Origin of the sequence: Clostridium sp. AM33-3 (assembly GCF_003480315.1) — a bacterium.
Classification (GTDB): Bacteria; Bacillota; Clostridia; order Lachnospirales; family Lachnospiraceae; genus Brotaphodocola.
In genome coordinates this window covers 172,860-230,530 of the sequence record NZ_QUIV01000001.1, presented here as the reverse complement: position 1 = coordinate 230,530, position 57,671 = coordinate 172,860, and the positions used below count along the sequence as shown (strand labels likewise).

At 48.1% G+C, this 57,671-nt stretch carries 57 protein-coding genes and 1 pseudogene (2 of these 58 cut by a window edge); 45 read left to right on the top strand and 13 right to left on the bottom strand.

All coding sequences use genetic code 11. From position 1 onward, the window contains the following. From DW819_RS01155 to ppk1, 6 genes and pseudogenes are all read left to right on the top strand, one after another. Positions 1-97: the 3' end of an HD domain-containing protein gene (locus tag DW819_RS01155; RefSeq protein WP_118731686.1), read on the top strand. It extends 566 nt beyond the left edge of the window; only the last 97 of its 663 coding nucleotides appear in the window; the start codon falls outside the window, past its left edge; its stop codon occupies positions 95-97. 118 nt (positions 98-215) lie between these two features. Beyond that, entirely contained in the window at positions 216-1,943 is a 1,728-nt protein-coding gene (locus DW819_RS01150; RefSeq protein ID WP_118731685.1) for a Na/Pi cotransporter family protein, read from the top strand. Beyond that, a complete protein-coding gene (locus DW819_RS01145; RefSeq protein ID WP_118731684.1) occupies positions 1,940-2,338 on the top strand; it encodes a substrate-binding domain-containing protein in 399 nt (132 codons plus the stop codon). Before DW819_RS01150 ends, DW819_RS01145 begins: the two co-directional genes overlap by 4 nt. After that, positions 2,248-2,802: a substrate-binding domain-containing protein gene (locus DW819_RS01140; protein ID WP_182432533.1), complete on the top strand. Its 555-nt coding sequence runs from the start codon at positions 2,248-2,250 to the stop codon at positions 2,800-2,802. The genes DW819_RS01145 and DW819_RS01140 overlap by 91 nt, the downstream gene beginning before the upstream one ends. A gap of 35 nt (positions 2,803-2,837) precedes the next feature. Next, positions 2,838-3,761 (top strand): annotated as a pseudogene (locus DW819_RS01135) (ATP-dependent 6-phosphofructokinase). Between the two features lie 65 nt (positions 3,762-3,826). Beyond that, positions 3,827-5,905 (top strand): polyphosphate kinase 1, encoded by a 2,079-nt coding sequence (ppk1, locus tag DW819_RS01130; protein WP_118731682.1) that lies wholly within the window; start codon positions 3,827-3,829, stop codon positions 5,903-5,905. Here ppk1 and DW819_RS15530 read toward each other — a convergent pair. Further along, on the bottom strand, positions 5,884-6,147 hold the full coding sequence (locus tag DW819_RS15530) for a hypothetical protein (RefSeq protein ID WP_207665286.1): 264 nt from the start codon (positions 6,145-6,147) through the stop codon (positions 5,884-5,886). The two genes, ppk1 and DW819_RS15530, sit on opposite strands and share 22 nt — an antisense overlap. Here DW819_RS15530 and DW819_RS01125 point away from each other — a divergent pair. Then, entirely contained in the window at positions 6,142-6,690 is a 549-nt protein-coding gene (locus DW819_RS01125) for a hypothetical protein (RefSeq protein ID WP_207665285.1), read from the top strand. The two genes, DW819_RS15530 and DW819_RS01125, sit on opposite strands and share 6 nt — an antisense overlap. A gap of 41 nt (positions 6,691-6,731) precedes the next feature. Here the strand turns inward: DW819_RS01125 and DW819_RS01120 are convergent, their stop codons facing one another. From DW819_RS01120 to DW819_RS01110, 3 genes are read right to left on the bottom strand one after another with little or no spacing between them, the layout of a single operon-like run. Next, on the bottom strand, positions 6,732-7,730 hold the full coding sequence (locus DW819_RS01120) for an SH3 domain-containing protein (RefSeq protein ID WP_118731681.1): 999 nt from the start codon (positions 7,728-7,730) through the stop codon (positions 6,732-6,734). 45 nt (positions 7,731-7,775) lie between these two features. Then, positions 7,776-8,876, bottom strand: coding sequence for a tyrosine-type recombinase/integrase (locus tag DW819_RS01115; RefSeq protein WP_118731680.1), 1,101 nt, complete (start codon positions 8,874-8,876; stop codon positions 7,776-7,778). Between the two features lie 6 nt (positions 8,877-8,882). Beyond that, complete coding sequence (locus tag DW819_RS01110) at positions 8,883-9,905, bottom strand: hypothetical protein (RefSeq protein ID WP_118731679.1); 1,023 nt, start codon at positions 9,903-9,905, stop codon at positions 8,883-8,885. Between the two features lie 386 nt (positions 9,906-10,291). Here DW819_RS01110 and DW819_RS01105 point away from each other — a divergent pair, with 386 nt between their 5' ends. The 5 genes from DW819_RS01105 to DW819_RS01085 all read left to right on the top strand — a co-directional run bounded on the left by DW819_RS01105 (position 10,292) and on the right by DW819_RS01085 (position 13,377). Then, positions 10,292-10,510 carry a hypothetical protein gene (locus tag DW819_RS01105; protein ID WP_118540522.1) on the top strand — a complete coding sequence of 73 codons (219 nt, stop codon included), beginning with the start codon at positions 10,292-10,294 and terminating at the stop codon, positions 10,508-10,510. A gap of 148 nt (positions 10,511-10,658) precedes the next feature. Continuing rightward, positions 10,659-11,594: a PAS domain-containing protein gene (locus tag DW819_RS01100; RefSeq protein ID WP_243025470.1), complete on the top strand. Its 936-nt coding sequence runs from the start codon at positions 10,659-10,661 to the stop codon at positions 11,592-11,594. Next, the gene (locus DW819_RS01095; RefSeq protein WP_243025468.1) at positions 11,548-12,351 is read left to right on the top strand and encodes a response regulator; all 804 of its coding nucleotides are present in this window, start codon (positions 11,548-11,550) and stop codon (positions 12,349-12,351) included. Before DW819_RS01100 ends, DW819_RS01095 begins: the two co-directional genes overlap by 47 nt. Positions 12,352-12,430: 79 nt before the next feature. Continuing rightward, on the top strand, positions 12,431-12,874 hold the full coding sequence (locus DW819_RS01090) for a hypothetical protein (RefSeq protein WP_118731678.1): 444 nt from the start codon (positions 12,431-12,433) through the stop codon (positions 12,872-12,874). Then, the gene (locus DW819_RS01085; protein WP_118731677.1) at positions 12,856-13,377 is read left to right on the top strand and encodes a hypothetical protein; all 522 of its coding nucleotides are present in this window, start codon (positions 12,856-12,858) and stop codon (positions 13,375-13,377) included. Before DW819_RS01090 ends, DW819_RS01085 begins: the two co-directional genes overlap by 19 nt. A gap of 312 nt (positions 13,378-13,689) precedes the next feature. Here the strand turns inward: DW819_RS01085 and DW819_RS01075 are convergent, their stop codons facing one another. Further along, complete coding sequence (locus DW819_RS01075; protein ID WP_118540541.1) at positions 13,690-14,613, bottom strand: LysR family transcriptional regulator; 924 nt, start codon at positions 14,611-14,613, stop codon at positions 13,690-13,692. Between the two features lie 175 nt (positions 14,614-14,788). Between DW819_RS01075 and DW819_RS01070 the strand changes: the two genes are divergently transcribed. The 20 genes from DW819_RS01070 to rsfS all read left to right on the top strand — a co-directional run bounded on the left by DW819_RS01070 (position 14,789) and on the right by rsfS (position 33,643). Beyond that, positions 14,789-15,622 (top strand): ABC transporter permease, encoded by an 834-nt coding sequence (locus DW819_RS01070; RefSeq protein WP_015552826.1) that lies wholly within the window; start codon positions 14,789-14,791, stop codon positions 15,620-15,622. Next, a complete protein-coding gene (locus DW819_RS01065) occupies positions 15,615-16,397 on the top strand; it encodes an ABC transporter permease (RefSeq protein WP_118731676.1) in 783 nt (260 codons plus the stop codon). The genes DW819_RS01070 and DW819_RS01065 overlap by 8 nt, the downstream gene beginning before the upstream one ends. A 13-nt stretch (positions 16,398-16,410) precedes the next feature. Next, complete coding sequence (locus tag DW819_RS01060) at positions 16,411-17,451, top strand: ABC transporter ATP-binding protein (RefSeq protein WP_118731675.1); 1,041 nt, start codon at positions 16,411-16,413, stop codon at positions 17,449-17,451. A 250-nt stretch (positions 17,452-17,701) separates the two neighbouring features. Then, positions 17,702-18,814, top strand: a complete 1,113-nt coding sequence (locus tag DW819_RS01055) for an ABC transporter substrate-binding protein (RefSeq protein ID WP_118731674.1) — start codon at positions 17,702-17,704, stop codon at positions 18,812-18,814. A gap of 16 nt (positions 18,815-18,830) precedes the next feature. Continuing rightward, positions 18,831-20,549: an adenine deaminase C-terminal domain-containing protein gene (locus tag DW819_RS01050; RefSeq protein ID WP_118731673.1), complete on the top strand. Its 1,719-nt coding sequence runs from the start codon at positions 18,831-18,833 to the stop codon at positions 20,547-20,549. Positions 20,550-20,632: 83 nt separating this feature from the next. After that, positions 20,633-21,988 (top strand): amidohydrolase, encoded by a 1,356-nt coding sequence (locus DW819_RS01045; RefSeq protein ID WP_118731672.1) that lies wholly within the window; start codon positions 20,633-20,635, stop codon positions 21,986-21,988. A gap of 145 nt (positions 21,989-22,133) precedes the next feature. Beyond that, entirely contained in the window at positions 22,134-22,316 is a 183-nt protein-coding gene (locus DW819_RS01040) for a hypothetical protein (protein WP_147353153.1), read from the top strand. 246 nt (positions 22,317-22,562) lie between these two features. After that, positions 22,563-24,431, top strand: coding sequence for a TIGR03960 family B12-binding radical SAM protein (locus DW819_RS01035; RefSeq protein WP_118731670.1), 1,869 nt, complete (start codon positions 22,563-22,565; stop codon positions 24,429-24,431). Further along, the gene (locus DW819_RS01030) at positions 24,406-25,128 is read left to right on the top strand and encodes a TIGR03936 family radical SAM-associated protein (RefSeq protein WP_347560145.1); all 723 of its coding nucleotides are present in this window, start codon (positions 24,406-24,408) and stop codon (positions 25,126-25,128) included. The genes DW819_RS01035 and DW819_RS01030 overlap by 26 nt, the downstream gene beginning before the upstream one ends. Beyond that, positions 25,121-26,308, top strand: coding sequence for a ribonuclease E/G (locus DW819_RS01025; RefSeq protein ID WP_118731668.1), 1,188 nt, complete (start codon positions 25,121-25,123; stop codon positions 26,306-26,308). Before DW819_RS01030 ends, DW819_RS01025 begins: the two co-directional genes overlap by 8 nt. A 34-nt stretch (positions 26,309-26,342) precedes the next feature. Beyond that, a complete protein-coding gene (gene trkA, locus DW819_RS01020; protein WP_118731667.1) occupies positions 26,343-27,698 on the top strand; it encodes a Trk system potassium transporter TrkA in 1,356 nt (451 codons plus the stop codon). A gap of 15 nt (positions 27,699-27,713) precedes the next feature. Beyond that, a complete protein-coding gene (locus DW819_RS01015; RefSeq protein ID WP_118731666.1) occupies positions 27,714-29,153 on the top strand; it encodes a TrkH family potassium uptake protein in 1,440 nt (479 codons plus the stop codon). A gap of 200 nt (positions 29,154-29,353) precedes the next feature. Beyond that, positions 29,354-29,662 (top strand): 50S ribosomal protein L21, encoded by a 309-nt coding sequence (gene rplU, locus DW819_RS01010; protein WP_118534193.1) that lies wholly within the window; start codon positions 29,354-29,356, stop codon positions 29,660-29,662. 6 nt (positions 29,663-29,668) lie between these two features. Next, positions 29,669-30,007 carry a ribosomal-processing cysteine protease Prp gene (locus DW819_RS01005; protein WP_118534194.1) on the top strand — a complete coding sequence of 113 codons (339 nt, stop codon included), beginning with the start codon at positions 29,669-29,671 and terminating at the stop codon, positions 30,005-30,007. A 3-nt stretch (positions 30,008-30,010) separates the two neighbouring features. Continuing rightward, positions 30,011-30,301, top strand: a complete 291-nt coding sequence (gene rpmA / locus DW819_RS01000; RefSeq protein WP_118534195.1) for a 50S ribosomal protein L27 — start codon at positions 30,011-30,013, stop codon at positions 30,299-30,301. A 69-nt stretch (positions 30,302-30,370) separates the two neighbouring features. After that, on the top strand, positions 30,371-31,654 hold the full coding sequence (gene obgE, locus DW819_RS00995) for a GTPase ObgE (RefSeq protein WP_118534196.1): 1,284 nt from the start codon (positions 30,371-30,373) through the stop codon (positions 31,652-31,654). Between the two features lie 13 nt (positions 31,655-31,667). Next, positions 31,668-31,961: a ribosome assembly RNA-binding protein YhbY gene (gene yhbY, locus DW819_RS00990; protein ID WP_118534197.1), complete on the top strand. Its 294-nt coding sequence runs from the start codon at positions 31,668-31,670 to the stop codon at positions 31,959-31,961. Positions 31,962-32,027: 66 nt separating this feature from the next. Then, positions 32,028-32,660, top strand: a complete 633-nt coding sequence (nadD, locus tag DW819_RS00985) for a nicotinate-nucleotide adenylyltransferase (RefSeq protein ID WP_118534198.1) — start codon at positions 32,028-32,030, stop codon at positions 32,658-32,660. Then, complete coding sequence (gene yqeK / locus DW819_RS00980) at positions 32,657-33,259, top strand: bis(5'-nucleosyl)-tetraphosphatase (symmetrical) YqeK (RefSeq protein ID WP_118731665.1); 603 nt, start codon at positions 32,657-32,659, stop codon at positions 33,257-33,259. Before nadD ends, yqeK begins: the two co-directional genes overlap by 4 nt. Before the next feature lie 15 nt (positions 33,260-33,274). Beyond that, positions 33,275-33,643, top strand: coding sequence for a ribosome silencing factor (gene rsfS / locus DW819_RS00975; RefSeq protein WP_118731664.1), 369 nt, complete (start codon positions 33,275-33,277; stop codon positions 33,641-33,643). Between the two features lie 54 nt (positions 33,644-33,697). Here rsfS and DW819_RS00970 read toward each other — a convergent pair whose 3' ends face one another. After that, a complete protein-coding gene (locus tag DW819_RS00970; RefSeq protein WP_182432530.1) occupies positions 33,698-34,012 on the bottom strand; it encodes a HigA family addiction module antitoxin in 315 nt (104 codons plus the stop codon). A 14-nt stretch (positions 34,013-34,026) separates the two neighbouring features. After that, the gene (locus DW819_RS00965) at positions 34,027-34,305 is read right to left on the bottom strand and encodes a type II toxin-antitoxin system RelE/ParE family toxin (RefSeq protein ID WP_118731663.1); all 279 of its coding nucleotides are present in this window, start codon (positions 34,303-34,305) and stop codon (positions 34,027-34,029) included. Positions 34,306-34,493: 188 nt separating this feature from the next. Here DW819_RS00965 and DW819_RS00960 point away from each other — a divergent pair, with 188 nt between their 5' ends. Further along, positions 34,494-34,910 carry a hypothetical protein gene (locus DW819_RS00960; RefSeq protein WP_118731662.1) on the top strand — a complete coding sequence of 139 codons (417 nt, stop codon included), beginning with the start codon at positions 34,494-34,496 and terminating at the stop codon, positions 34,908-34,910. Here the strand turns inward: DW819_RS00960 and DW819_RS15785 are convergent. The 3 genes from DW819_RS15785 to DW819_RS00945 form a co-directional block, all read right to left on the bottom strand. Continuing rightward, positions 34,876-35,127, bottom strand: a complete 252-nt coding sequence (locus DW819_RS15785; protein ID WP_147353152.1) for a hypothetical protein — start codon at positions 35,125-35,127, stop codon at positions 34,876-34,878. The genes DW819_RS00960 and DW819_RS15785 overlap by 35 nt on opposite strands. A gap of 261 nt (positions 35,128-35,388) precedes the next feature. Further along, positions 35,389-35,901, bottom strand: a complete 513-nt coding sequence (locus DW819_RS00950; RefSeq protein WP_178716689.1) for a hypothetical protein — start codon at positions 35,899-35,901, stop codon at positions 35,389-35,391. Positions 35,902-35,919: 18 nt separating this feature from the next. After that, positions 35,920-36,237: a helix-turn-helix transcriptional regulator gene (locus DW819_RS00945; RefSeq protein WP_118532297.1), complete on the bottom strand. Its 318-nt coding sequence runs from the start codon at positions 36,235-36,237 to the stop codon at positions 35,920-35,922. 67 nt (positions 36,238-36,304) lie between these two features. Between DW819_RS00945 and DW819_RS15520 the strand changes: the two genes are divergently transcribed. After that, on the top strand, positions 36,305-36,448 hold the full coding sequence (locus tag DW819_RS15520; RefSeq protein WP_177303597.1) for a hypothetical protein: 144 nt from the start codon (positions 36,305-36,307) through the stop codon (positions 36,446-36,448). A 13-nt stretch (positions 36,449-36,461) separates the two neighbouring features. Here DW819_RS15520 and glmS read toward each other — a convergent pair whose 3' ends face one another. Next, the gene (glmS, locus tag DW819_RS00940; RefSeq protein ID WP_118731660.1) at positions 36,462-38,288 is read right to left on the bottom strand and encodes a glutamine--fructose-6-phosphate transaminase (isomerizing); all 1,827 of its coding nucleotides are present in this window, start codon (positions 38,286-38,288) and stop codon (positions 36,462-36,464) included. A gap of 449 nt (positions 38,289-38,737) precedes the next feature. Here glmS and DW819_RS00935 point away from each other — a divergent pair, with 449 nt between their 5' ends. From DW819_RS00935 to DW819_RS00905, 7 genes are all read left to right on the top strand, one after another. Next, positions 38,738-40,678, top strand: coding sequence for an NlpC/P60 family protein (locus DW819_RS00935; RefSeq protein ID WP_118731659.1), 1,941 nt, complete (start codon positions 38,738-38,740; stop codon positions 40,676-40,678). 54 nt (positions 40,679-40,732) lie between these two features. Then, entirely contained in the window at positions 40,733-42,400 is a 1,668-nt protein-coding gene (locus DW819_RS00930) for an LCP family protein (RefSeq protein ID WP_243025466.1), read from the top strand. A gap of 437 nt (positions 42,401-42,837) precedes the next feature. Beyond that, entirely contained in the window at positions 42,838-43,296 is a 459-nt protein-coding gene (locus tag DW819_RS00925; RefSeq protein WP_118731658.1) for a DUF2798 domain-containing protein, read from the top strand. Positions 43,297-43,364: 68 nt separating this feature from the next. Further along, entirely contained in the window at positions 43,365-43,982 is a 618-nt protein-coding gene (locus DW819_RS00920; protein WP_118731657.1) for a TetR/AcrR family transcriptional regulator, read from the top strand. A 142-nt stretch (positions 43,983-44,124) separates the two neighbouring features. Then, the gene (locus tag DW819_RS00915) at positions 44,125-45,657 is read left to right on the top strand and encodes an AbgT family transporter (protein WP_118731656.1); all 1,533 of its coding nucleotides are present in this window, start codon (positions 44,125-44,127) and stop codon (positions 45,655-45,657) included. Positions 45,658-45,671: 14 nt separating this feature from the next. Further along, the gene (locus DW819_RS00910; RefSeq protein ID WP_118731655.1) at positions 45,672-47,882 is read left to right on the top strand and encodes a prolyl oligopeptidase family serine peptidase; all 2,211 of its coding nucleotides are present in this window, start codon (positions 45,672-45,674) and stop codon (positions 47,880-47,882) included. A 59-nt stretch (positions 47,883-47,941) separates the two neighbouring features. Further along, positions 47,942-49,210: an amidohydrolase family protein gene (locus DW819_RS00905; protein ID WP_118731654.1), complete on the top strand. Its 1,269-nt coding sequence runs from the start codon at positions 47,942-47,944 to the stop codon at positions 49,208-49,210. A 127-nt stretch (positions 49,211-49,337) separates the two neighbouring features. On the opposite strand, the gene DW819_RS00900 is transcribed toward DW819_RS00905, so the two are convergent. Continuing rightward, entirely contained in the window at positions 49,338-49,943 is a 606-nt protein-coding gene (locus tag DW819_RS00900; protein WP_118731653.1) for a hypothetical protein, read from the bottom strand. Positions 49,944-50,172: 229 nt separating this feature from the next. Continuing rightward, positions 50,173-54,543 carry a hemoblobin-interacting domain-containing protein gene (locus DW819_RS00895; protein ID WP_118731652.1) on the bottom strand — a complete coding sequence of 1,457 codons (4,371 nt, stop codon included), beginning with the start codon at positions 54,541-54,543 and terminating at the stop codon, positions 50,173-50,175. Between the two features lie 209 nt (positions 54,544-54,752). On the opposite strand from DW819_RS00895, the gene DW819_RS00890 reads away from it, so the two are divergent. The 4 genes in view from DW819_RS00890 to DW819_RS00875 are tightly spaced (at most 52 nt apart) and all read left to right on the top strand, a layout consistent with a single transcriptional unit that may run on beyond the window. After that, a complete protein-coding gene (locus tag DW819_RS00890; protein WP_118731651.1) occupies positions 54,753-55,484 on the top strand; it encodes a tRNA 2-thiocytidine biosynthesis TtcA family protein in 732 nt (243 codons plus the stop codon). Between the two features lie 23 nt (positions 55,485-55,507). After that, on the top strand, positions 55,508-56,560 hold the full coding sequence (locus DW819_RS00885) for a tyrosine-type recombinase/integrase (RefSeq protein ID WP_118731650.1): 1,053 nt from the start codon (positions 55,508-55,510) through the stop codon (positions 56,558-56,560). A 52-nt stretch (positions 56,561-56,612) separates the two neighbouring features. Beyond that, the gene (gene cobI, locus DW819_RS00880) at positions 56,613-57,305 is read left to right on the top strand and encodes a precorrin-2 C(20)-methyltransferase (RefSeq protein ID WP_118731649.1); all 693 of its coding nucleotides are present in this window, start codon (positions 56,613-56,615) and stop codon (positions 57,303-57,305) included. Continuing rightward, positions 57,298-57,671: the 5' portion of an ABC transporter ATP-binding protein gene (locus DW819_RS00875; protein ID WP_118731648.1), read on the top strand. The gene runs 469 nt beyond the window's last position; only the first 374 of its 843 coding nucleotides appear in the window; it begins with the start codon at positions 57,298-57,300; its stop codon lies off the right edge, out of view. Before cobI ends, DW819_RS00875 begins: the two co-directional genes overlap by 8 nt.

Sequence of the window (57,671 nt, the reverse complement as noted above, 5' to 3'; positions counted from 1 at the left end):
TGAGATTTTTCTTGAGCGCATGATCATGTGCAAAAGGGCCGCGGAGTGTCTGGGATGCCGTTTCCGCCTGGTGGCAAATGAAAGCAAGCTTTGCTGATTTTACATGGATTTAACATTCTCTTAACTGCGGCGCGGTAGAGAAATCCATGCTTCTGGTATATGCTGAAAAGGATGAGTAAATGAATTTTCGAGTATGTACAAAGGAGAAGGAAAACATGAATGAAAACGTAAAGATCTTTTTTGGCCTCATCGGTGGTCTTGCCCTGTTTTTATATGGCATGAACAGCATGAGTGACGCGCTTCAGAAGGCCGCTGGAGAGGGAATGAAAAAGATACTCAGCTTTCTTACCAGAAATGCAGTGATGGGAGCTCTGGCAGGAGCATTGGTAACTGCAGTTTTACAGAGCAGCTCCGCCACCACTGTCATGGTGATCGGATTTGTCAGTGCTGGCCTGATGAGTCTTCCTCAGGCCATTTCCGTTATTTTCGGTGCCAATATCGGTACGACCATGACGGCCCAGCTGATGGCATTTAAGATCAGCAATTATATTTATCCGATTATTTTTATTGGTTTTCTTCTGAATTTTGTCAGCAAAAAAGAAAAAATTAAAAATATCGGTATGGTTATTTTCTCTTTCGGACTGCTTTTTGAAGGTATAGAAATTATGGGTACTGTTATGAAACCACTTGCCAGCAGTCCGTTTTTTGTAGACATGATGGGGAAGGTTTCCCATATTCCGGTTCTTGGTGTTTTGCTTGGTGCAGGCATGACGCTTGTTGTACAGAGCAGTTCCGCAACCATCGCTGTTCTTCAGAATTTCGCATCTCAGGCCGGTCCGGATGGAATAACCAGTGTCATTGGACTCACCGGAGCGATTCCGATCCTTCTGGGTGATAACATCGGTACCACGATCACCGCCCTTCTTGCTTCAATCGGCCAGTCCAAAAACGCAAAAAGAACTGCATTGGCTCACAGCGTTTTTAATATTACGGGAAGTATTGTATTTTTATTTATGATTCCGGTACTGGCGGCTTTTGTACGTTTTATTTCTCCAAAAGGGCCGGAGCTGGACGTGATTTCCAGACAGATCGCAAATGCGCATACGACCTTCAATATTGTCTGCACTCTGATATGGCTTCCGTTAATCCCGGTTATGGTAAAGATCGTCACCTGTCTGGTGCGCGGGCAGGATCAGCAGGAGCGCCAGACCTTTGAACCGCAATTCCTGGAAAACCGTGTGCTGACACAGCCTGCAGCGGCTCTGTATCTGGTTTCTGAGGAGATCAAGCGTGTGTCTGATTTTACCAAGCAGATGATGGAGAGCATGAAGCTTGCATTTGTGGGAAAAGAACCACTGGCAGCGTATCAGGATTTTAAAGAGATGCATTTTGCGGTGAAGAAGCTTCAGGAACAGATTGGCGGTTATATTGTAAAAATGTTTGCCAGCGGTACTCTGACCGAACAGCAGTCCGAACAGGCAGCAGGTCTGCTTTACATCAACAACAACATTGACCGTATTGCTGATCGCTGCAAGGAAATCGGTACGGTGGCTGAATTTTCCCAGGAGCATGGCGGCGTCTTTTCCGCAGAGGCCCTGCATGAGCTGGAGACAGGGATCGGAACACTGAAAAATCTGTTTGTGACTGCCATGCAGGCTCTGGAAAATGGAGATAAGGATATTGTAGCAAAAGTATCCAAGGATAAAAACAAAATCCGTAAGCTTCAGAAGCAGAATAACAAGGCTCATATGGCACGTATCAAGAAAAATACCTGTTCTTCCGATCTGACCATGCAGTATTCTAATATGCTCTACAATATTGACCGTATTGCAGACAACTGTGTCAGCATTTCCGAGGAGGCAATGGATAACATCTCCTTCCAGAAATTGTATCAGAACAATGCTGAACAGGATCAGTATAAAACAGGAGGCACAGCAGAATGAGACGGACAGACAGCATCGCATCGCTTCTGGCAATAGCCGGAATTGCCCTGCTTCTTGACGGATGCCGGCAACAGACTGAACTGCCGGATCTGTCCGGCCTTGGAGCTATTACCACCATTTCCAGGGAAGACGGTTCCGGAACAAAAGCGGAATTTGAAAATCTGATCCATCTGCAGCAAAATGCTTCTGATACAGAAGCGGATTCCACGGAAAATGTGATAAACCAGATTTCAGCTTCCAAAGGCGCAATTGGTTATGCAGCATTCAGTTCTGTAAAGGATATAAAAAAACGAAGATTCTTTCCGTGGAGGGAATTCAGCCGTCAGCAGACACGATCAAAAACGGAACCTATCCGCTGTGCAGGGAGTATTTACTGGCTTACACCGGTGAGCTGAGTGAGGCCGAATCGGATTTTCTTGCCTATATCAAAACGGCAGGGCAGCAGATTGTAGAACAGTTTTGTGTCCCGGCAGGAAAAACAAATACCTTTCTTTCAGACCAGTCATCTGGAACCATCCGGATAAACGGTTCTTCTTCAGCAGCTCCGATTCTGACATCACTTGCAGAGGATTATCAGAAATATAATAAGCACGTGCAGATCCTGATCGAGACAACCGATTCCACCTCCGGTCTGAATGCAGCCTTAGAGGGCTCCTGCGATCTGGCTATGACTTCCCGCTCGCTGAAGGATTACGAAAAAGAGCTTTTGAACACCCAGGTCATCGGGAAAGATGCTATTGCGATCCTGGTACAGGCAGAGAATCCGGTGCAAAATTTATCAGAAGAGCAAATCCTCAAAATTTACGAGAAAACTTATAAAAACTGGAGTGAAATACAAAGAAAAAAATCGGAATCCTGACCAGCGGCGGCGACTGCCAGAGCTTAAATGCGGCTATGCGCGGAGTTGCCAAGGCGCTGTATGAAAAAGAAGCCGAGATTGAGATTTATGGAATTTTAGATGGCTATAAGGGCCTGATCTATGGAAACAGAAAAAAGATGAAGCCTTCCGATTTTTCCGGGATCCTGACGATTGGCGGAACCATTCTCGGAACCTCAAGACAACCCTTTAAGCAGATGCATGTTCCGGATGAGCAGGGGCTGGATAAGGTCAAGGCCATGAAGAATCATTACCGCAAATGGAAGCTGGACTGTCTTGTGATCCTTGGCGGAAACGGAACGCACAAGACTGCCAACCTGTTAAAGCAGGAAGGCCTCAACGTGGTTACCCTTCCCAAAACCATCGATAATGATATCTGGGGAACTGACATGATGTTTGGTTTTCACAGTGCCCTGGATATCGCAACACATGCTATTGACTGCATCCATACGACGGCAGCTTCCCACAGCCGGATCTTTATTGTGGAAGTGATGGGACATAAAACAGGATGGCTTACCCTTCATGCCTGAATTGCCGGAGGAGCCGATGTCATTCTTTTGCCGGAATTGCCCTATGATATCCACAAGGTAGCCGATGCGCTGAAACAGCGTACGGAGAGCGGAAAGCATTTTTCCATTCTGGCCGTGTCGGAAGGCGCAATCTCCAAAGAAGATGCAGCCCTGACCAAGAGGGAATACAAAAAGAAAAAATCCAGAAATACTTATCCATCCATTGCATATGACCGGGTTCTGGCATCACGTCTTGGCTCCTTTGCTGCTCAGCTGATCCTGGAAGAACAATATGGATTTATGGTAGCTTTACGGGATGGCAAGCTGGTTGCAGTGCCGCTGGAGGAAGTAAGCGGCAAGCTGAAAACAGTACCGCCAGAGCATGAAATGATCGCACAGGCAAAGGAGATAGGGATTTGCTTTGGAAACTGATCGGAAAAATCTATTGTTACATAGTAAAACACGGGAGGCATCCCGTAACAACAGGAGGCATTAACATGGCTGCAAAACCAAACACTGTAGAAGATAAACATACCAGCATTTACGTCAACCGCGAATTATCCTGGCTGAAATTTAACGAACGCGTGCTGGAAGAAGCAGAAAATGAGAAGGTTCCGCTTTGTGAACGCATGTCCTTTCTTTCAATATATCAGTCCAACCTGGATGAGTTTTTTATGGTCCGTGTCGGCTCCCTGGAAGATATGAAATTACTGCCGGGCGACAACAGGGAAAACAAGACGAACATGACACCACAGGAACAGATCGATGCCATTTTAAAGCGGGTCAACATCTTAAACGACAGAAAGGATACGATATACACCCATGTCATGGAGCTGGTGGCCAATGAAGGCGTGCGCCTGGTTTCATTCAGGGATCTGAGCAAGGCAGACGGAAAATATCTGGAAGATTATTTCCGCAGGGAAGTACTTCCGCTGCTTTCTCTCATGATCGTTGGTCGTAAACAGCCGTTTCCGTTTTTAAAAGGACAGGAAATCTATGTACTTGCAATTCTTGGTACCAAAAGCGGAAAAGAAAAGATTGGAATCATTCCGTGCAGCAATGAGATGATCTCACGGCTGATCCCGGTTCCCGGACTGGAATCTACCTACATGCTGTTGGAAGAGCTGATCCTGCATTTCCTCCCGGCTGCCTTTTCCGGTTATAAAGTACTGGAAAAATCGGTGCTGAGAGTTACCAGAAATGCAGATATTGATGTGAACAAGGTTTATGATGAGGATCTGAATTACCGGGATCAGATGGCCCAGGTCGTTAAATTAAGGAAAAAGCTGGCGCCGGTGCGTCTGGAACTGACCAGAGATATAGCCCCAAAGATGATGGATACCGTCTGTAATTATCTGGAACTGACCAAGGATCAGGTTTTTTATTCCAAAGCGCCATTGGATCTGTCTTTCCTGTTTGCGTTGGAAGATGTACTCCGTAAAAATCCGGATCTTGTATTTCCGAAACGGCTTCCGCAGGCTACCTCCCAGCTGGATTCCGCAAGCCCGGTCATTCCGCAGATCCTGGATCATGACGTCCTGCTTTCCTATCCATATGAAAGCATCCGGCCGTTTTTAAATATGCTGTCAGAAGCAGCCAATGACCCCAAGGTAGTTTCTATCCGAATGACCTTATACCGTCTGGCAAAGAATTCCAAAGTTGTGGAGGCACTGGTAGAAGCAGCTGAAAACGGCAAACAGGTAGACGTGCTGGTGGAATTAAAGGCGCGCTTTGATGAAGCGAACAACATTGAGTGGAGCCGCCGCCTGGAAGACGCGGGTTGCCATGTCGTATATGGTATTGATGGTCTGAAGGTTCATTCTAAGCTGTGCCTTATAACCAGAAAAGACGGAAATAATATCCAGTATATCACGCAGGTTGGTACAGGAAATTATAATGAAAAAACATCCCGCATGTACACAGATCTTTCCCTGATTACCGCAAATACGGAAATCGGAGAGGACGCGCTGCGTGTATTTCAGTCCATCCTGATCGGTGACACGGTAGAAAAATCAGAAAAATTACTGGTTGCCCCGAAATGCCTTCAGGAGCCTGTTCTTTCTATGATCGACAGGGAGATTCAGACCGCTTTGGCCGGAAAACCGGCGTACATTGGCATTAAGATCAATTCTCTTACCGATAAACGCATCATTGACAAGCTGGTAGAAGCCTCAAAAGCAGGTGTAAAGATTGAAATGGTCGTAAGAGGAATCTGCTGCCTGAAATCCGGAGTCCCGGGAAAAACGGAAAACATACAGATACGCAGTATTGTAGGACGTTATCTGGAGCATTCCAGAATCTATATATTCGGAACGCCGGAGCGCGACAGCATCTATATTTCCTCCGCAGATTTTATGACAAGAAATACGCTGCGCCGGGTTGAGGTGGCTGTACCGGTATATGACAACGGTTTAAAATGCCGGATCCGTGAAATGTTTTTAACTATGATGAGCGATAATGTTAAGGCCAGGGTACAGCAGCCGGACGGCAGCTACAAAATAGAGCCGGACGGCGATTCCTGCCTGAACGCACAGGAAACTCTCTTTGAAGAAGCTTATGCGGCCGCCCGCTCCTGAGCCGGCACGCATAAGCGAGGATGGGACAAAAACCCTAAGAAAACTGATGAAACAGTGTAATCAGTCTTTCCATGGGGGGCAATGACCTGCTTGCCTTTTAATGTGACGATGGAGTAGCCTGTTTTCATGGCAGGATTGCCGATCCGAAAGCAGCGCACCGGCTTCGGATAGTGAAAATTCCGCATATACTGATAAAAGGTGAATTTTTGCGGGAACATCTGCTGGAAGATTCCCGTATGCATTACACGATCCTCGATGCCGGCGGACCGTCAAACATTGTTCCGGGAAGGGCAAAAGCTGAATATACGCTGCGCTCTTATAGTACAGACTATCTGGAAAAGGTAATTGTTCCCAGATTTCAGGATATTTTAAAGGGTGCCTGTCTTATGACCGGAACTACCTGTGAGATTGAGCGCAGCTATCCGTTCCAGGCCAAAATCCCATGCATGACATTAAACAATCTGATCATGGAAAATGCTGAGGAATTTAAAGCTCCGCAGCTTGCCGGACCAAGAGAAAAAACGGGCTCTACAGACTTTGGAAATGTAATGTATGATGTTCCGGGCTGCTGTATCCGGACCGCTTTTGTCCCGGAGGGAACTGCGGCACATTCTAAAGAATATCTGGAAGCCGGAAAAACAGAAAAAGCACATGAGGCACTTCGGTCCGGCGCAGAAATTCTTGCCGGAACCTGTGTGGATATTCTGGAACGACCGGAACTTCTTTCGGAAATCAAAACGGAATTCCGGGAACGGAAGCAGAAAGAAAAGGAAGTATCCTTTTAATAAATGAATCAAAAATAGCGGAGGCGCCATTGGCGCAGCCGCTATTTTTTGTAAAAACAGTTTCCGCCGACAATCTTATGCGAGGAATAATCTTCCGGTGAAATCCGTTTGGTAGAATTAAAATAAAGGTAATCTCCGATATTATTGGAACCACTAAGTGCGTCCTTTGCGGCCTTCAGCGCAGTTTTGGACGGTCCCTGAGCCAGAAAGCTGTCGAGCAGACCGGAAGACGCGCCGGGAAACTGACCGTCTGCGTAGATGACACTGGAAATGGATTTTCCCCAGCTTTTGGATTTTACGCGGTTGATGATACAGCTTGCAACGGCAAGCTGGGCGTCATAGGAGCCATTTCCGGTTTCCATGGCCGTGCAGGCTGCAAGCAGATAGACCTCATCATCTGTTGCGGAAATCACATAAACAGGTTTTGCTTGTGCCTTTGCTCCGGAATGAAGAGCAGCCGCTTCTTTTTTTGCATCGACCGCAGTTCCCGGAACCGGTATGACTTTCGCGTATTCCGCCGAGATATAGCCGCTTGCGTCAGCCTGAAGCTGGACCTTGATCCAGCCGTCTGAGGATTCCAGGAGCGGAAACGATTCCCCCTGGGCTGCCTGTTTTACGATTACGGCATCCGTGGAAGGGGTTTCACGCACATTTAATGTAACTGCAGTGACTTTGGCTCTCAAAAGCCCAAGCTCCTTTGCAAGCGGCTCGATGTCCTTGCCGAACAGAAGATAATCATCCTTCAGCCAGCCCTCAAGCCCGCCAGAGCGAATCCTTGTCCAGCCGTTTTTCCGGTCAAGAACCGTTCCTCCGGAGCCACTGTAGCATTTTCCGATGATTTCTGCGTCAACAGAAGGGCTGGTCCGCATATTCAGAGGCTCATTTTTGACATTGGCCACTGCCAAATTATCATAGGAAGAGGCAGCAAAGGACGGAGCAGCAAAAGCCGCTGCAAACACGAAGACAGCTGCAGTAAGCGCTGCCACCTGTTTCAGTACACCAGTGGAAGCGGATAGTATTTCAGAGATTCGTCGTTTCATGTATATTCCTCCACGCATAAATGCAGTTCTTTGTTAAATGTTACGCTACACGATATCAATGTCCTTTACGCTTTTGCGCCGTTCCTCTTCGATGGCGGCGTAAAACTTTCTGGTAATGTTCACATCATTGTGTCCGAGAATATCGGCAACCAGATAAATATCATTTGTTTTCGCATAAAGGGCGGAGCCGTAGCTGCTCCGCAGCTTATGCGGTGTAATCTTTTTCTTCGGTGTTGCCACAGACGCATATTTCTTCACCAGATATTCCACGCTGCGCACAGTCAGGCGTTTCTTGCGAAGGGAAAGGAAAAGCGCCGGTTCATCCTGTGTGCCTGTCCCTCTCTCAATTGGGCATAGAGTTCTGCGTTCTTCCAGATACCGTTCTAAATACTGCGCAACCTCATCGCTAAAATAGACGGTTGCTTCTTTTCCGCCTTTCCGGTGGATATGAATTCCCTGTTCTTTTATATCTACATCCGACAAATTTAAGCCCACGCATTCCGATACACGGATACCGGTTCCAAGCATCAGCGCGAGGAGGGCACAGTCCCGTACCTTTGTTTTCTGATGAAACTGCTTCTGTCTGGGAGATAATCCGGCACCGCTTTCTGCTTCTTTTAGCAGTTCTTTGATTTCCTTCTGGTTGAGCCGGACAATCTCTTTCTCCCGGATCTTTGGCACCTGCATGGATAAGGTGGGATTGACCGTAATCTGACCAGTGCGCTGGAAATAACCAAAGAAACTCTTTAGCGAGAAAAATTTCCGTTTGATTCCCTGCTCTTTGTTGGTGTTTCGATGGTCCGGGTCATCTGGACGGTACTTCAGGTATTCCAGATAACGTTCCAGATCAGTGACGGAGATCTGGCGGAACTGTTTCATGGTGAAATCTTTGGCAGATAATCCGAAAGAGCGGATTTCTGGTTTAGCTTCTGTGCATATTGAGGGGGAACCGGTGGCGTGTCTGCTGGTTAAAAAGTCAAAAAACATGCCGATGTCATAGGCGTAAGAAAGCCTTGTCATGGAAGATGTGGACGGCTCAATTCCGCGGAAAAAATCCGCGCAGAAGAGTGGGAGAGCAGAAAGCAGCTCCTGCAGCTTAGCCTCATTTTTGCGGTCACGCTGTTCATGGTACGGCAATTCTGTCATGACGTATTACTCCCTTCCGGTATTTTGGGCAGCAACATCTGCTGTGATACCTGTGTCTGGCATTTCCGAAATTTGCTTTGTATGCTGTTCTGGGGTGCTTTCCCGGGTCAGCTGCAGCTGTAGCTGCTCCAGCTCTGCCTGTAGCCGTACGGTTTCACGATCCGCTTGTCTCAGCTCCTCCTGCATTTCCCGTTCCTTTGCGATCACGGCCCGTTCCTGCTCCAGCTCTGCCTGCATCCGCACCTGCTTTAACATAGCCTGGGTGTCGGAATCCTTATCGGAAAGCTGCCGCTTCAGATCTGCAAGCAGTATCCGGTCCTCGAGTCTCTGGTTTTCCATTTCGCGGACCTGCTGCTGCGCCTGCGTGGCAATCTGCTCCAGATTTTTCTTCTGTCCGGTTTCATGCTCCAGAGTCTGCTGAAGCTCCCGGATTTTCAGCTGAAGCACAGCAGCTTCTTTCTGAGCCTGTTTCTCAGCTTCTTTCAGGGCGTCATACCGGACCAATTTCTGCTGAAGCTCCTGATTTTGCAGTTGCAGAATGCGGTTCATTTCTTCACGGTCTGAGGCGGCCTTTTTTGCAGCCTCCATCTGTTCGATGGCATACTGAGCCTGTTCCTGCAGATGCTTTTGTTCCTCACGCAGGGCAGTTGTGGCAGTATCCGAATCCTTCTTTTCTGTCTCCATGAGTTTTATTTGTTCTCTCAGTTCATCAATCGTCTGATCCTTCCGTTTTAAATCAGACCGGAAGTGTTCCTGTACGCGCAGCTCAGCATTGCTGCTCAGTTCAATACTGTTGATATATGCCGATAAAATTTCTTTCAGAAGCCGTTCAAAATTTTCTATTTCTACGATACGGCCAGGAGTAGCAGCTTTGGCATTGTTCAGCTCCAGGATCTGCATCAGATGATCAAAGCCCTGTGCCTGGTTCATTCCATGAGAGGTGCAGAACTGGCGGAATGCTTCCGCGGAATCCGGATCAATGCGGAAGTTCACCTGTTTGCTTTCTTTTGTAGTCTTTTCTTCTTTCATGTCGTCATCCTCCTGAAAACAGTATAACACAAGGCAAATACTCCGTCAAACAGAAGTGAAATTTCCAATTATGATTGCTATACCATTCTATACAGATATATGCTATACATAGCATTGTGTAATGCGATATCAGATCAAAAAGCGTAGAATGGCAAGCGCGAAAGCATGAAAATAATGTCAGATAAATATTCAAATTATAAATACAATTTAAAAATCAGGCAGAAAAATGCTCAAAAAATAGAACATGCATTCGAAATACGGCTCCTATCATTGCGCAAAACCTTAGTTTTGCGCAATATTTAAACTGAACATTTACATTTCTGGAAAAAACAGATATAATTCAAGGGATTTTATAGCAAAAACGTACAGGAGGTGAGATTGCGATTATGTCGATACTGTTTGCTGTAGTATTTTTAGTGCTGATTTTTAAATGTGTCGGTCTGGCCCTGCGTGTTTGCGGAACGCTTCTGGGAGCTCTGTTAAGTCTGGCCGGTTTTCTCCTGTCACTCACACTGGGGGCAGTTCTGTTCGGACTTTCTACCGCGTTTGCGGCAGTTCTGCTGCTGATCGGAATTGTATGGCTCGTGATTCGGATCCTTCTATAAAAACGGGCATCGAAAAATCCACTGATTCGGAGAGAAACTAGTATGAGCAAAAGCATGATCAATAACCGTTTTTTAGAAGAGACCGTGTTTGCGATCGCAGATGGGTACTGCGTCATTAACGATACCGAAGGAGGGCCTTTCCGACTTTTTGAATGAATTCGACAGAGAACGGCTTTTGAAGCGTTTTGAAAACGGAGAGCGTCATATATCATTTCGTTACTGGACCCGTACCGCAACCTTTGAACCCATGCTTGCAGAAGATCACATGGCTCTGTACAGAGATGCGGAAACCGGTGATGTCATAGCAGTCAACTATGTACTTGACCGCACAGAGCATTACCGCCTGGAGGAAAAAGAACGGGCATTGGAAAAATCAAACCAGGAGTATATTAAGCTCTTGGAAGAAGAAAAAAAGCACACGGCTATCATTGAAAAGCTGACACAGGAGCTTCGCAATGAATTGGACTGGTTTTCCGTTTCTATACCAGGCGGTGTAAAAATCAGCAATGATGATCCTACGTATTCCTTTAAATATGTATCAGAACAGTTTGCAAATATGCTTGGTTACAACACACCGGAAGAACTGATAGAAGCAGGCCAGGGCAGCATTCTCGGACTCGCTCACCCCGAAGATATTACGAGAGGTCTTGCTGACGCGCTGGATCAGTATACACGCTCCGATCATTACGCAACGATCTACCGGATCCGCTGCAAAGACGGAACCTATAAGTACATTGAAGATCGGGGACAGAAGGTTCGCAAACCAGACGGAACTGTTGAGCATTGGAATCTGATGCTGGACAAGAACGATTTTATGATTAAATCCATCGCACTGGAAAGTGAAAAGAAAGCAAATCAGAGCAAATCCGCTTTTCTGTCCAGAATGTCTCACGATATGCGGACTCCGCTTAATGGTATTACAGGCTTACTGAAAATCAATGAGAATCATTTTGACGACATAGATCTGGTAAAAGAAAAAATTCCGGTCAAAGAAACATGGGCCCCAGTATCCATTTCTTTATGGAAGTCCGGTACATTTGCGGCAGATATTTTTAAACATCTATGGCAACTGTATCAAATATAACCGGCCTGGCGGAACGATCACTACCGTGTCAGGTTATACGGAAGCGGTCGATGGGATCACAACCTATGAATGCACGATTACCGATACAGAGATCGGCATGGGGAAGGAATTCCTGGAACATATCTTCGAGCCTTTTTCTCAGGAAAAGGATGATGCAAGAAGCATGTATCAGGGCGTTGGGCTTGGAATGGCGATCGTCAAGGGCCTGATCGATAAAATGGGTGGAAGTATTGAGATCAAGAGCGAAGAAGGCGTAGGCTCAAGCTTTATCATACGGGTCCCTTTCAAAATTGCCTCGGCGCCAATCCGTGTAAAGGAGCAAAAAACAGAAGCAACCATAGAAAACCTGAATTTACTGCTTGCAGAAGACAACGAATTGAACGCAGAGATCGCAGAAACGCTTTTGTCAGATGAAGGAGCAAAGATCACGGTCGTGAAAAATGGCCTGCAGGCAGTGAAAGCCTTTCAGGAAAACCCATGCAATTATTTTGATGCCATTCTTATGGACATCATGATGCCTGTGATGGATGGGTTGGCTGCGACAGAAGCCATCCGGGCAGCAGCGCGCGAAGATGCGAAAACAATCCCAATTATTGCCATGACTGCGAATGCCTTCCAGGAAGATCAGGAACAGTGCTATAAAGCGGGAATGAATGCCCATCTGGCTAAGCCGCTGAATATGGAAAAAGTGATAAGAACGATCTATGAGCAGTGCAGCTACAAGTTGAGTGGGAGGCAGCAGAATAAAAAAACCTAACCTTTAGTTAATGGTTATCCCATAGGATCCACCGTACAATAACAGTACGGTGGATTTTTTAATAGAGGAGGAATGCAGGATGAAAAAATGGAAAAGTAATTTATTTCCCGTAATCACACTGGCGATGTGTCTTGGACTTGCTGCCTGCGGTGGAGGAAGAAAGCCACTTGAAATCACCGTAGTGAACCGTACTACATATCCTGTGGAAGACATCCGTATTAGAGAAACGGATGGGAAAGACTGGGGAGAGAACCGCCTGGAGACAACACTGGCTGAAGGCGAAAGCACTAAGATCGATCTGGGAAAATATACGGTGGAAGAACTGGACAGAGGTTTTCAGGTTCAGTTTTACGGTGAGGATGAAAAGCCGGTCAATCCGAACTATGACCCTGATACCGCGACAATTTTGGAAAATGGAAGCTTTTTGATTTTTACACCGCCGGATGTCAGCGTTCCTGTGTTTGTGGACAGTGCCTATGATGCGGTAGTCTGTGACAAAAAATTATGGAGCTCTATGCTCTGAACGATGATGGCCGCGGGGATCTGATCCCGAGTGAACGTATTCCTGTTTTGATGGGCGGAGCGCTACCCTTTACCAATATGCAGAACCTTCGAACGGAAAACAATGAGGATGGAACGTACCGCTATGAGGATTTCACGCAAGATGGCCAGATCCTTGTGGTAAATACGGCAGAACCGACCCGGTTTGTCCCGGAGGTCCAGGATCTGGAAGATTATCTGGCAGACTGTGCCATGTCATTAAGTGATACGGATACCTGCGAACTGCTATCTGCAAAAGCAAATGAGAAATATACTGAGAACCTGACTTATCCGGTTTATATCGTAACGTACACCGCAGGTGAGAACGAGGATACCATGAAATGGACGGTATTTGCTGTGGATACTGACAGTTATACCTATCTTTACGGGTTCTGTGAGTCTGTGGATATGGAAGAAGATATGGATGAGATTTACCAAACTATTTTTTCGCAGCTGTATCTGAGTGATGAAGAGGGAGATTTATGAAGAAAAAAAATAAGCGGTTCCGTTTCCTCCAAACCGGTAAAGATAACAGATGCTAAGCTATCAAAAAAGCTGGGACATTATCCGGCAATGTATTGGAAAGAAAAATTTACACGTTTTGGGAAAGAAATCATATATTTGGAATTCGAATACCCGTGGCAGGAGGGAATGAACTGTCTGTTTGTTTATCAGAGCTAAAGGTGCCAGAAGATTCGCAGCAAGAAGCCGGATACTGAAGGATAGTGTCCGGCTTCTTTTACGAGGTGCGCCTGACGGCGCACCTCGCAGATGGATATAAATTTCTGGGAGAATGTTTTATTTCTCACGGCAATATTCCCGGATCATTTTCAGAAAATCTCTTGCATGCTGCGGCAGATACCGGTTTTTCCGATAGGCGGCGATGGTAGTTGTGAGGGCCGGTCTGTGGCCGACGGAGAAGCAGAGGGCGCGGTTTCCGGTGTACTGGTTTTCATAATGGAAATAGCTCTCCGGGGCGAAGGCAGCGCCGACGCCGTCCATGGCCAGATGGATCGACATGGAGGAGTTTCTCGTGTGGAGAGAGACCGGTGGATTGATGTTGTACTCTTGAAAGAGATCCAGGGAGATGCCACCGGTGTTCTGGTCCGGGTAGAGGAGAATGAAGTTTTCCTCTTTTAATAGGGAAAGATCCAGCCACGGGTAGCGGAAGCCGGGGCGGGTAATGGCTTTTGCGGCGAGAGGATGGTTTTCATGCAGGACCAGAACGATCTCCTCAGAGCGCAGGATCTGGTAGTCCATGGTCTCGGGAAATTCATGGATATTGTAAAGGGTCAGGTCGATGGATGAGGTCTCCAGACTGTTCTCCGCAATGAAATTTACTGCTTCCATGATATTTAAGGTCACATAGGGGTATCGTTTATGAAACGGTGCCAACATCGGTTCGATCAGCGTGCTACCCATCATGATCGGCACGGCGATGTTTAAGCGGCCGCGCTGGCGGTGAGCGATATCGTCGTATTCCTGCATCCACTCATCGCCGCAGGCAACGATCTGTTCGGCGTAGTGGAGGTAGCGTTCACCCATGTAAGTCGGGTAGTAGCGGTTTTCGTGGCGGCTGAACAGCGGAGCGCCGAGACGTTCTTCCAGGTTCTTTAAGTACTTGCTCAGGGACGGCTGGGAGATATAAAGGGATTCGGCGGCTTTGCCGATGCTCTGGTGGCGGGCGATCGCCAGGATATAGCGGGCTTCTTTTAATTCCATACAGGGGCCTCCTCATAGCTTTACTGCATAAAAATTATAGATAATATGTATTTGACGTATAGTATATCACTTTTTATAATGAATGTAAAATATAAGTGCAATTGATGAAAAAACAAATATTTATAAGAAGCACTAATTAAAGCTTATCACGCACAGTTGAGAAAGGGGCAAACCAATGAAAAAGAGCAGTGCATGGTGCATGCTGGTTCCGGGACTGGTGATCTTATTTCTGTTCCTGATGATCCCGCTGCTTCGCGTTCTGGTTCCAAGCGTGTTTACGGGGGATTACCCGTTCAGCGCGTACGTGGACTTTTTTAAGGACGAGTATTACAGAAAGATCTTTTTGAGAACCGTGAAGATCGCGGTCATCACCACCTTTGTCTGTATGGTGGGCGGTATCCCGACGGCGTATTTCATCAGCCGCTGTGATAAGAAATGGAGAGGACTGCTTCTCTCTGCATCGATCTTCCCGATGATGACAAACTCTGTTATCCGAAGCTTTGCATGGATCAATATTCTCGGCAGCAACGGGATCATCAACAAGGCCATGATCGCTATGGGACTGATCGAGAAGCCGATGAAGCTTTTATACACTGACTTTTCTATCATCATTGGTTCTGTCTACCTGTTCCTTCCGTTAATGATCGTAACGGTTGCCGGTGTTATGGAAAATATTGATGATGACATGATGGAGGCGGCACAGAGCCTCGGAGCCTCAAGAACGGAAGCGTTCATGAAAGTCATCTTCCCGATGAGCCTTCCGGGAATCATCGTCGGCGGTATTCTGGTATTTACCGGAACCCTGACCGCGTACACGACGCCGCAGTTATTAGGAGGCAACAGCAACATGGTCATGGCGACCCTGATCTACCAGAGAGCGATGTCCGTCAGTGACTGGACCGGCGCGTCCGTGATCGCCCTCATCATGATCGTTGTAACCCTGGTTGTGATCAAAGGATTTAACGCTCTGGCCGCACGGCTGGACCGCAGAGGTGAAGATTATGCGTAAAAATAAAATGTTGACCATATGGGCAGCGATCGTATTTGCATTTTTGATGATCCCGTTACTGATCATCACCGTAACGGCATTCGGCGGCGGAAGCGCCATCACATTCCCGATCGAGTCCTTCTCGACGAAATGGTTCGCGAACGTGTTCGCGTTAAAGTCTTTCCGCAGATCATTCCTGACCAGCCTTGAGGTCGCGCTCCTCGCGACATGCATCTCCCTTCTGGTCGGAATCCCGGCGGCTTACGCACTGGCGAGAGCCGGTTTAAAAGGAAAGCAGTTATTAAAGTCCATCTTCCTTTCCCCGACCATCGTTCCGGGAATTGTAATCGGCTTTATTATGTACCAGTGCCTGATCCTGACACTCAGGATCCCGGTGTTCGCGGGACTTCTCGCAGGCCATTTTATGGTGACACTTCCGTATGTGATCCGCGTAGTTGGTTCTTCGATGGAGCAGTTCGACTTTTCGATCGAGGAGGCGGCGTGGAGCCTCGGATGCCCGAAGGGAGCGGCGTTCTTCAAGGTCGTTCTTCCAAATGTGACCTCCGGAATTTCCTCAGCATTCATGCTGGCGTTCATCAATTCCTTCAATAACATTCCGGTGTCCATGTTTTTATCCGGACCGGGAGTTTCCACATTCCCGTCAACACTGATGAACTATATTGAATACAACTATGATCCGACCGTATCGGCGGTTTCCGTACTTTTGATGGCAGCTACCGTAGTCATCATGGTGATCGTAGACCGCACACTGGGTGTCGCAGCCCTGGCGAAATAAGGAGAATATGACCATGGCTTTTATGAGTTTAAATGGAATCGACGTAAGTTACGATAAAAAGAAACAGATCTTAAAGGGGCTGAATCTGGAAGTCGAGGAGGGCGAGCTTGTATCCCTCTTAGGTCCCAGCGGCTGCGGCAAGTCAACGACACTCCGCGTCGTTGCAGGCTTTATCGACCCGCAGGGCGGAACCTTCACATTAGACGGAGAGGACATGACAAAGGTCCCGGTCCACAAGCGCCAGTTCGGCCTGGTATTCCAGAGCTACGCCCTGTTCCCGCACTTAAGTGTTTATGACAATGTAGCGTTCGGGCTCAGAACAAGAAAGATGGACAAGGACCTGATCGACAAGAAGGTCAGGGAGATCCTTGAGGTCTGCGGCCTGACAGAGCTTGCCGACCGTTTCCCGAAGCAGATGTCCGGCGGACAGCGCCAGCGAGTTGCCCTCGCGAGAGCACTTGTCATCGAGCCAAAGCTACTGCTCTTAGATGAGCCGTTATCCAATCTTGATGCGAAATTAAGACTTTCCATGCGTGTGGAGATCAAGAGACTTCAGAAGCGCCTTGGAATCACCACATTATTTGTTACACATGATCAGGAGGAATGCTTCTCCATCTCCGACAAGGTGGCTGTTATGAACGGCGGTGTCATCGAGCAGTTTGACACACCGGAGAACATCTATAAGAGACCGGCGACAGAGTTCGTCGCGAGATTCATCGGTTTCGAGAACTTCCTTGAGCTTGCGAAAAAGCAGGACGGCGTTTATACAGCACCGGATGGAAGCGAGTTCTTAACTTCCGTGGATCTCGATTGCGAGAAATTCGCGGGAACGATCCGCCCGGACGATATCTGTCTGGCAGATGATGTTCAGACGGAGAATGTCTTAAGCGGTAAGATCGGTGTCCGCACATTCCTCGGTAAGAGCTACCAGTACGAGGTTGAGACTTCCGCCGGTGTCCTGAAGGTAAATATGGGAACTGACCATGTTTATAAAGAGGGCGAGGAGATCCGGCTGTATCTGCCGAAGGATAAGCTGATTCTCGTGAGAAGATAGGAGACAGAGATCTTAGGGCACAGGTCATGCGCCGAAGGGAGAACCGGAAAGATCGAATCGTTCTCCGGACGGAAAACAATGAAGGGAACCATCGCAGAATGTGGGGGATATGAACGGATAGTTCCGAAACAGACCCATATTCATGCGGGAAAATATGCAACTGCCCATTTGTACAGCTTGTGCGGAAAGCACAGACCTGCCGGACAGTTACAAAACATTATCTCAAAAAGAGAGAAAGAGGAGAAAAACCATGAAAAAAACAGCAGCAGTTGTACTTTGCGCAGCAATGATGCTTACCGCCTGCGGCAGCGCATCCACAACAGAAACCACAGCAGCAGGAAGCCAGGCAGCAGGCTCTGAGGCAGCTTCTTCCGCAGAAGAGACAAAGGCAGCTTCCGGAGACGCACAGAAGCTCGTATTATCCACATACGGTCTCAGCGAAGATATCTCCGAAGAAGAGGTTTACACACCGTTTGAGAACGAGTTCAGCTGTGAGATCGTTACTGAGACAGGCGGCACAAACGACCGTTATACAAAGTTAGCGGCAGACCCGAACTCCACCATCGATGTGATCGAGCTCTCCCAGGCTATGACAGCGAAGGGCACTGACGAGGGACTTTTCGATACGATCGACTTAAGCAAGATCCCGAATGCTGAGAAGCTGATCCCGGCTGCAAAGGAGATTGCAGAGGCAGGACAGGGTGTTCCGTACACCATCAACAGCATCGGTATCATCTACAACCCGGAGCTTACAGGATTTGAACTCACAAGCTTTGATGACCTTTGGGACGAGCGCCTTGCAGGCATGGTTTCTATCCCGGAGATCACAACAACATTCGGACCGGCTATGGTTTACGTTGCAAGCGACCACGCAGGCGTTGACGTAACAACAGACAACGGCGAGGCTGCTTTCAAGGCACTTGCTGACTTAAAGCCGAACCTTGTTAAGACTTACACAAAGTCTTCCGACCTGATCAACATGTTCACATCCGGTGAGGTTGCAGCAGCAGTTGTCGGTGACTTCGGCGTTCCGACGATCGTAGCCGCTAACCCGACACTTGTTTACGTTACACCGGACGGAGCTTACGCTAACTTCAACACCATCAACGTAACAAAGAACTGTGCGAACAAGGAGCTTGCTTACGAGTACATCAACTACCGTATCAGCGAGGAGCTTCAGACAAAGACAGGTAAGGCATTAAACGAGGCACCGACAAACAAGGACGTTACATTCACTGAGGAAGAGTCCAAGGATATGACCTACGGCGACAAGGCTGCAATAGTTAAGGTTGTTGACTATGCTTTTGTAAACCCGATCTTAAATAACTGGATCGACCAGTGGAACAGAACGATCAACAACTAATAACGAGGAATTTTATATGAGACCCGATTTCATTCTGAAAAATGTCATGGTCTATCAGACCTTCAGACAGTGTTTTGAAAAGCGGGATGTGGCAGTTGCAGGGGAAAAGTTTTATTGCGTTTCCCCTGCAATTTCATATCCGGGAGTGCGGGAGATCGACGGAAAAGGCAGATACATGCTGCCTGGTCTCGTGGATATCCATATGCACATCGAGAGCTCGATGACATATCCGGGCGAGTTTTCAAGGATCACTCTTCCATATGGAGTAACAACGGTGGTTGCCGATGCCCACGAGATGGCGAACGTGTTCGGCATGGACGGCATCCGGGCTTTTATGGCGCAGAAGACGAAGCAGGATATCTTCTGGGCGATCCCGTCCAGTGTACCGGCGACAAATGAGAAGTTAGAGACAGCCGGGGCGTCACTTGGTGTAAAGGAAATTTCTGAGATGGCATCCTTAGATGGAGTTCTCTGCCTTGGAGAGATCATGAACTATAAGGATCTCTCAGCAGATGGCGAGAGCCGGACGAGGGATCTCATCAATGTGTGCCGGAACGCGGGAAAGAATCTCCGAATCGAGGGGCACTGCCCGGGACTTACGGGGGCGGATCTTAACCGCTTTATCTATGAAGGTGTTGATGCGGACCACACCCAGCAGACTCCACAGTCAGTGATGGAGAAGACAGAGCTTGGGATGTTTCTGGAGCTGCAGTTCAAATCCCTGACGCCGGAGGTCGTGAAGACCGTCTGCGACAATGAACTCTATGAGAATGTGGCGCTGGTGACGGATGACACGATGGCAGATAAGCTTCTGACCGGACATCTCAATAAGATTATCGAGACGGCTGTAAAGGCGGGAATGCCGATGGAGAAGGCGATCTACTGCGCGACCTGGACACCGTCGAGACGGATGCATCTGGATGACAGAGGGATGATCGCGCCGGGAAAGATCGCAGACTTTATGCTGCTGGACAGTCTGGATGGGATCGATCCGGTTGTGGTTTATAAGAAGGGCGAGTGTGTGTACTGCAAGGACAAGGAGGCTTACGGTGCGGCAGAAGCTGCGGCGTGCAGTTTCCCGGCTTCTTTCTACCACACGATCAACTGCCGTCCGGCGGAAATCTCCGACTTTGTGTTAAAAGCGGAAGATCCGGAGGCGAAATGGGCGGAAGTCAATGTCATGAAGATCGGCACCTTCGGAACGGCAACCACACCGGTGAAATGCAGAGTCGAGGTGAAGGACGGTGTGCTTGACTGGAAGTCGGCAGGACTTTCCCTTGCAGTCGTTTTCGAGCGGTACGGCAAGAATGGAAATATCGGATATAGTCTCGTGGAAGGAGCACTGACGAAACCGGGCGCTGTGGCCACCACGTGGTCCCACGACAGCCATAACCTGTTTGTCCTGGGAACAGATGAGAACGATATGAAACTGGCCCAGAGGCGCGTCCTGGAGCTCCAGGGGGCATATGTGGTGTTCGCTGAAGGAAGATCCCTGGCAGAGGCGGGACTCACCATCGGCGGTATCGTGTCGGATCAGCCCATCGAGGTTCTCGGACAGAAATTAAAGGAAGTGCGGACGGCGATGGAAGGTCTCGGATATGTGAACAACAACGTGGTCATGTCCATGTCCACGCTTTGCCTTCCGGTGTCACCGAAACTGAAGCTCACGGATCACGGGCTTTTGACGGTGCCGGGGCAGGAACATGTTCCGTTGGTTGAGAAGTACGGGAAGTAGTTTTACGGCCCGCCGCCGTTTTTTCTTCGCGGATAGTGGAAGAACCGGATCAGATCGAAATTATGAAGGATGAAATTAGAACGATGAAGAAGATTATCAAAAACGGCATTGTTGTGACGATGAACGAGGCAGGTGATGTCTGGGATCATGGTTATGTAATGTTTGAAGATACAAAGATTCTGGCAGCAGGACCGGAGGAAGAGCTTGAGAAGGCGCTTCAGGCGCTTACTGCGCAGGGGATTTTAAAGGCTGGCGAGACCTTCGAGGAGATCGACGCAAAGCGCGCCGTCGTGATCCCAGGCCTCGTAAACACCCACTGCCACCTCGGCATGATCCCGTTCCGCGGCCTCGGGGACGATTGTAAGGATCGCCTGCGGGTGTTCCTGCTTCCGATGGAGAATCAGGCCATGGACGCGGAGATGGCCAGGCTTTCCACGCGATACGCCATAGGCGAGCTGCTGCTCTCCGGTGTGACGACAGTGCTTGATATGTACTATTTCGAGGAAGTTGTGGCGAAGGTCATGGACGAGATGGGGATCCGCGGAATCGCCGGTGAGACGGTGATGGAAAAGGATTCCTGCGACAGTAAGAACGCGGATGAGGCCATCGAGCGTGGAATTGCACTGATCGAGGCGTACAAAGATCACCCGCGCGTTTCCGGAGCGATCACGCCCCACGGAACGACGACCTGCAGCCCGGAGACTTTAAAACGGGCATATGAGGAGGACGTGAAGGCGGGAACCGTATTTACGCTCCATGTGGCGGAGATGGACTACGAGATGACCCAGTTGAGGGAACAGTATAATATGACGCCCATCGAGTTTATGGAGCATATCGGAGTCCTCGGACCGAATACGCTGGCGGCCCACAGCATCCGCACGACGGAACATGACGTGGAGATCCTCGCGAAGCACGGAGCGTCCGTGGCCCACTGTATCGCCTCCAACACGAAGGCCGCAAAGGGCGTGGCTCCGGTGTCCCTGATGCATAAGCACGGCATGTCCGTCGGCTTCGGTACCGACGGTCCGGCGAGCGGAAATACGCTGGATCTGTTCATCCAGATGCGGATGTGCGAGAACTTCCACAAAAATGAGCTCCACGATCGCAGCGCGTTCCCGGCAAAGGAGGTCGTTTCCATGGCGACGATTGAGGGAGCAAGAGCGTTAGGACTCGGCGATATCACTGGTTCCATCGAGCCCGGAAAACAGGCGGATCTCGTCCTCGTAGAGACCGACTCCCCAAATATGTTCCCGGTATACGACCCGTATTCGGCTCTTGTGTATAGCGCGATTGCATCGAATGTGAGAGATGTTTATGTTGCGGGTGAGTGCCTCGTAAAAGAAAAGAAGCTTGTCCGTGAGGACTTCGCGAAGATCAGGAATGACCTTCGGGAGAAGATGGAGCGGACAGCGTTTAAGGATATGAAGAATCTGGTGTAGAAGATAGAAAAACGGGGCTGTCGCACTAACGTGCGGCAGCTCATTTCATATTCCCAACACAAAACGCCGAGCTTCGAAAAGCCCGGCGTTCGTGGTATACTGTCTGATGCTGCACGGGCTTCGGTATGTGGTTTTCCTGAATGCCATGCCGGTAAAACTGGAAAATGATGAGATCGTTCTGAAGGAAACCCTGATTTTTGAGGTTCCTGGATTTGACGAATATTCGGAAAACTTGATAAAAAGTTCGACGATAGGAGCTCAAAAAATCGCTTTCGGGAAAGAATTTGTTGCGGAAACGCTGGAAATACCGTATAATAATGCGGTCTGATCTGTACATTTAGAGTGGATTTATCCGTAAAATGATGGGAAATCCGAATTGTGCGTATTTCAGAAAAAACTTTTTTTGTCGTAAGAGCGAAAAATATTATGTAAACTATCCGTGAGATAAACACTTGACAAGAATTTGTGTTTTTACGCTTCCGGAGAAGAGCAGAGAAAAAGAACTAAAAAGAACAAAAAACAGCGATGAACACATCGCAAAAAAACGTGAGAAATGTAGGTAAAATAAGGCTTTATGAGAAAGTTAGCGTTAAGTGATGAAATTTTATTAACGGTTCAACAACCCGCCAGATACATTGGCGGAGAGGTGAACTGCGTCATGAAAGATCCGTCCACTGTGGACATCCGGTTCGCCATGTGTTTCCCGGACGTATACGAAATCGGTATGTCCCACCTTGGCATGCAGATCCTGTATGCCATGTTTAACAGGCGGGAGGATGTCTGGTGTGAGCGTCTGTTCTCTCCGTGGACGGACCTCGATAAGGTGATGCGGGAGCAGCATATCCCGCTGTTTGCGCTGGAATCCCAGGATCCGGTCAAGAATTTTGACTTCCTTGGCTTTACCATCCAGTATGAGATGTGTTACACCAACATCCTGCAGGTGCTGGATTTAAGCGGCATTCCGCTGCATGCGAAAGACCGTACGGAGGAGGACCCGATCGTCATCGGAGGAGGTCCGTGTGCATACAATCCGGAGCCGCTGGCAGCATTCTTTGATATGTTCTACATCGGTGAGGGTGAGACCCAGTACGATGCGCTTTTTGATCTGTACAAAGAGAACAAGAAGAACGGCGGCAGCAGAATGGACTTCCTGGAGGCAGCAGCCAAGCTTCCGGGCATCTATGTGCCGATGTTTTACGATGTGGCTTACAACGAGGATGGCACCATTGCCTCCTTCACCCCGAACAAAGAAGGTATTCCGGCGACCATCACTAAGGAGCTGGTTATGGACATGAACGATGTTCCGTATCTGGAGAAGCCGGTAGTTCCTTATTTAAAGGTTACCCAGGACCGTGTGGTTCTGGAGATCCAGCGCGGCTGCATCCGTGGCTGCCGTTTCTGCCAGGCAGGCAACATTTACCGTCCGCTCCGGGAACGCAGCCTGGAGTATTTAAAGGACCACGCCTATAAGATGTTAAAGAGTACCGGACATGAGGAGATTTCCTTAAGCTCCTTAAGCTCCAGTGACTACAGCCATTTAAAAGAGATCGTAAATTTCCTGATCGATGAATTTCAGGGCAAGGGTGTGAACATTTCCCTGCCTTCCCTGCGGATCGATGCTTTCTCCTTAGATGTCATGAGCAAGGTCCAGGACATCAAGAAGAGCAGTCTGACCTTTGCGCCGGAGGCCGGTACCCAGCGCATGCGCGATGTCATCAATAAGGGACTGACCGAGGAGATCATCTTAAAGGGAGCAGCAGAGGCATTCCACGGAGGCTGGAACCGTGTAAAGCTGTACTTTATGCTCGGACTTCCGACAGAGACCAGAGAGGATATGGAGGGTATTGCCCTGTTATCCGAGAAGGTGGCAGAGCTTTACTACGATGAAATCCCGAAGGAGCAGCGCAACGGCAAGGTACAGGTAGTTGCAAGCTCTTCCTTCTTTGTACCGAAGCCATTTACTCCGTTCCAGTGGGCACAGATGTGCACCAAGGAGGAATTTTTAGAGCGTGCCTATATCGTAAAAGATAAGTTCAAGGAGATGTTAAACCGCAAGAGCTTAAAATACAATTACCATGAGGCAGATCTGACAGTGCTGGAGGGTGTTCTGGCCCGCGGTGACCGCAGGGTGGCAGCTGTCGTAGAAGAGGTATATAAGAACGGCGCCATGTTCGATTCCTGGGGTGAGTATTTCAACAACGATACCTGGATGCAGGCCTTTGAAACCTGTGGCGTGGACCCGGATTTCTATACCGTAAGAGAGCGCAGCCTCGATGAGATCTTCCCGTGGGATTTCATTGACGCTGGTGTGACCAAGGAGTTCTTAAAGCGTGAATGGCTGACCGCCATCAGCGAGAAGGTAACTCCGAACTGCCGTCAGCAGTGTTCCGGCTGCGGCGCGAGAAAATTTGGAGGAGGTGTCTGCTTTGAAGATAAGAATTAAATTTGCCAAGGAAGGCACCATGAAATTCATCGGCCATCTGGATATCATGCGTTATTTCCAGAAGGTCATGCGCCGGGCCGATGTGGATATCCGTTACAGCGAGGGCTTTAGCCCGCACCAGATCATGTCCTTTGCGGCACCGCTTGGCGTAGGCTTAGAGAGCCGCGGTGAATACGTGGACATTGAAGTGCTGAGCACCGATTCTTCTAAAGAGATGCTTCGCCGCATCAATGAAAACATGGTTGAGGGCATGGAGGCGCTTTCCTATAAAGCTCTTCCGGATGATGCCGGAAATGCCATGTCCCTGGTAGCAGCAGCCGACTATGAGGTTCGTTTCCGCGAAGGCTACGAGCCTGCTGACCTGGATGCTTTCTTTGCCGGGATTCCAGCGTTCCTGGAGCAGGAAGAGATCGTCATTGTGAAAAAGACCAAAAAGGGAGAGCGCGAGGTGAATATCCGCCCGCAGATCTACCGGATGGAAATCCGCCCGGATCATATGATCTTTTTACAGATCGCGACCGGCAGCGCGGCAAACCTAAAGCCGGATGCCGTGCTCCGCGCTTACGCAGAAAGCCGCGGCGAGACCCTGGGTGAGTTTGCCCTGATGGTAACCCGCCTGGAAGTATATGCAGATAAGGGCACAGAGGAATCACATCAGTTTGTGACCCTGGATTCATTTGGAGAAGACATTGAATAAGCTGATCGTCACCCGGTGGAACAGCCGCGTCCTGACCGCTCTTGTTTCAGAAAAAACTACCATAGAGCTGGGACTTGCGGATACGGCCTCCATTCTGGGCAATATTTATATTGGAAAAGTAAAAAAGGTTGTCAAAAATTTAAATTCCGCTTTTGTAGATTTTTCCGAAGGCCGCACCGGCTATTACAGTCTTACCGATAATAAAGTGACGCTGTTTGCCGACGGGCATGAGGGAAAACTCAAAGAGGGCGATGAAATCATTGTTCAGGTGGCAAAGGATGCTGTGAAAACCAAGGACCCGGTCCTGACCGGGAACCTGAATTTTTCTGGCAAATATGCTGTCCTGACTGCCGGAAAACAGGTCATCGGATTTTCTTCCAAGATTGAAGACCGGGAATGGAAAGAACAGATGCGTCCGCAGATAGAAGCACTTCTTGAGGGAAAGCATACCGGCATCATCATCCGCACAAACGCATACGGACAGGAAACAAAGCTCCTTCGGGAGCTTTCGGTGTTACTGGAGCTGTTTGAACGGGTCATAAACACGGCCCGCTATCGTACCTGTTACACCCTGCTTTACGAGTCAGAGCCGGATTATATCAAAAGTCTGCGAAACAGTCCTGCCGGAAGTCTGGAGGAAGTCGTGACTGACCAGCCGGATCTGTATGCGCGGCTGCAGGAGTATTTCCGGGTTTCCGACATTTCAGAGACTACCGGTCTGCGCTTTTACGAAGACCATCTGCTGAGCCTTACCAAGCTTTACTCTCTGGATCATGAAATGGAACAATCTTGTCAGAAAAGGGTATGGTTAAAGTCCGGCGGATATCTTATAATAGAATGCACGGAGGCTATGGTGGTCATCGATGTAAATACCGGAAAATATTCCGGAAAAAAGAATCTTGCCGACACCATCCGCCTCATCAACCTGGAGGCCGCAAAGGAGATCGCGCATCAGCTTCGGCTGCGCAACCTTTCCGGCATTATCATGGTTGATTTCATTGATATGGATGCACAGGAAGATAAAACGCTTCTCATGGATACTCTGAGAGCGGCGGTCCGTCCGGACCCGGTTAAGACAACCGTTATTGACATGACGCCGCTCAATCTGGTGGAAATGACAAGAAAAAAAGAAAAGAGACCTCTCTGGGAACAGATCGCGCAGGTTCAGAAAAAATCGTGACCATGTTGCGGGAGGCAGGTAAAGGGGATGTGACATGAAGATTATCATTGTAGGCTGTGGCAAGGTAGGGCTTACCCTGACCGAACAGCTGAATAATGAAGGCCATGATATCACGGTGATCGACAAAGACGGGGCAAAGCTTCGCTCTGTTACTGATAATATCGATGTTATGGGAGTGGAAGGAAATGGCGCAATTTATCAGGTACAGATAGAGGCCGGCATCAAGGAAACCGATCTTCTGATCGCGACCACCAACTCGGATGAGTTAAATATGCTCTGCTGCCTGATCGCGAAAAAGGCAGGTAACTGTCACACCATCGCACGAATCCGAAATCCGGAATATGCCAATGAGGTACAGTATATCCGGGAGGAGCTAAACCTTTCCATGGCTATCAACCCGGAGCTGGCTGCAGCGACTGAGATTGCCCGCCTGTTAAAGTTTCCGTCTGTTATCAAGATCGATGCGTTTGCCAAGGGACGTGTAGAGCTCATGAAGTTTATCATACCGGACAATTCCGTGCTGGATAACATGCAGGTCTATGAGGTGGCTCCTCGTCTGCACTGCAGCATCCTGATCTGTGCTGTGGAGCGAGGTGCCGATGTGATCATTCCGGACGGTAATTTCCGTCTGCAGAAAGGGGACAAGATCTCTTTCGTAGCTTCATCCTCCCAGGCATCCGAGTTTTTCCGGCAGGTTGGTATCTCCAACACAACCGTTAAGACGGCCATGCTGGTAGGCGGCGGTAAGATCACATATTATCTGGCGAAGATGTTAGAGGATACCGGCATCAAGATCAAGATCATCGAGCAGGATCTGGCACGCTGCCATGAGCTGAGTGAGCTGCTGCCAAAGGCCATGATCATTCACGGCGATGGTTCCGACCAGCAGCTTCTGATGGAAGAGGGCATTGCCCAGACAGAATCCTTTGCGGCTCTGACCGGCTTCGATGAGGAAAACATCATGTTATCCCTCTACGCAGCCAGTGTATCAAATGCCAAGCTCGTGACCAAGATCAACCGTATTGCTTTTGAGAACATCATCCAGCAGATGAATCTCGGCAGCATCATTTATCCGAAAATGATCACCGCGGACGGCATCATCCGCTATGTCCGTGCTATGCAGAATTCCATGGGAAGCAACGTGGAAACCCTCTACAAGATCGTGCAGAACAAGGCAGAGGCTCTGGAGTTCCGTGTCGGCAAGGATGCGCCTCTCATCGGAATCCCGCTTGAGAAGCTTTCCTTTAAGGACAATCTTCTGATTGCCTGCATCAACCGCGGCGGACAGATCATTACCCCGCGCGGTAAAGATACCATTGAACCGGGAGATACTGTAATCGTGGTTACCACGCATTCCGGACTGAAGGATTTAAAGGATATCTTAAGGTAAGGGGATGGGTGAATTATGAATATTGGAATCGTGTTTTACTTTTTGGGCTGGGTCCTTGGCATAGAGGGCATCCTGATGATCCTTCCCTGTGTGGTGGCTCTGGTCTACCGGGAGCCAAGCGGGTTCTATTTTCTGGGTGTGGCACTGTTCTGCGGCATCAGCGGATGGCTGCTGGCCCACAGAAAGTTAAAGAGTACCGTTTTTTATGCAAAAGAGGGCTTTGTAGCCGTGTCCCTGAGCTGGATCGTTCTAAGCTTCTTTGGCGCGCTTCCGTTTTTCCTGAGCGGAGAGATCCCACTTTTAGAAGATGCGCTGTTTGAGGTCATTTCCGGCTTTACCACAACCGGAGCCAGTGTTTTGCCGGATGTAGAGGCCTTAAGCCGCTGCATGCTGATGTGGCGCAGCTTTACCCACTGGATCGGCGGTATGGGTGTGCTGGTCTTTATCCTGGCTGTGCTTCCGCTGGCCGGCGGATATAACATTCATATCATGCGTGCAGAAAGCCCGGGACCATCTGTGGGAAAGCTGGTACCGAGAGTCCGCACCACAGCAAAGATCCTGTACCTGATCTACCTGTTTATCACAGTCGTACAGATCATTCTGCTGCTTTTTACCGGCATGCCGCTGTTTGATTCCATGGCCATGAGCTTTGGCACAGCCGGAACCGGCGGATTCGGCATTGTCAACAGCAGCTGCGGCGATTACACATCCCTGCAGCAGTGGATCTTTACCATTTTCATGATCCTGTTCGGTGTGAATTTTAATGTATATTACCTGTTTCTGATCCGCAAGCCGAAGGATGCCCTGCGCTGTGAGGAGATGAGAGGATATCTCGGGATCATCCTGGTAAGCACGCTGCTTATCACCTGGAATATCCGCGGCATGTTCCCGGATATCCTGACTGCATTAAAGCACGCGGCATTCCAGGTCGGATCCATCATCACCACGACCGGTTATTCCACCACGGACTTTGATCTGTGGCCCGGCTTTTCCCGGACAATCCTTGTGTGCCTGATGTTTATCGGGGCCTGTGCCGGAAGTACCGGAGGCGGCATTAAGGTATCCCGCATTGCCATTGCCGTGAAAACTGTGAACAAGGAGCTCTCCTCCCTGATCCATCCGCGGAATGTCAAGGTATTAAAATATGAAGGAAAAGCCATTGAGCACAATGTGCTGCGTTCCATCAACACCTACCTGGTTGCCTATATCCTGATCTTTTCAGTGTCCCTGCTGCTCATCAGCCTGGACAACTTTGATCTGACCACGAACTTTACGGCTATAGCGGCAACCTTAAACAACATCGGTCCGGGACTTTCCAAAGTCGGGCCGACCTGCAACTTCGGTATTTTCAGCCCCATCAGCAAATATATCCTGATGTTTGACATGCTGGCAGGCCGCCTGGAGCTGTTCCCGATGCTGCTTCTGTTTGCCCCGCGTACCTGGATGAGAGAGTAGCAGACAACGCGTACGTTTCCCGTATTCAGCGATGCAGCCGCGCGGCAAAAAACTTTGAAAAAAGTTGAAATACAGGATTGACAGCCGCATGGTTTCATGCTAATATACATGAGTATGTGCCGCACAGCGAGGTTTGAAAGTTCCGAGTCCATCGGATCCGGACACCGAAACTGGCGAGTAATGATAATAGGAGGTGCCATATGTACGCGATTATTGCAACAGGTGGTAAGCAGTACAAAGTAGCAGAAGGCGATATCATTAAGGTTGAAAAGCTTGGTGTAGACGCTGGCGAAACCGTTACGTTTGACCAGGTTCTTGCAGTTAACAACGGAGAGTTATCCATCGGATGCCCGACTGTAGCAGGTGCAACTGTTACTGGAACCGTAGTTAAAGAGGCAAAAGCAAAAAAGGTGATCGTTTACAAGTATAAGAGAAAATCTGGCTATCATAAAAAGAATGGTCACAGACAGCTCTTTACCGAGATCAAGATCGACAAGATCAATGCTTAATTAATCATGATTAACGTAACCGTATCTGTTGATTCCGACCATCGTTATCATGGGATTTCTTTTCTGGGTCACGCAGGTTATGCAGATGATCATCAGGAAGGACAGGAGCTGGTTTGTGCAGCTGTGTCTGCCCTGACACTCAATATGGCAAATTCTGTGGAGCATTTCACAGACGACCAGTTTGAGGCAGATGAGGACGAGCAGTCCGGGATGTTCCGTTTCCGGTTTACCGGGGCGATTAGTCCGGAAGCAGCACTCCTTATGAATTCTCTTGTGCTCGGCTTAGAGGACATTGAGGAAACATACGGAGAACCGTATATAAAAATTCGATTTGAGGAGGTGTAAGAGATGTTTAAGATGAACCTTCAGTTATTCGCTCATAAAAAAGGTGTAGGTTCTACCAAGAACGGTAGAGATTCTGAGTCCAAGAGACTTGGCGCTAAAAGAGCAGATGGTCAGTTCGTATTAGCTGGTAACATTCTTTACAGACAGCGCGGTACTAAGATCCATCCGGGTCTGAACGTAGGACGCGGCGGCGATGATACTTTATTCGCTACTGTAGACGGCGTTGTAAGATTTGAGAGAAAGGGCAGAGACAAAAAACAGGTTTCTGTATACCCAAGAACAATCAACGAATAATGACACTGACAGGGCTTCATACTGATTACTGGTATGAAGCCTTTTTTTGGAAAGGATTTAGGTGAATCCATGTTTGCAGATAATGCAAAAATTTTTATCAAATCAGGAAAAGGCGGAGACGGCCATGTAAGTTTCCGCAAGGAATTGTTTGTGCCGGCAGGCGGTCCTGACGGCGGTGATGGAGGAAAAGGCGGAGACATCATTTTTGAGGTGGATCCGGGTTTAAATACATTAACAGATTTTCGTCATGTTCGGAAATATGTAGCACGAGATGGAGAACAAGGCGGCAAGAAGCGATGCCACGGTGCCAACGCAGAGAACCTGGTGATCAAAGTTCCGGAAGGAACCGTCATCAAGGACTTTGAGACCGGCAAGGTCATCGCAGATATGTCCGGTGAAAATAAACGAGAAACCATTTTACGGGGCGGAAAGGGCGGCCTCGGCAATATGAACTTCGCAACCCCGACCATGCAGGCACCAAAGTATGCACAGCCTGGTCAGCAGGGTCATGAGCTCTGGGTTCAGCTTGAATTAAAGGTCATTGCAGACGTTGGTCTGGTCGGCTTTCCAAACGTGGGAAAATCCACCCTTCTTTCCCGCGTATCCAACGCAAAACCGAAGATTGCAAACTATCATTTCACAACCTTAAACCCACATCTGGGTGTGGTTGACTTAGACGGCGGAGCCGGCTTTGTTATGGCAGATATCCCGGGCCTGATCGAGGGAGCTTCCCAGGGCATCGGTCTTGGCCATGACTTCCTTCGCCACATTGAGCGCTGCCGCGTTCTAGTCCATGTGGTGGATGCCGCAGGTACCGAAGGACGCGATCCGATTGCAGATATCCGCGCCATCAACGCAGAACTGGAGGCATACAATCCGGAGCTGTTAAAGCGTCCGATGGTCATTGCAGCCAATAAGATTGACGCCGTTTACTCTGAGGACGAGGATCCGGTCGAGATCCTGAAACAGGAGTTTGAGCCGGAAGGCATCAAGGTATTCCCGATTTCCGCAGTCAGCGGTAAGGGCGTAAAGGAGCTGTTATATGCAGTATATGAGCTTCTTAAGACTGTAAACCTGGATCCGGTGATCTTTGAGAAGGAATTTGAGATTGAGTACGCCGGTGACCGCAACCTGCCGTATACGGTAGAGCAGAACGAGGACGGCGAGTTTGTAGTAGAGGGACCGCGCATCGAGAAGATGCTGGGCTACACAAACCTGGAATCCGAAAAAGGCTTCCAGTTCTTCCAGAAATTCTTAAAAGAGAGTGGTATTTTAGACGAGCTTGAGGCCGCAGGCATCCAGGAGGGCGATACCGTCCGCATGTACGGCCTTGCATTTGATTATTATAAATAACAGGAGAAAAAACATGACAAGCAAGCAGAGATCCTATTTAAAGGGACTGGCTATGACCATGGACCCGATTTTCCAGATCGGTAAGTCCAGCGTAACTCCGGAGCTGACCGCTGCCATCGCAGAGGCACTGGAAGCCCGCGAGCTGATCAAGATCACGGTCTTAAAGAACTGCCTCGACGATGGACGTTCCATCGCAGAGGTACTGGCTGAGCGCACTCGTTCTGAGGTGGTTCAGGTCATCGGCAAGAAGATTGTTCTTTACAAGCCGGCAAAGGACGAGGCAAAGCGCAAGATCGTTCTGCCTTAATATCACAGAGAAGGGGCTACGTAAAACCAAGGTCCCTGAGTACATTTTGCGAAGGGAGTGAGCTGCTTGGCCAAGATTGGAATTATGGGCGGTACCTTTGATCCGATCCACAACGCACATCTGATACTGGGCAGACAGGCCTGGAAGGAATACAGCCTGGATGAGGTCTGGTTCATGCCGTCCCACATCCCTCCGCACAAAACCGACCATCAAATCACCGATACAAACGACCGGTGTGAGATGGTGAAACTGGCAATTGCGGAATATCCCTATTTCCGTTTTTCAGATTTTGAGATTTCCAGGACAGGCAATACCTACACGGCCCAGACTTTACAGCTTTTAAAAGAAGCGTACCCGGAGCACACCTTCTATTTTATTGTAGGCGCGGATTCCCTGTACCACATTGAAACCTGGTATCATCCGGAGCTTGTATTAGGGCACGTTACGATTCTGGCCGCAAGGCGGGAATGTGACGATGCTGCCTGTACTTTGGAGAAGCAGGCGGATTATCTGAAAAACAAATACGGAGCCGCAATTTTTCTTTTACACAGCGCTGCCATGCATATCTCTTCCCAGGAGCTTCGGGAACGACAAAGCAATGGAACCGGAATTCATGATCTGGTTCCGGACAGCGTGGAACGCTATATCAGAGAACACGGCCTGTATCAACATCCTGACCGTAGGAAGGATACATTATGATAACAGAACAGATCATCACACTGCGCAAGCAGTTAAAATCCAAACTGGAACCGATGCGCTTTGAGCACTCCGTAAGCGTATCGTTCACCTGCACCGCGCTGGCCATGCGCTACGGCTATGATATTCAAAAGGCTGAGCTTGCCGGGCTCATGCACGACTGTGCAAAGCGCTTTACCGACAGCGAGCTGATCCGTAAATGCCAGAAGCATGGGGTGGCCTTAACTGAGGCAGAAATCAAGGCTCCGGCTGTCATTCATGCAAAATACGGTGCCTATCTGGCAGAGAATAAATATGGCATCCAGGACCCGCAGATCATTTCTGCCATTGCATGCCATACCACCGGTAAACCAGACATGTCCACGCTGGACAAGATCTTATACATTGCAGACTATATTGAGCCGCGGCGTGACAAGGCAGACAATCTGCCTCAGATGCGTTATTTGGCATTCCAGGATCTGGATGAGACCATGTACGAGATCTTAAAGGGAACCCTGGAATACCTGGACAAAAAAGGAAACACAATTGACCCGATGACCCTGCAGGCTTATGAATATTTTGCAGAGGCTATGAAACAGAAAAAGGCAAATATGCATATCTAGAAAAGGAGAAAATGAATGAGTCAGACAAACGAAATGGTAAAACTGGCCATCACGGCCCTGGAAGATAAAAAAGGGGAAGATATCCGCGTGATCGACATCCACGAGGTATCCGTTCTGGCTGATTACTTCCTCATTGCAAGCGGTTCCAACGGAAACCAGGTTCAGGCCATGGCCGACAACGTAGAAGAAGAGCTTGGCAAAGCCGGATACCCGTGCAAGCAGGTAGAAGGCTACCAGAGCGCAAACTGGATTTTGATGGACTATGGCGATATCATCGTGCACGTATTCGATAAAGAGAGCCGTTTGTTTTATGATATTGAACGTATCTGGAGAGACGGTAAAATCATGGAGGCGGGTGAGTTCACAGAACACGCAGGTGTTTAATTCCTTTTATTTCCGAAACTACATGGGGGCTCCATCAATATGATGGAGCCATTTTTACATCTGCAGCGCAGCAGCTTCTTCAGACCGTACGGATGAAAATGGGATAACATTCTTTGGAAGATGCTGTTCTGCTTCCCAGAGTGTCAGTTTCTGCTGCATATTCATCCAGCTTTCCGGCGATGTGTTCGTCGCTTTTGCAATGCGAATTGCCATATCAGGACTTAACATCGCTTTTTCATTTACAAATTCTGATAATGCTTTCCGGCTTACACCAAGCATTCTGGCTGCATCGGTGATGGTAAGTCCCAGTGGTTTTATAACATCTTCCAAGAGGACAACTCCCGGATGAGTTGGTTTTCTGCTTATCATACATGTTCCTCCTTCTAATGATAGTCCTGGTAATCCACGAGATGCGCATCCTGTCCTTCGAAATAAAATGTTAATCGCCAATTGCCATTAACAGTAACAGACCACATGTCCTGTTTGTCTCCTTTCAGCGGATGCAGCCGGTATCCCGGTAAATCCATATCCTGCGGACTGATACTTGCATCAAGACGATCAAGCATTCTGGCTAATTTAGGCGCATGCTCTGGCTGGATTCCTTTCTTGGAACCGTTCTCAAAAAATTCCTTTAATCCCTTGTGTGCAAATGATTTTATCATATTTATATTATACCGTGTAACGTGGCAGGTGTCAATTATGGATACACTTCTAAGACCGTTATAAAAATTTCAAAAGTATTTCCATATGGAAGGAGGACATCATCTGCATTTACCAGAGAATACGTTATGGATACTGTTACCGTGATACCTGGTCGATCGACCAATGGTTCCTTACGGTTGTCCCAAACATGATCCATGATCTTCGCGTCAACAGCCATGGTTATCCCGGTTTCTTCGAAGGACCGGAAGAAGAGAACATCCGAAAATGGGACCGTATTCTGAAAAGAATGGAATTTCTGTTCCGGGAGGCAAATGAGGACACATGCAGAAAGAAGAATCCGTATGAGGCGGAACATAACCTTGCACAGGAAGCCTTTGAGGCAAAATACGGCATGTTCGGTGAGAAGCTGAAAACAGAAGAGGAGATTGCAAGAGAAATGCGAGAGCATAAGCACCGTTTGTATATGATGGACGATGTGCCGGAATATGCGGAGATCTCGAAAAAGTGGCTGGCGGTCGAGGGTGAACTACGTGAGTACCGGGATCGGTGTCTGAAGCAGGCTATGGAGCTTATGACGAAATATTTCCGGAACCTGTGGGATTGATATGCATGGGCGGACAAAAAGGAAGCGACGGGGAGTCGAAGAATGATTCTCTGCCGCTTCTGGCGTTCGCTTTCTGTTTCTTTCGACTGTATGCCTTGCCGTTCGGCATGGTCCTCGTTGCCGGGTTCAGGATGCCCCAGGTGGAGCGCTGTAAGGAATGGTATGCTTTTTGTGCTTTCTTACTCTGTTTGCTGATCGGGACAAATGATTTTTTCATGGTCTCCTCCTTTGTGATAGCTGTATGTAAGGAAAAGGCTGCGGAACTTCCATTCCGCAGCCGGTGGTGCCTGAAACCGTACCCCGGCACCGGTGTGATCGCTCACGGGTTTTCTACAGGGGATGATTAACCTCTATAATTTGTCTGATTACTTTACCATGAACCGAAAGATACAACGGATAAAAAATAACAAAACAATCCATGCCACTGAACGTTAACAATCCCATTTGCATTTTTAAAGACCCTGTACGGAAAAATTCTTTAGAGCTCCACTTCAAACAGGAACGTCTGATTGTACTGGTCAAGGGCAATCTGCATTTCCATGATCTTACCGGAGATACGTTCATAATCCCGTTTTACCAGCTCTGGGTCATAGTTGGTGTAGCGGTATTCAGGAACGGCATTTCTGGAGCTGAATGAGTGGGAAGATTCCCTCATTTTCGGCAGGCATTTCCGCATGGTGTCCAGAGTTGTTTTCCGGTAATTAAGCTGTGCCATTTTGACCAGGATGCTGTCCACGCTCATTTCCGTATCACCGACCGGGATCTTTGCGGTGGCGTTGGCCAGGTTCAGTGCGTGCCTGATGATGACGGTTTTCCGGTCAATTTCATTTAATGTATCGGAAACGGCGGAGTAGTCATACTCCGGGATGACTGGTTCCTCGCCGACGGCAGCAACGTAAGTGCGGGATGCCTCTTCCTTGTTTGTCCAGTAAGATTTTTCATCTGCCAGGCTTTTGAGCAGTTTATTGGCATAAGCCGAAGTCATTTTCATGATGTGTTCGCCTCCTCATCAATTCCTTATGACACGATTATAAGACAGGAGAGGAAAGCTGTCATTGAACCACTGGTTTAAGCCGGCCCATAAACGAGGAATATCCCCGTCAATGACGAGGATATTTTCAATGCTGGTATGTAATAATCTGCTGAGAATGATAAAGTTGTCCAGGCTCGGCAGGGATTTTCCCGCAATCCACTTGTAGATTGCTTGCGGGTTTTCAAAGCCGAACGCACCCTGGATCTCTCGGATCGTATAGTTTTGCTCTGAAAGCAGCTGCTTGATCCGCTTCCCGGTTTCCACGGGCTGGATTGACAAATACATCGGTTCCATTTACATCCCTCCATGATTCTGTACCATCCCGAAACACTTGTTTCCATTCTATCACGGATGATGCGGAATGAACAGCGGAATTTATCCGGGCGATGGCTTATTTGGAAAAATGTCCGTACCGTCTGTCATCGCAATTGCAGTAAGGTCCTTCACAATGACCGTTATGAGTAAAAGAATGAGCACAGACGGAATTGCTGTGCTCATTGAGTGATTTAAAATTTGATTTATTCTACCGTTACCGATTTCGCCAGGTTTCTCGGCTGGTCTACATCCAGATTCTTTCCGAGAGAAGCATAATAGGCAATCAGCTGCAGCACGACAGCGATCGGGAACACGGTGAAGCGGTCGTCTACATCCGGAATGCGGATTCGGATATCAGCCAGATTGTCATCCACTACAGAGCCTTCTTTTGTCAGCAGAATTACAAAGGCTCCGCGGGCTTTGACCTCACGGATGTTGGAAATGGTCTTGGAGAACACATGTTCCTGAGTTGCAATGGCAATGACCGGTACCTGATCAGAAATCAGGGCAATGGTGCCGTGCTTTAATTCCCCGGCTGCATAAGCCTCCGCATGAATGTAGGAAATCTCTTTCAGTTTCAGGGCACCTTCTAAGGAAAAGGCATAGTCCAGGCCACGGCCGATAAAGAACGCATCCGGACTCTGAATGATGTGGGAAACTACCCCCTTGATCATCTCTTCCTGCGCAATCATGGTCTCCATAGCCGGGATCACATCCAGCAGGTCGGAGAGAAAGTCCATAGCCTGTTTTTCTGTAAACTTACAGCGAACCAGTGCCATGCGGCAGCTGATCATATAGAGAGCGGCAAGCTGCACAGAATATGCCTTGGTGCTGGCTACCGCAATCTCTGGTCCTGCATGGGTGTAAAGCACGTAATCACTTTCTCTGGCGATGGTGGAACCCTTTACATTCACGATTGCCAGGGTCTTTGAGCCGTACTCGTGAGCCAGGCGCAAAGCGGCCAGGGTGTCAATGGTTTCACCGGACTGGGAAATGATCAGCACCAGGGTATGCTCGTCAATCAGAGGCTGCTCATAACGGAACTCTGATGCAATGGTTACGGTAACCGGGATCCGCAGGATCGGCTCCATAAGCGCCCGCGCTACCATACCGGTATGCATGGCAGTACCACAGGCCACAATGTGGATCTGGGTGCAGTCTTTGAAGATCTCATCCGGGATTTTATCATCGGAGAAATCCGGAAATCCCTTGCTGATACGCGGGAGGATAGTATTTTTCATAGCCTCCGGCTGCTCGTGGATCTCCTTCATCATAAAATGCGGATAACCGTTCTTCATAGCCGCGTCCATATTCCAGTTGACCGTCATGATTTCCGGATATACCTTAGTAAAGTTCTCATCCATATTATATATATGCACCTTGTAAGGAGTCAGGCGCACGATTTTGTCTTCCGGCACAACAAAATACTGATTGCTGTAGGGGATCAGTGCAGTTAAATCCGATGCAATGATCGCGCCTGCATGGGTGTAGGAGGCAACCAGCGGACTTACTCTGCGGATCGCATATACAGATCCCGGCTGATCATCGAACAGGATGCAGAAGCCGTAAGAACCCACAATCAGCTCCTGAAGCTTCTGAATGGCCTTTAACGGGTCTCCGTCATACAGGGCATCCAGGACTCTTGCAGCCACCTCACTGTCCGTCTGGGAGACGAGCTGTCCTTCTAAATGAAACTGTTCCGTCAGCTCGTGATAATTTTCAATGATGCCGTTATGGATCAGGGTAACTTTTCCGGCACGATGCGGATGGGCATTGGCATCGGTAACGCCGCCGTGGGTAGCCCATCGGGTATGGCCAATGCCGCTGTGGGCAGTTCCGTGGATATTTGCCGCACAGTATTCTCTTAAATTTTTTACTTTTCCGACCTTTTTCGCGATACAGATACTGGTGTCCTCCATACACAGACCGATGCCGGCACTGTCATAGCCACGGTACTCCAGACCGCTGAGGCCGTCTAAGAGGATCTTGCTTGCGTCTAAAGGTCCTGAATATCCAATAATTCCACACATATTATAAAAAATTCCTTTCTGTCTTTCCTGTTGTCATGGTTCAAAATGTAAAATTCGCGCAAAAATGCGTACAAAAAGAAGACTCTCCGGTTATCCTGCGTTTGTTTTGCGGTTGCCCGCATATTTCACAGAATATACACGCCCGGAGAAGCATGGGAGAGTACCCGCCGAATTTTCGATGATCTCTCCACCTCGTTAACCTGAAAAACCAGCTCTGCAGCTTTCACGTACAGTCCTCAGGTGCATGGCGCTATAGCTTTGCTATTGGACATTTCGTTCCTCCTGAAAAACGAAATCGCGTCTATTATAGACCAGAATGGATTTTTCGTCAATCAAATGCCGTTTCTTCATGAAATATTAAAGTTTCTGCTCTGTATTTCCAAAGGCTTCTGTGCTAAAATACGAAGTTGTATTGTTACACAAAAACGAAGAAGAACGAGATAACGAGTATGAGACAACCTTTCAATGTCAAACAGGTCATGAAGCTTCTGACTGACTCCATGATCCGATATAAAAGCAAATGGGCTGCTGCCGGAATGGCCCTGATTTTGGGAGCCGGAAGCATCGGCATTTCCTTTCTGTACCAGCCTGCAGAAAAAGCCGCTGTGCCGGAGCCGGAAGTCAAAGAAACCACAGAAGCTGCAGTTATCGAAGCACCGACAGAGGCAGAAACCGAAAGCGTCTGGATTCCGACACTGGACGAATTAAACCTTGCTCACTATTTTCCGGAGGGTGAGGAGGATACCGACATCACCAAAAGCCTGGCCGGACACGTATTCCATGAGCTGATGACCCGGGATGCAAACTGGTCCAGCGCCCTTTACAGCTATTCGGATGTCACACCTGCGGATATGGCGGCAAAGCTTGGCATTTCCAGAGAACGGATTCTTGGAAAATATAACCCGGAAGACGAAAGCCACCAGAAAGAAAATCCTTCTACCTGGACCATTGGCAACTTTCGCAACGTAAAGATCCAGGCTGTAGACGGGGACGGCCATAGCGTTTCTCCTTATTCCAACGTACCTCAGATCATGTCAATGGCCAACGTTTATACCTATTATCATAATCCGCAGGACAGCGACTCGTTCCTGTCCTACGCAAAAGCATTGTGGGAGGCATCCCATTCCTATACCATGTCTATCAGTGATGTGTACTACTGTTCCGGCTGTGTCGGAACGCAGGCGGAGGAGCTGGAAAAGAAGGCACTGCTTGAGGAAGCTGAGGCTGAAAAAGAAAACCCCAATCTGGAACTCCCTTATGAGGAGATTCCAGAGGATGCGAAAGCGACTGCCAACCAGTCAGAGGAAATCTGCGCAGAAAACCAGACCAGTGTGATCACGGCAGGTCTGGCCACTGCTGAAAAAAAGGCAAAGGAAGAAAGTCAGGCCGAAAGCAGTGCAGCAGAAGCTAAAACGAAGGAAACCATTCCGGAATCTACCAGCGGTGTGATCACGGCACCATCAAAACAGAAAGCTGCTTCTCCTTCCAATGCGGAGTCATCCACTGACTTTGCGGGCACAGAGGGAGAGACTGCTTCCACTACAGAACACGCTATGGCAGATGACCATGCCAAAGCCATGACGAAAACAGCTACCAAACAGGAAAGCATGCCGAATGCCGAGACTTCTGAAAGCACGGAGGAGAAATCTCATGCCGATGCCGGCTTAATCTGTCCGGGCCATGTGGATCTAACGATCACCATGAAGATTGGAGGTCTGAATGAAAGCGCCGGCCTGTTTGCCCTGGACGCGACAGGAAATGATGAGAGCAAATTCAGTGAGGGCGGCTGGCAGGGATGGATAGAAGAAAATCGTGCAGCAGCTATCTCCCTGGCAGCCGAAGACTGGTACCAGAAATATGGGCTCAGCGTTTCTTCCATTTCAACCGGAATCCCGTTAACAGCCGAAGAGATAGAAGCATATCTGAATGAGCTCCCATCCAATCTTTCAGAAACACGGAAAGAGCTGCTACGATTTGCGTTAAATTCCGTAGGAAAGGTTCCATATTACTGGGGCGGAAAACCGTCAGCAAAAAACTATGAAAACAATCATTTCGGAACATTAATGCCGCCGGATGTCGATGGACGTACCTTAAAGGGACTGGACTGCTCCGGCTGGATCAGCTGGGTTTACTGGTCTGTGACCGGGGACCATCTCCCCTATGAGGGAACCAGCGGCCTGGCAGCTCTTGGAAAACGCGTCAGCCGCGAAGAACTGCAGCCAGGCGATATTCTGATCCGCACCGGAGCGGATTCCCATGTGGTCATGTTCCTCGGATGGACATCCGATGGCAGGATCCGCTGCGTACATGAAACCAGCGGTTCCATCAATAACGTTACGGTAGGAACGCGCAACGCCGGTTGGCCTTATTACCGGCGGCTGATCGATTAAACAAACACAATGTATATCATACAGACCGGATGATCCGGTAAGAGAGGAGACGTTTTGAGCTACAGAAAAGACTCTTTTGAAGGTGATGAGCTGGACCGTATGCGGGCCAGACAACAGCGAAAAAAACAGGGCCGGCCGGCCGCACCGGCCGGTGATTCCTATGATCTGCGTCCGGACCAGATTGAAGAACTGGATCTGGATGATTATGATACTTATGAAATCGCATTGAAGCAGGAACTGAACCGTACCATTGCACAGACAAAACAGGAGCAGAAAAATCCAAACAGGAAGGAGAATCGAAACGCCATGAGACAGGATCGTGCCGTTTACGAAAGACCACGAAAAAAACGGAAGAAGAAACATTCCTTCGGAAAAATCCTGCTTCTGGTGGTATGCCTCTTTGCGGTAATCTTTCTGTACCGCCATTTCCGTGCTGGCGGTTACTGGACTATTGCCGTATTTGGAGTAGATTCCCGTGACGGCAATCTCGGAAAGGGAGCCCTTTCCGATGTGGAAATGCTGGCAAGCATTAACAAAAAAACAGGGGAGATCCGCCTGGTATCCGTTTTCCGTGACAGCTATCTGCACATTTCCGAAAAGGAAAATGATTATGACAAAATCAACGAGGCCTATTTCCTCGGCGGCCATGAGCAGGCTGTGAAGGCGCTCGAACGCAACTTAAACCTGCACATTGATGATTATGCTACCTTCAACTGGAAGGCTGTAGTTGACGCCATCAATGTACTGGGAGGCGTGGACATTGAAATCAGTGATAAGGAATTTGCCTACATCAACTCCTTTATCACAGAAACCGTAAATTCTACCGGAGTCGGCTCTTATCAGCTGGAGCACAGTGGTATGAACCATCTGGACGGTGTCCAGGCCGTAGCTTACGCAAGACTGCGTCTGATGGATACGGATTTTAACCGTACAGAACGTCAGCGTAAAGTCCTCGGTCAGGCAATGGAAAAGGCAAAGAACTCCAAATTTAAGACACTGCGCACCCTGGTAGGTGCGGTATACCCACAGATTTCTACCAGCATCGGCGTGGATGATGTACTTGCACTGGCAAAGGGTGCTAAAAAATATTATATCGGACAGACCTCCGGCTTCCCGTTCTCCCATCAGGAGATGAAAATCGGCAAGAAGTCCTGCGTTATCCCAACCACCCTGGAGAGCAATGTCGTACAGCTGCATATGTTCTTATACGATCAGGAACAGTATGACGCACCGGCATCTGTAAAAGAGATCAGCAATTACATTGCGAAAAAGACCGGTCTGGGTGACCCGGGAAAGGATACGGAAACCGGAAAAAATATCGGTGTAGAAGGCAACAATGGCGGTGGACAGACAGGAGGAAAGTCTGAGCAGCCTGCCGCAGCACCGGCACAGATGGATCCGGCTGTGGAAGAAAGCAGCGAGGCTGCGGTGACATCTTCTGAATCTGCGGAAGAAACCATGGAAAGTTCTGAGGCAGAGGAAACCAAAGAGACGGAAACCTCATCCGGCGTGATCAGCGCGCCGCAGGATCGCCCGGGTTCTTCTGAGACAACCGCCTCCGATCACACCAGTGCAGGGCCGGGACCGTCTGCAGGGCCTGGATCGTCCACCAATGGACCAGGCACCTCAAATGCCCCGACTGCGGCAGAGACCAATGCCGCCTTAGAGGCGCCGGGACAGAATTCCGGAAGCGGAGCCGAAGAGGCCGGACCGGGAGTGTAAAAATTTAACAAAAAATGCGAGTGACTGCCACAGGCAAGCTCGGTGCGGATCTGTGCCCGCTCCTTTCTGCGGCAGAAAGTATGCAGGGAACCGTAAAAGGAGAAAATCGTCCGGAAGGCGGCGCTATGTTTACGCTCACGCTGCAGAGACCGTCATAATATACAGAAATCCGCTTATAGACTTGCAATCTTTGTAGAACGAGACAAAATTCAAAAAAATGGCAAAAAACTATTATACAAAATAAAATTTTTCGCTATAATAGCACCTCGGTAACAACAATACATCATACAGTTTTATGAGAACGCAGTGAGATGCACACCGGAAATCTGTGAACAGCAGCTTTCCGATATCTGAATTCAGAATGCAGTGGAGTCGCAACGAGTTTGACGGCTTCGCTGCATTTTTTTGTTCTCATGCAATCAAGGAGGAAATTACTTATGCCAAAATCTTTGAAACAGGAAATTATTTACGGAATCATGATGGTCTTTGCCATGGTTTACGCCATGGTATGCTACAACGTCACACTGAATGTCGGCGGTATGCAGAACTTTGTTTTCGCAGCAGCACTTCATGAACTTCCGATCATGTGCCCGCTGGCATTTTTATTTGACTTTTTTGTAGTTGGACCGATTGCGAAAAAGATTACCTTCCGCATCTTCAATCCGGCTGAAGATAAGATCATCTTTGTGATCCTGATGATCTCTGTTCTGTCCATCTGGATGATGTGCCCGTACATGAGCCTGATCGCAACCATTTTATTCAAGAATGGCCTGCAGACGGAATTTTTCAGCATCTGGATCTCCACTACCATCAAGAACTTCCCAATGGCGTTCTTCTGGCAGCTGTTCGCGGCAGGTCCGCTGGTTCGTTTTATCTTTGGAAAAATGTTCAAATAAAAAAGGCATGATTTGAAACACTTGCGTTTTCATGGTAAAATGATGAAAAAAGAAAAGGACAACTGTACATGCGGACCAAGGACGAATTCAACGAACAGAAGCAGCGGCAGCAGCTCTTAAATTCAGCCTGGAAGCTGTTTTACCAGAAGGGTTATCAAAACACTACCATGGAGGATATTCTGAAAGAGGCACATTGCTCAAAGGGCAGATTCTATTATTACTTCCATGCCAAGGCAGAGCTTCTGGATTCCATGTATGAGCTCTTCGATGAAAAATACGAGGAGTTTTACCAGAGCATTGATAAAACATTGGGAAGCTTTGAACAGCTGCTTCTTCTAAACCGTTTCATGTTCGACTTTATGAGCCATCAGATTGGACGGGAGCTTCTTACCAGCCTCTATATCAGCCAGCTTTCCGGGACTACCGGCATCCGGTTCTGGGGAGAACAGCGTTCGTTTGTGAAGATTATTCTGGAGATTGTAAAACGCGGACAGGAGCGGGGCGAGATCCGGACGGATCTTGACTGTCATGCGCTTGCTGCCGACATTGTCGCAGAGGAACGCAGCCAGCTGATTTCCTGGTGCCTGGCAGGCGGCACTTACGATCTGGCGGCGGTGAGTGTTCCAAAGCTGGAGCGTTCCTACATCGGATATTCCTCGCAATATGAAGTGAGAAAAGAACAATAAATAGAGAATTGCTGATTTTTGAATGATTTTGTTGTGTTTGACTTTATTTTGGAAGGTGCAGGCAGGAAATGTTGCACCTTCTTCTTTTATTGTTTATAATAAGACCATGGTCTAAAAATGAAAAATAACAGGAGGTACTTTTATGCAGGCAACGGCACAAAAGAAAAAGAACGGAAAAGTTCTTGATTTTATTGAACGGGTAGGAAACAGGCTCCCTCATCCGTATATCTTATTTTTATGGTTATGTCTGATCCTGGCACTGATCAGTCTGGCATGCAGCATGGCTGGCGTCAGTGTGGTAAACCCGACAAACGGAGAAACGGTTCTTGCCAAGAGTCTCATCAGCAAGGATGGTCTGATCTGGCTGTTGGAAAATCTGCTTTCCAACTTCCAGGGATTCTCACCCCTTGGCCTGGTACTGGCCATGCAGATTGCCATCGGCTTTTCAGAAAAGGTAGGTCTTCTGACAACGGCAATGCGCCGCGCAATCCTCGGTGTTCCGCTGTGGGCACTGACCGCTACCGTATTATTCCTTGGTATCAACGGAAGTATTGCTTCTGAGGCATCCATCATCGTGGTTCCGGCTCTGGCAGCGGCAGCATTTGAGTCCGTTGGCATGCATCCAATTGCTGGACTGCTCGCCGGATACGCGGCAACCAATGCCGGGTTTACCGCCTGCGTGATCGTTGCGGGAACCGATGTCCTCTTAGCCGGTGTAACCGAATCTGCAGCCCAGATGATTGATCCGTCCATGACTGTCAACGCCACCTGCAACTGGTACTTCATGTTCGTATCCGTATTCACTCTGACTGCGGTAGGTGTTTTCGTAAATAAGAAATTTATCGTTCCGCGTCTTGGCACCTATGATCCGGCAGACGGAGAGGGCGTTGACGCAGTCGAATCCAGCTCCGAGATCACTCCTGTTCAGGCAAAAGCACTTCGCGCAGCAGGCATTTTCAGTATTCTGTACATCCTGTTATTTGCAATTCTGGTCATCCCGTCCGGTGGCATGCTGCGTGCGGAAGACGGTTCCATCTTAAACGGACCGTTCATCAAAGGACTTGTTCCGATCCTGATGATTTATTTCATTCTGGTAGGCGTTGTATACGGCGTAAAGGCTGGTACCATCAAAAACAGTTCTGACGTTCCGATGCGGATGGCCCAGGCTCTGGAAGGCATGACCGGCTACATTGTTTTAGTATTTGTCATTGCGCAGTTCATCAATATGTTCAGCTACACTAACCTCGGCATGATCATCGCCGTGAAGAGTGCAGATGCCCTGCAGGCAGCAGGCTTTACCGGCATTCCGTTAATGCTGTTCTTCATCCTGCTCTGCTGCGTCGTAAACCTGTTCATGACCAGCGGTTCCGGAAAATGGTACATTTTTGCTCCGATCCTGGTACCCATGATGATGATGCTTGACTACAGCCCGGCTTTCGCGCAGATCGTCTACCGAATCGGTGATTCCACCACCAACGCCATCACCCCGATCTATCCGTATATCCCGATCGCCATCGGAATGGCAAAGAAATACGACAAAAACTTTGGCATGGGAAGCCTGATCTCCATGATGCTTCCATATTCCATTGCGTTTCTTATTGTCTGGGTTATTCAGATGATTGTCTGGGTTCTGTTTAACCTTCCGCTGGGTCCGGGTGTCAGCGTATTCTTATAAGAGGGAGAGACAACATGAAAAAGCACACTATGAGAGCGCGTTATGAAGCAGCAGAAAAGCTTCTGACAAAACATACCCGCACCGCCGTGTTAAACGGAAATCCAAAGATACACTGGAATGCAGACGGTACCACGTTTCAGTATGAACGGCAGGAGCGTTCCGGCAGTGAAGTTACCGCTGTTCTGGCAGAAGTAAACGGACTGACTGGAACAAGACAGATCCTGCAGAAAGCAGAGACAGCAGGGCAGGCAGCAAATGCCGGCTCTGCTTCCGGCTGTCTAAATGAAAAGGCTGTGACCATGTCCCCGGATGGTGCTTACTATCTTTCCTATGACCGACACAACCTGATTCTGACCGAACAGAAAACCGGAGAACGGATCCAGCTTACCTTTGACGGGGAGCCGGATCTGGAATACGGCTGCTATATTGATATCTACAGCCAGATTACCGTAAAACGCCAGGGATACAAGGAACATCCCCAAGTCCTCTGGAGTCCGGACGGTACCCGTTTTATCACCTACTGCGCGGACCGGAGAACCACGAAAAAGCTTCCGCTGATCGCATCCTACGCAAACAGCCTTACCGATCTGCGCCCGGAGCTTTACGAATATCCATGCCCCTTTGTCACGGATACCGACGAAGAGATTCCGCATTACAGCCTATACATCGGTTCCTTATCGAAAAAAGCACTGGTGAAGGCAGACGCGCCGGACTTTCTCTATCCGGTATTTACTTCTCCGGAAAAATCTTCTGTCAAATGGATGAAGGACAGCCGCCATTTCTATTTTACCTGGATTGCGCGAGGTTATCAGGAGGCCTGCCTTTATCTCGGTGATGCATTAAACGGAAGCTGCCGTGCTGTCATCCGTGAGACAACGGAGCAGTTTTTCAACCTTGGCGCCTTCGGCCTGCTGGACGGCTACGGAAGCTATCTGTTTTCCAACTTTATCACCAGTGACAGAGCCTATGCCTTCTGGCAGAGTGAACGAAATGGATTCGCTCATCTTTACCGCTACCGCCTGACAGAAAACGAAAGCATCTGTGAGGGTGATCTTTTTGATGCGTCTGAGAAAGAACTGATCATTCAGAAGCTGATCCGTGTCGATGAGCGGGAGAAGCAGATTTATTTTATGGCAAATAATGTTCCAGAGTGTTCGGATCCCATGTATTACCAGCTGTACCGCATCGGGTTTGACGGAAGCGGCCTGACACGCCTGACGCCGGAAGATGCCGTGCATCAGATCAGCATGGGAAGCCAGTCTTTCGTAGACACCTATTCCCGCGTGGATCTTCCTCCGGTCACGGTTCTGCGGAAAATGGATGGTTCTCTGATCTGTGAACTGGAAACGGCAGATATTTCAGAGCTTCTGGAACTGGGTTATCAGATTCCGGAGCGGATCACGCTGACTGCCGCAGATGGAAAGACGAAGCTGTACGGCATTTTCTTCCGCCCGGATCCGGGGGAAAATGGGAGCCCGAAGAATCCGGCACCAGAATGCATGGATTCTTCCTGGCCGCTCATCGATTACATTTACGGCGGTGCGCAGCTCTACAACGTTCCCCGGGACTTTACCTGGGACAATAGCATGAACCGGGAAATTTACGGTGGCCTGCAGTCTTTCGCGAAGCTGGGCTTTGCCGGACTGATCCTGGATGGCCGGGGCGTTCCAGGCCGGGGCATGGCATTCCACAGATTCAGCTATCATAACATTCACGCCTGCGCAGGCCTGGAAGACCATGTATTCTGCTTAAAAGAATTAAAACAGCGGTATCCGCAGATTGACCTGGTACGCGTTGGCATGTGGGGCAATTCTGCCGGTGGTTACGCAACCGTGTCGGCTATGCTCCAGTATCCGGGCGTATACCGTGTCGGTGTGGCATCCTCCGGCAACTATGACCAGCGGATGTATGAGCATTCCTGGACGGAGCGCTACAACGGACTTTATACCGATGAAGTTTACCAGTATGGCGACATTACCCGCCTGGCCGGAAATCTGAAGGGACATCTGATGCTGGCTTACGGAGCCATGGATGACAATGTGACCATGGCGCAGACGCTACGGCTCTGTGATGAGCTGAATGCCCACAACAAGCGATATGATCTGGTGGTTCTGCCAAGATGCAATCACAATGTCCCGTCCGATGCGTACTTTGTTCGCCGGAAGATGGATTATTTTGTCCGGAACCTTCTGGGAGCAGAAGATTCTGGAATTTTTGAAGAATAAACGTAACTGTGAGGGTACTGAACAGTTATGAATAAACGCGGTGAAGGAGTTCAAACAGTATGAATAAAAAATACCAGGTTCTGCGGTGCGGGCGTCTTTATGACGGCGTGACGCAGGAATGGAAGAGCGGCCAGAGTATTCTGGTAGAAGATCATCTCATTGCGGAAGTTGACAGTGAAGTTTCCGTGCCGGAAGGTGCGGATATCATTGATCTCAGTGACTGTCAGGTGACTCCGGGAATGATTGATGCCCACATGCATATGGATTATTTTGACTGGCATACGGTGCGGGAGGAAGTATACACCCAGAGTGAGGAAGCCAAAACCCTGGCAATCGCGCGCTGCGCGGAAAAGGCACTGTGCAGAGGATTTACCACGGTGCGCCACGTGGGCGGCATTACCAGCAATGGATACGGAGTTCTGGATGTAAAACGGGCCATTGAGCAGGGATATTTTCCGGGAAGCCGCATTGTGGCAGCACCGATGTTTCTCTGTTCTGCTGGAAGCCACGGAGATCTCAGCCAGGGCTTTGCCAGAAATCCGCTGTTATCCCAGAAGCTTCAGCAGGAACGCCTGACTCTGGGTGCCGGAAAGGACTATTTTGTCAATGCCGTGCGGGAACAGGTAAAATACGGCTCAGATTTTTTGAAGATCATGGCCACAGGCGGTTTCTTCACGCCTTATGATACGCCGATCCAGCAGCAGCTCAACGATGAGGAATTAAAGGCCATCATGGATACAGCCCATGCCCTTGGAAAAACCGTGACGGCTCATGTATACACGAATGAGCTGATGCAGAAGCTGATTGCCTTCGGCATCGACGGCATGGAGCACGGAAGCCTGATGAACCGGGAAACCGCGCAGCTCATCGAAGAAAAGGGCCTGTACCTGGTCCCGACCTTCTGTCCATACGAGGAAGCGGTTCATTATGATCCGGAAGAAATCAAGAAAAAACAGCCGGAATTCCGCCGGAAGCTGGAACTGTATAAGGATGCGCTTCAGGCAGGACGGGAAGTAATCTGCAGCAGTAAGATCAAACTGGGCTATGGAACCGATTTTGTGGCAAATCACCAGAATTATGAAAGCGGTTATGAATACGAAGCCTGGTTAAACAGCGGAATGGATCCGTTTGCCGCATTAAAGGCCGCGACATCCGTCAATGCGGATATATTACAGTTATCCGATAAAATCGGAACCATAGAGCCGGGAAAATATGCCGATATTTCTGCATGGAAACGGGATCTCATGCACGACACGAGAGCATTGCTGGACTGCGCATTTGTAATGAAAGAGGGAAAGGTATACGACACGGAAAGCTGTCTGGAATAGCATATAGCATACGCAAAAAGGAGTATAATAAAAAGGAACACGCCGCCAGCCGCATGGACTGAACAGCAGTGTTCCTTTGCTATTTCTAACTATTCGCGAAAGAATAGTTTAACGAATAGTTGGAAAGCTACTTACCGATTGTTCCCATATAATTGATTCCATCTGCATGTAATAGATCGCTGCCAACCCATTCCTTATTTTCTGAATCATAGATGAAATCTGTCACCTGATACTTTGCTGTCCGGATGTCTCTAAGTACAACATGCAGGTTATCCTGTTCATCTGTCCATACATCAGCTTCCGGGATACCAAGCTGAACTGTATCATCAAATAAAATGTAGGAATCATTCTGACAAACAATCTGGATCAAAACATGGCCTTGGTCATCTAACATCAGTTCACCTTGTTCCAGCATATCTTTCGGAACAAGGGTCGAAACAACGAATTCTTTTTCATCGTACGTAAATGAACATGAGGAATAGATTTCCATTCCCTCGGTATTTCCTTTTGATAAACCAATTTTATACTGAAGCTTGAACGAGTCTGTTATTCCTGTTTTATCTGCTGCAGACTCTTCTGATTTATCTGCTGCCGTATCTTCCACTGACTCTTCCAGGGATGCTTTTGTCGACACAATTCGGTTCGCCTCTGTTTTATCAGATTTCTGGCAACTGCTGATCAGAAGTGATGTACTCACCGCAAGCAGAATGATCAACGTGCGATTTTTCTTCATAGAATACACCTCCAATATCAACTTGATTTTAATTGTAATACCTTTTCAAATTCATTATATATTCTGCCTATTCATACCTCAATGTCCAAAAGCAAAGCTTAATCACCGCGTAATAAATTTGTAAGATGGTTCAAAATCCAACACTATATAATCACATAAATGAAAAACGGAGTGTATAACCCATGTCATGAGTCATACACTCCGTTTTCCGAAACATCAGAGCATCATACTATACTTCCTGCTCTTCTGCTTTATCCTCGGTGATTGTCACTGTGTCTTTGTTGTCTTCCGTATCCGGATTCTGGGCTTCTTCTGAGGAAGAGTCATCATCCACTAACGTGTCTTTCTTGACTTCCTCTGCATCTTCCTCAGCATCGTTCTCAACTGTCAGCTGATTTGATTTACTATCATTGGTAATCTTCGATTCTGCAGCATCTGTCTGTTTCTTTTCAACTTCCGCGTCGTTGCCTTCAACAGAATCCACTCTGTCCTGGTCTGTGACTTTTTCATCGCTGTCATCAGAAATGATCGTATCTTCTTCAAGAATCCGATCATCTTCTTCTGCTTCTTCCTCATCAGAGACCAACATGATTGCTGCCTCTGAATCTTCTTCAGCAATGAGTGCTCCATCACTATCAAGAATGAAGATCAGATTTTCATAACCATCTGCTGAAATTACGATTTCGTTCTGACTCTCAGTAAGGGAATTCTTACCAATGCGAATCTCGCGATCATTTGGTTTAAGAAGATATTTATTCTGATCCAGATCCCAGGAATAAGAAACTGCGGTAAGTTCCGTGCCATTTATGGTGATTGATTTCATAGCAGCGAACCAGTCATCTAATTCTTCACCGCTTAATGTTACTGTATAACAGTCATACAAATTTTCTTTTGCAGTGGCACTGACTTCCGGCGCTGCCTTTTCCTCACCATCTTCGTTACCGATATCACCGTTCGAACCGTCGGAAATCTTTCCATTCTGATCCAGCGTGATCGTCACAGTCAGAGCTTCATAACCCTCTGCCTCAATAACGACTTCGTTTTTCTCAGAATTCTTAAAAGCAGAATTGCTTAATGAGATCTGTTTCAGGATCCAGCTTGTGCGATATTCATTACTGTTTAAATCATAATCAACTTTTGTGTACCCAGTTCCATTAACCATAACAGAAGTGATCTTGTTAAACCACTCTGCATCATCAAACACAAGTCCGAATCCATCGGTGATACCCTTGATTTCAACAGGTTTTGCAAGCGTTTCCTTATTTTCTGTATCCGGATCCGACGTTTCGTCTACCAGTTTTCCTGTTTTGTCAATACAGAAGGTCAAGTCCTCGTATCCTGCTGCTGAAATTACAATTTTATTATTATCTTCCGTGATTTTCTGATTTCCGAGCATAACAAAACCATCCGTCTCCGAAATCGTATACTTGGCAGACCCATAAACATAGCTTCCTTTTTCGTATGGCTTACCATTGACGCTTACATCACTGATATTTTTGATCCAGTCACAGAAGTCTGTACCAAACCGGAAGGTATATGCCCCCATATTCCAGCTGTCTTCCCCATCTACTGCTGCCGGCGGCTCCTTCGCTTCACCAGGATCCGTCTGGTCCGCTTTTGAAATTTCAAAGGTGATCGTCTGGTTTTCATAATATGCAGCTTCGATCGTTACTTCGTATTCACCTTCCGTATCAAACAGATCTTTTCCAAGGATCAGCTGATTTTTCTGTTCCTCACTGATGCTGTAACCAACTTTTTCCCAGATGCTCTCCTGCCCATCCGGAAGAATGTTTTTCACGGTTCCGTCTGGTTTTTTCAATGATACCTTTGTGATATACTTCCAGATATCTCCGCTTTCGTCTGCATCATTTGTAAGGATCACTGCATCGCCAACTTTCAGATTCTCCTCTACCGACAGATGAACATCCTTTTTATCCTTTACAACCGGTACCGAAACTGTATTGTCCTGATAGCCATCCAGCTTGATCACAAGCGTATTACTGTCCTTTTCAAGACGGAACACATCTGCATCCAGCCGCAATAAACGACCACTTTCTGTTAATGCATATTTCGTGTTGGAAAGCTCCTGATAATCTCCATTAACATAAAGCTTCGCCTCCTCCGCTACAGTCTGAAGATAAGCAAGATCCTCACAGGAAAGATAAACATCCGTTCCTTCTTTGATCTCCGTGATCATATTTCCGGTCTCATCCGTCAAATGAATCACAGGAGCCTCTTTTCCAAGGTAATTGCCATTCATCTGTGTCTCACCAAGCAGGTTATCTTCCAGTACATATTTCACTGCATAAGGACGATTTGGAGTTGTCTCTGCATTTCCTGCTGCTAAATAATCCGCAAAGCTTAAATAAGTTCCGGCATTCTTTGCCTGCTCTACTGCATCCCGGTATGCTTTAAAGCTGTAAAAGGTTTTTCTGTCCTCGCCAATAACCGCATCGTAACCAGACATATCGGATAACCAGCGATCTGCAATTGCATCAGCAGCTTCATTTTCAACCTTGAGCTCGCTTAAAATCAGCGCGTTTGCGAGAAGATCCGCATCAAAAATCAGGTCAGCGGTCATCGTAGTGCTTCCACCGTCTGATCCGTCAGAACTTCCGCTGCTGCTTCCGCCGCTGACCGTTGCACTGGAGATGGCATCCACTGCGGCAAGTGTATAGGATGCATGTGCTTCTTCACGGACCGCAGTTGCTGCGTCAGATACCGTAAAGGTGTAAGACATATCCTTAAATCCGGTAGCATGAACTGTGATGGTATATTTACCCGGAACCGGAATGTTATTTCTGCCGTTTGTGGCGGATTCGTCGTTATAAAGAACAAAGCTGTCACCGATCAGATACCAGTCACGAATCTTTTCCAGATCCTCTGTGGTTCCGTCCGGGCGTTTCAGCTCTACACGATTCACCGGCATCGTTGCTCCGTACGTCATATTCTGAACTGTAAAATGAAGATTTTTCCCGCTGACGATCGCACCGGCTTCACTTAAGATCATGGAAGGTGCCGTGCCGTTTACAACCTCGATCGGAATCAGCGTATCCGTATTTCCTGATTTTACACGAAGATAATACAAGCCATTTGAATAAAAGTTCGTCTGTCCAAGCGGCACGGTGATCTGTCCAACCGTTTTTCCGTGATGATCCGCAAGATTACTGCTCCATGTCAGATCCGCATTGATCGTATTTTTATTTCCGTTTCCGGAAACAAGATCCACATCAGAAATACTGTCAAACCACTGTTTATCTGCCTCGGATGTATAGTTAAACATCACGATGGCTTCACCACTGACATGATATACATTGTCTGCTGTCTCATCGTCCTTCAATTCTGCTTTCGGCGCATAATACCGGATCTCATCTTTTTTCTGTCCGAGCGAAAAAGTAGTTGTTGACGGCTTCACACGAACCTGACCATGATCATCATAATTGGTCAGATGATAATCCCATACATTAACAGATCCATGCGCAAGAAATGCAGAAGGTGCTGTATGCTTTCTCACTTGAATCGTGCCAGAATCATTCTGACTGCCTCCAAGAGACACTGTCTGTGCATGGCCTTCCTGATCCATCGCAGTAATGCTGCCAGGATTTAAAACCGTCAGCTCCCATTTTGCAATGGTACCGTCCGTATCCACAGGAGTCATTGCCTCGGTGACATCAACTCCATCGATCATGACTCTGCAGTTATTCAGAGAATATCCTTTTGCGAAAGCAACTGACACGTATTGGCTCCAGCCGAGATCTACGACTCTGGTCTGGCTTTCCAGAAGAAGGGAACTCTGCTGTTCATCCTGTCCATTTGAAGTACCAGGAGATGATGGATTGCTGTTCGTATTTCCGGAAGAAGAGCCTGAACCATTGCCGGATCCATTTGAACCGCTTCCGGATCCATTCGAACTACTACCGGATCCACTTGAGCTGCTGCCGGATCCACTGGAGCTGCTGCCGGATCCACCGCCTGAAGAACCGCCACTGCTTGTCTGCGTACTGCCAGAGACTCTGTTTTGTCCGCTCATCCCTGTATATCCCTGTCCAGGGCGTTCCTGAATCTTGCCGTTTTCATCCAGCCATGCTCCATCCTGATTTACCTGATAGCCGTCAGGCGTCGTTCCGTCCGTAAACATTTTTCCAGGGCATTCACCGGATTCCGACTCAAAATAATAACATCTGCCATCAATCCACTGCCATCCGGATACCATAGCACCCTCGGTTACATCTGCATTTGTACTGTAGAAATACCAGTCACCTGCCTCATCTTTGATCCATCCGGTATGCATTCTTCCCTCAAGGCCATCGGATTGCTGGTCAAAATAGTATTGTTTTCCATCGATAACAACTTTTCCTGTTTTCATAACTCCGGTATCCGGATCTAAATAATACCAGCCGGATGCCGTATGAATCCACCCCTTTGCAAAGCTTCCATCTGCTGCCTGGTATTTCCAGTTCTGCCCCTCACGGACCCAGCTTCCATGATCCGGTGCCGCCCCGGCTGTGATCGTCGCGCCGTAACCAGTCATTGTCTGGGCTGCAGTCATAATAGCCAGACATACAGCAAACGCCTGTTTTTGAATCTTGCGATTTCTCATTTCTCTTCCCCTTCCATTACGCAATTTCATCTCTAAAATTAGCAAACGCTAACTTCAATAACGGATTTAGTATAGAGAGTAGAACTTCGATTGTCAATTTCATATTCGTTAGATGAGAAACATTGCTCAATAAAGATAAGTGTGACGCAGAAGCTTTTTTGTGGTAAGATAGTCTTACGTTTTAGAGAAAGGATCCTCGTATAAAAAAGATGAAACTTCAAAAACTACTCAGCCTGCTGCGTCAGGCCATTGACCAATATCATATGATTGAAGCAGAAGATCACATAGCGATAGGAATCTCCGGCGGCAAAGACAGCCTTACCTTGCTGTATGGTCTCGCCAGTCTTCAGAAATTCTATCCGATTCCCTTTACATTATCTGCCATTACCGTAGATCTCGGACTGGAACCTATGAACCTGGGACCAATTCAGGCGCTTTGCAGCAGCTTTCATATTCCTTACGAGGTTGTGACCACCGAGATTGGAAAAATCCTCTTCGACATCCGCAAAGAAACAAATCCATGCTCTCTCTGCGCAAAGATGAGAAAAGGCGCGCTAAACCAGAAAGCCATGGAACTCGGATGCAATAAAATCGCTTATGCCCACCATAAGGACGACATCATCGAAACTGCAATGATGTCTCTTCTCTATGAGGGACGTTTCTATGCATTTCCACCGGTTACCCATTTAGACCGCACAGACCTTACCGTCATTCGGCCGCTGATGCTGGTTTCTGAGGCCGATGTAAAAGGCTTCCGGAACAAGTATCAGCTTCCGGTCTGCAAAAATCCCTGTCCGATGGACGGTCACACAAATCGCGAAGCAATCAAAAATCTGATCCGTTCCATCAATGCGGAGGCACCTGGTGTGCGGGAACGACTGTTTCATGCAGTATCCTACGGGAACCTGCCCGGATGGGAAAACCCTGATAAATATAAATAACAAATTCGGAAAGAGACACAATTATGGCAAATATACCTTATTATCAGCAGAAAGACATCGAAAATATCAAAAAGCTCAGGGAAATGATGAAAGAGCTTCCTCCATTTTGCACCGAGTTTTTCCGTGGGATTGAACCGCGCACCTCTACAAGGACCCGGATTGCCTATGCCTATGACTTATCTGTTTTCTTTGACTTTCTGAAAAAAGAAAATCCTGTCTTTTCCAAAATGGAACGAATGGATTTTCAGCTGGAACAGCTGGATGAAATCTCGGTGACAGATCTTGAAGAATATATGGAATACCTGAAATACCGATTCAACGAACAGAATCATGAGATTATGAATCAGGAACGAGGTATCATGCGTAAAATATCTTCTCTGAAAAGCTTTTATAATTATTTTTTTCGAACAGAAAAGCTTGCAACAAACCCGGCAGCTCTCGTCCGGCTCCCAAAGCTGCATGATAAAGAAATCATCCGCCTCGATGTAGATGAAGTAGCCCTTCTTCTGGATGCCGTAGAGCAGGGAGAAGGCCTGACTGAAAAACAAAAAACCTTTCATAAACGTACACGGCTTCGTGATCTGGCACTCCTGACGCTGCTTCTCGGAACCGGAATCCGCGTTTCCGAATGTGTCGGTCTCGATATCAACGATGTAGACTTTAAAAACGGGGGCATACATATTCATCGAAAAGGCGGAAAAGAAGTAACGGTGTATTTCGGGTCAGAAGTAGAAAATGCACTTCAGGACTATCTTGATGAACGCTTTGGAATCATTCCGGAAGAAGGAAGTGAGCAGGCACTCTTCCTTTCCATGCAGCGCAAACGCATGAATGTCCGCTCGGTAGAAAACCTGGTTAAAAAATACGCTCATATCGTCACACCGCTCAAAAAGATCACCCCGCACAAACTGCGCAGTACCTATGGCACCAATCTGTACCGGGAAACAGGCGATATCTATCTTGTAGCAGATGTTCTCGGACATTCCGATGTAAACACCACCAAAAAACACTACGCCGCACTGGAAGATGAACGGAGAAGAAGTGCCAGAAATGTAGTGAAATTGCGGGAACCATAGAATTAAAAAGTAAATAAATTTTTCACTTTTAAGAACGAAAGGAAGAAGCATTATGAATGGAACGTTATACGGTGTTGGTGTTGGTCCTGGAGATCCTCGCCTTATGACCTATCTTGCAGTCGACACAATTAAATGCTGTCCGGTCCTTGCGGTACCGGCAGATGGCAAAGGAAAGGCAGTCGCTTACCGGATTGCAAGCGGCATTGTAAAGAATCTCGACCAGAAAGAATGTCTGGACCTTGCTACACCCATGACAAAGGATCGGGCTGTTCTGGACGCTGCATACCAGACCGCAGCGGACCGAATCATAGAAAAGCTGGAACAGGGACTGGATGTAGCCTGTCTTACTCTTGGAGATCCGACCATTTACAGCACTTATATTTACATTCACCGTCTGGTAAAAGCCCGCGGATATGATGCAAAGATCATCAATGGAATTCCGTCATTCTGTGCTGTCAGCGCCAGACTTGAAGATAGTCTTGCAGACCGTTCTGAGCAGATCCATATCATCCCATCTACCTATGGAGTCGAAGATGCACTGAACCTTTCGGGAACAAAAGTGCTGATGAAAGCTGCTTCCAAAATGCCGCTTGTAAAAGAAGCTCTAAAACGCAGCAATACAACCTGCTCCATGATTGAAAACTGCGGCATGCCGGACGAGCATATCTATCACTGTATTGACGAAATACCGGATCAGGCAAGCTATTATTCTATTATTGTTGTAAAAGAGGAACCGCATGATTAAATTACAAGATCTAACAAAACAATATGATAAGTTCCTTGCGGTGGATCATCTGAACCTTACGATCGAAACCGGAGAGTTTTTTGGACTTCTGGGGCCAAATGGTGCAGGAAAAACAACAACGATCAGCATGATGTCTACACTTCTGCTTCCTACCAAAGGCTCCATTCAGATCGACGGAGAACCTCTGACCAGGCAAAATGACCGGTTAAAAAGAAAGCTCAGCGTTGTTACACAGGAGTACTCGATGCGTCAGGACATGACTATGGATGAGATCATGGAATATCAGGGACGTCTTTACTATATGCCATTAAAAAAAATACGGGAACGTTCAGAACAATTATTGAACTTTTGTGAACTGCTGGATTA

Excerpts from the sequence above, each read along its gene's own strand:
- DW819_RS01075 (WP_118540541.1), bottom strand. The coding sequence starts at position 14,613 with ATGGAATTAAAAGAAGCCCGCTATATCCTGGCGATCGCCCGCCACCAG.
- DW819_RS01015 (WP_118731666.1), top strand. The coding sequence starts at position 27,714 with ATGAATATTGGAATCGTGTTTTACTTTTTGGGCTGGGTCCTTGGCATA.
- trkA (WP_118731667.1), top strand. The coding sequence starts at position 26,343 with ATGAAGATTATCATTGTAGGCTGTGGCAAGGTAGGGCTTACCCTGACC.
- DW819_RS01060 (WP_118731675.1), top strand. The coding sequence starts at position 16,411 with ATGGCTTTTATGAGTTTAAATGGAATCGACGTAAGTTACGATAAAAAG.
- DW819_RS00905 (WP_118731654.1), top strand. The coding sequence starts at position 47,942 with ATGAATAAAAAATACCAGGTTCTGCGGTGCGGGCGTCTTTATGACGGC.
- DW819_RS15520 (WP_177303597.1), top strand. The coding sequence starts at position 36,305 with ATGAACAGCGGAATTTATCCGGGCGATGGCTTATTTGGAAAAATGTCC.
- cobI (WP_118731649.1), top strand. The coding sequence starts at position 56,613 with ATGAATGGAACGTTATACGGTGTTGGTGTTGGTCCTGGAGATCCTCGC.
- DW819_RS01085 (WP_118731677.1), top strand. The coding sequence starts at position 12,856 with ATGGAGCTCTATGCTCTGAACGATGATGGCCGCGGGGATCTGATCCCG.
- DW819_RS01120 (WP_118731681.1), bottom strand. The coding sequence starts at position 7,730 with ATGAAACGACGAATCTCTGAAATACTATCCGCTTCCACTGGTGTACTG.
- DW819_RS00945 (WP_118532297.1), bottom strand. The coding sequence starts at position 36,237 with ATGGAACCGATGTATTTGTCAATCCAGCCCGTGGAAACCGGGAAGCGG.
- DW819_RS15530 (WP_207665286.1), bottom strand. The coding sequence starts at position 6,147 with ATGCATACGGGAATCTTCCAGCAGATGTTCCCGCAAAAATTCACCTTT.
- DW819_RS01145 (WP_118731684.1), top strand. The coding sequence starts at position 1,940 with ATGAGACGGACAGACAGCATCGCATCGCTTCTGGCAATAGCCGGAATT.
- DW819_RS01090 (WP_118731678.1), top strand. The coding sequence starts at position 12,431 with ATGAAAAAATGGAAAAGTAATTTATTTCCCGTAATCACACTGGCGATG.
- DW819_RS00935 (WP_118731659.1), top strand. The coding sequence starts at position 38,738 with ATGAGACAACCTTTCAATGTCAAACAGGTCATGAAGCTTCTGACTGAC.
- DW819_RS01125 (WP_207665285.1), top strand. The coding sequence starts at position 6,142 with ATGCATTACACGATCCTCGATGCCGGCGGACCGTCAAACATTGTTCCG.
- DW819_RS00885 (WP_118731650.1), top strand. The coding sequence starts at position 55,508 with ATGGCAAATATACCTTATTATCAGCAGAAAGACATCGAAAATATCAAA.
- DW819_RS01055 (WP_118731674.1), top strand. The coding sequence starts at position 17,702 with ATGAAAAAAACAGCAGCAGTTGTACTTTGCGCAGCAATGATGCTTACC.
- DW819_RS00915 (WP_118731656.1), top strand. The coding sequence starts at position 44,125 with ATGCAGGCAACGGCACAAAAGAAAAAGAACGGAAAAGTTCTTGATTTT.
- DW819_RS01065 (WP_118731676.1), top strand. The coding sequence starts at position 15,615 with ATGCGTAAAAATAAAATGTTGACCATATGGGCAGCGATCGTATTTGCA.
- DW819_RS00965 (WP_118731663.1), bottom strand. The coding sequence starts at position 34,305 with ATGATAAAATCATTTGCACACAAGGGATTAAAGGAATTTTTTGAGAAC.
- DW819_RS00950 (WP_178716689.1), bottom strand. The coding sequence starts at position 35,901 with ATGAAAATGACTTCGGCTTATGCCAATAAACTGCTCAAAAGCCTGGCA.
- DW819_RS00970 (WP_182432530.1), bottom strand. The coding sequence starts at position 34,012 with ATGATAAGCAGAAAACCAACTCATCCGGGAGTTGTCCTCTTGGAAGAT.
- DW819_RS00910 (WP_118731655.1), top strand. The coding sequence starts at position 45,672 with ATGAAAAAGCACACTATGAGAGCGCGTTATGAAGCAGCAGAAAAGCTT.
- glmS (WP_118731660.1), bottom strand. The coding sequence starts at position 38,288 with ATGTGTGGAATTATTGGATATTCAGGACCTTTAGACGCAAGCAAGATC.
- DW819_RS01110 (WP_118731679.1), bottom strand. The coding sequence starts at position 9,905 with ATGAAAGAAGAAAAGACTACAAAAGAAAGCAAACAGGTGAACTTCCGC.
- DW819_RS00900 (WP_118731653.1), bottom strand. The coding sequence starts at position 49,943 with ATGAAGAAAAATCGCACGTTGATCATTCTGCTTGCGGTGAGTACATCA.
- DW819_RS00960 (WP_118731662.1), top strand. The coding sequence starts at position 34,494 with ATGATCCATGATCTTCGCGTCAACAGCCATGGTTATCCCGGTTTCTTC.
- yhbY (WP_118534197.1), top strand. The coding sequence starts at position 31,668 with ATGACAAGCAAGCAGAGATCCTATTTAAAGGGACTGGCTATGACCATG.
- DW819_RS00890 (WP_118731651.1), top strand. The coding sequence starts at position 54,753 with ATGAAACTTCAAAAACTACTCAGCCTGCTGCGTCAGGCCATTGACCAA.
- yqeK (WP_118731665.1), top strand. The coding sequence starts at position 32,657 with ATGATAACAGAACAGATCATCACACTGCGCAAGCAGTTAAAATCCAAA.
- DW819_RS01045 (WP_118731672.1), top strand. The coding sequence starts at position 20,633 with ATGAAGAAGATTATCAAAAACGGCATTGTTGTGACGATGAACGAGGCA.
- ppk1 (WP_118731682.1), top strand. The coding sequence starts at position 3,827 with ATGGCTGCAAAACCAAACACTGTAGAAGATAAACATACCAGCATTTAC.
- DW819_RS01035 (WP_118731670.1), top strand. The coding sequence starts at position 22,563 with ATGAGAAAGTTAGCGTTAAGTGATGAAATTTTATTAACGGTTCAACAA.
- DW819_RS01050 (WP_118731673.1), top strand. The coding sequence starts at position 18,831 with ATGAGACCCGATTTCATTCTGAAAAATGTCATGGTCTATCAGACCTTC.
- DW819_RS00895 (WP_118731652.1), bottom strand. The coding sequence starts at position 54,543 with ATGAGAAATCGCAAGATTCAAAAACAGGCGTTTGCTGTATGTCTGGCT.
- DW819_RS01070 (WP_015552826.1), top strand. The coding sequence starts at position 14,789 with ATGAAAAAGAGCAGTGCATGGTGCATGCTGGTTCCGGGACTGGTGATC.
- DW819_RS00925 (WP_118731658.1), top strand. The coding sequence starts at position 42,838 with ATGCCAAAATCTTTGAAACAGGAAATTATTTACGGAATCATGATGGTC.
- DW819_RS15785 (WP_147353152.1), bottom strand. The coding sequence starts at position 35,127 with ATGAAAAAATCATTTGTCCCGATCAGCAAACAGAGTAAGAAAGCACAA.
- DW819_RS00920 (WP_118731657.1), top strand. The coding sequence starts at position 43,365 with ATGCGGACCAAGGACGAATTCAACGAACAGAAGCAGCGGCAGCAGCTC.
- rsfS (WP_118731664.1), top strand. The coding sequence starts at position 33,275 with ATGAGTCAGACAAACGAAATGGTAAAACTGGCCATCACGGCCCTGGAA.
- DW819_RS01150 (WP_118731685.1), top strand. The coding sequence starts at position 216 with ATGAATGAAAACGTAAAGATCTTTTTTGGCCTCATCGGTGGTCTTGCC.
- DW819_RS01105 (WP_118540522.1), top strand. The coding sequence starts at position 10,292 with ATGTCGATACTGTTTGCTGTAGTATTTTTAGTGCTGATTTTTAAATGT.
- rplU (WP_118534193.1), top strand. The coding sequence starts at position 29,354 with ATGTACGCGATTATTGCAACAGGTGGTAAGCAGTACAAAGTAGCAGAA.
- DW819_RS01040 (WP_147353153.1), top strand. The coding sequence starts at position 22,134 with ATGCCGGTAAAACTGGAAAATGATGAGATCGTTCTGAAGGAAACCCTG.
- rpmA (WP_118534195.1), top strand. The coding sequence starts at position 30,011 with ATGTTTAAGATGAACCTTCAGTTATTCGCTCATAAAAAAGGTGTAGGT.
- DW819_RS01005 (WP_118534194.1), top strand. The coding sequence starts at position 29,669 with ATGATTAACGTAACCGTATCTGTTGATTCCGACCATCGTTATCATGGG.
- obgE (WP_118534196.1), top strand. The coding sequence starts at position 30,371 with ATGTTTGCAGATAATGCAAAAATTTTTATCAAATCAGGAAAAGGCGGA.
- DW819_RS01115 (WP_118731680.1), bottom strand. The coding sequence starts at position 8,876 with ATGACAGAATTGCCGTACCATGAACAGCGTGACCGCAAAAATGAGGCT.